The sequence below is a fragment of the Paenibacillus sp. LHD-38 genome, from assembly GCF_031157315.1.
Taxonomy (GTDB): domain Bacteria; phylum Bacillota; class Bacilli; order Paenibacillales; family Paenibacillaceae; genus Pristimantibacillus.
The window spans coordinates 1-57671 of sequence record NZ_JAVIFU010000031.1 but is presented as its reverse complement, the minus strand read 5'-3'; the positions used below and the strand labels follow the sequence as shown (position 1 = coordinate 57671).

At 48.0% G+C, this 57671-nt stretch carries 45 protein-coding genes and 1 pseudogene (1 of these 46 running past the window's edge); 4 read left to right on the top strand and 42 right to left on the bottom strand.

Features of this window, described 5'->3' with window-relative positions; all coding sequences use genetic code 11:
• The 20 genes from aroE to RCO25_RS22935 form a co-directional block, all read right to left on the bottom strand.
• On the bottom strand, positions 1–748 hold the 5' portion of the coding sequence (gene aroE / locus RCO25_RS23030; protein ID WP_308998466.1) for a shikimate dehydrogenase. It extends 122 nt beyond the left edge of the window; 748 of the gene's 870 nt are visible here — the first part of the coding sequence; it begins with the start codon at positions 746–748; its stop codon lies beyond the left edge, outside the window.
• A gap of 29 nt (positions 749–777) precedes the next feature.
• Positions 778–1902: a ribosome biogenesis GTPase YqeH gene (yqeH, locus tag RCO25_RS23025; protein ID WP_308998491.1), complete on the bottom strand. Its 1125-nt coding sequence runs from the start codon at positions 1900–1902 to the stop codon at positions 778–780.
• Positions 1902–2426: a YqeG family HAD IIIA-type phosphatase gene (locus tag RCO25_RS23020; RefSeq protein ID WP_308998465.1), complete on the bottom strand. Its 525-nt coding sequence runs from the start codon at positions 2424–2426 to the stop codon at positions 1902–1904. The genes yqeH and RCO25_RS23020 overlap by 1 nt, the downstream gene beginning before the upstream one ends.
• A gap of 197 nt (positions 2427–2623) precedes the next feature.
• Positions 2624–4879, bottom strand: a complete 2256-nt coding sequence (locus RCO25_RS23015) for a DUF4129 domain-containing transglutaminase family protein (protein ID WP_308998464.1) — start codon at positions 4877–4879, stop codon at positions 2624–2626.
• The gene (locus RCO25_RS23010) at positions 4876–6123 is read right to left on the bottom strand and encodes a DUF58 domain-containing protein (RefSeq protein WP_308998463.1); all 1248 of its coding nucleotides are present in this window, start codon (positions 6121–6123) and stop codon (positions 4876–4878) included. Before RCO25_RS23010 ends, RCO25_RS23015 begins: the two co-directional genes overlap by 4 nt.
• 4 nt (positions 6124–6127) lie before the next feature.
• Positions 6128–7084: an AAA family ATPase gene (locus RCO25_RS23005; protein ID WP_308998462.1), complete on the bottom strand. Its 957-nt coding sequence runs from the start codon at positions 7082–7084 to the stop codon at positions 6128–6130.
• Between the two features lie 140 nt (positions 7085–7224).
• Positions 7225–7575: a stage V sporulation protein AE gene (gene spoVAE / locus RCO25_RS23000; RefSeq protein WP_308998461.1), complete on the bottom strand. Its 351-nt coding sequence runs from the start codon at positions 7573–7575 to the stop codon at positions 7225–7227.
• A 6-nt stretch (positions 7576–7581) separates the two neighbouring features.
• A complete protein-coding gene (gene spoVAD, locus RCO25_RS22995; RefSeq protein WP_308998460.1) occupies positions 7582–8595 on the bottom strand; it encodes a stage V sporulation protein AD in 1014 nt (337 codons plus the stop codon).
• Position 8596: 1 nt separating this feature from the next.
• Positions 8597–9049, bottom strand: a complete 453-nt coding sequence (spoVAC, locus tag RCO25_RS22990) for a stage V sporulation protein AC (protein ID WP_308998490.1) — start codon at positions 9047–9049, stop codon at positions 8597–8599.
• Between the two features lie 389 nt (positions 9050–9438).
• Entirely contained in the window at positions 9439–11463 is a 2025-nt protein-coding gene (locus RCO25_RS22985) for a beta-galactosidase (RefSeq protein WP_308998459.1), read from the bottom strand.
• Between the two features lie 92 nt (positions 11464–11555).
• Entirely contained in the window at positions 11556–13265 is a 1710-nt protein-coding gene (locus RCO25_RS22980) for an ABC transporter substrate-binding protein (RefSeq protein WP_308998458.1), read from the bottom strand.
• A 72-nt stretch (positions 13266–13337) separates the two neighbouring features.
• A complete protein-coding gene (locus tag RCO25_RS22975; protein ID WP_308998457.1) occupies positions 13338–14228 on the bottom strand; it encodes a carbohydrate ABC transporter permease in 891 nt (296 codons plus the stop codon).
• Positions 14229–14240: 12 nt separating this feature from the next.
• The gene (locus RCO25_RS22970; RefSeq protein ID WP_308998456.1) at positions 14241–15200 is read right to left on the bottom strand and encodes an ABC transporter permease; all 960 of its coding nucleotides are present in this window, start codon (positions 15198–15200) and stop codon (positions 14241–14243) included.
• Between the two features lie 291 nt (positions 15201–15491).
• Complete coding sequence (locus RCO25_RS22965; RefSeq protein ID WP_308998455.1) at positions 15492–17048, bottom strand: response regulator transcription factor; 1557 nt, start codon at positions 17046–17048, stop codon at positions 15492–15494.
• Positions 17041–18843 carry a sensor histidine kinase gene (locus tag RCO25_RS22960; RefSeq protein ID WP_374992151.1) on the bottom strand — a complete coding sequence of 601 codons (1803 nt, stop codon included), beginning with the start codon at positions 18841–18843 and terminating at the stop codon, positions 17041–17043. The genes RCO25_RS22965 and RCO25_RS22960 overlap by 8 nt, the downstream gene beginning before the upstream one ends.
• Positions 18844–19019: 176 nt before the next feature.
• Positions 19020–19367, bottom strand: coding sequence for a hypothetical protein (locus RCO25_RS22955; protein WP_308998454.1), 348 nt, complete (start codon positions 19365–19367; stop codon positions 19020–19022).
• Positions 19368–19719: 352 nt separating this feature from the next.
• Positions 19720–22548: a glycoside hydrolase family 3 C-terminal domain-containing protein gene (locus RCO25_RS22950; protein WP_308998453.1), complete on the bottom strand. Its 2829-nt coding sequence runs from the start codon at positions 22546–22548 to the stop codon at positions 19720–19722.
• 5 nt (positions 22549–22553) lie between these two features.
• Positions 22554–24938 carry a glycoside hydrolase family 95 protein gene (locus RCO25_RS22945; protein WP_308998452.1) on the bottom strand — a complete coding sequence of 795 codons (2385 nt, stop codon included), beginning with the start codon at positions 24936–24938 and terminating at the stop codon, positions 22554–22556.
• A gap of 359 nt (positions 24939–25297) precedes the next feature.
• Entirely contained in the window at positions 25298–26134 is an 837-nt protein-coding gene (locus tag RCO25_RS22940; RefSeq protein ID WP_308998451.1) for a sugar phosphate isomerase/epimerase family protein, read from the bottom strand.
• 30 nt (positions 26135–26164) lie between these two features.
• Positions 26165–27247, bottom strand: a complete 1083-nt coding sequence (locus tag RCO25_RS22935) for a Gfo/Idh/MocA family protein (RefSeq protein WP_308998450.1) — start codon at positions 27245–27247, stop codon at positions 26165–26167.
• A 158-nt stretch (positions 27248–27405) separates the two neighbouring features.
• Here RCO25_RS22935 and RCO25_RS22930 point away from each other — a divergent pair, with 158 nt between their 5' ends.
• Entirely contained in the window at positions 27406–28287 is an 882-nt protein-coding gene (locus RCO25_RS22930; RefSeq protein WP_308998449.1) for an AraC family transcriptional regulator, read from the top strand.
• A gap of 357 nt (positions 28288–28644) precedes the next feature.
• Here RCO25_RS22930 and RCO25_RS22925 read toward each other — a convergent pair whose 3' ends face one another.
• Positions 28645–29706 carry an MFS transporter gene (locus tag RCO25_RS22925; protein WP_308998488.1) on the bottom strand — a complete coding sequence of 354 codons (1062 nt, stop codon included), beginning with the start codon at positions 29704–29706 and terminating at the stop codon, positions 28645–28647.
• 60 nt (positions 29707–29766) lie between these two features.
• Between RCO25_RS22925 and RCO25_RS22920 the strand changes: the two genes are divergently transcribed.
• Positions 29767–30396, top strand: a complete 630-nt coding sequence (locus RCO25_RS22920; protein WP_308998448.1) for a GntR family transcriptional regulator — start codon at positions 29767–29769, stop codon at positions 30394–30396.
• A 281-nt stretch (positions 30397–30677) separates the two neighbouring features.
• On the opposite strand, the gene RCO25_RS22915 is transcribed toward RCO25_RS22920, so the two are convergent.
• The 3 genes from RCO25_RS22915 to fabF all read right to left on the bottom strand — a co-directional run bounded on the left by RCO25_RS22915 (position 30678) and on the right by fabF (position 34091).
• Positions 30678–31508 (bottom strand): uroporphyrinogen-III synthase, encoded by an 831-nt coding sequence (locus RCO25_RS22915; protein WP_308998447.1) that lies wholly within the window; start codon positions 31506–31508, stop codon positions 30678–30680.
• Between the two features lie 94 nt (positions 31509–31602).
• The gene (locus RCO25_RS22910; RefSeq protein ID WP_308998446.1) at positions 31603–32682 is read right to left on the bottom strand and encodes an AI-2E family transporter; all 1080 of its coding nucleotides are present in this window, start codon (positions 32680–32682) and stop codon (positions 31603–31605) included.
• A 161-nt stretch (positions 32683–32843) separates the two neighbouring features.
• On the bottom strand, positions 32844–34091 hold the full coding sequence (fabF, locus tag RCO25_RS22905; protein ID WP_308998445.1) for a beta-ketoacyl-ACP synthase II: 1248 nt from the start codon (positions 34089–34091) through the stop codon (positions 32844–32846).
• Positions 34092–34218: 127 nt separating this feature from the next.
• Here fabF and RCO25_RS22900 point away from each other — a divergent pair, with 127 nt between their 5' ends.
• Positions 34219–35061 carry a helix-turn-helix transcriptional regulator gene (locus tag RCO25_RS22900; protein WP_308998487.1) on the top strand — a complete coding sequence of 281 codons (843 nt, stop codon included), beginning with the start codon at positions 34219–34221 and terminating at the stop codon, positions 35059–35061.
• A 39-nt stretch (positions 35062–35100) separates the two neighbouring features.
• Here RCO25_RS22900 and RCO25_RS22895 read toward each other — a convergent pair whose 3' ends face one another.
• The 14 genes from RCO25_RS22895 to RCO25_RS22830 all read right to left on the bottom strand — a co-directional run bounded on the left by RCO25_RS22895 (position 35101) and on the right by RCO25_RS22830 (position 52051).
• Complete coding sequence (locus RCO25_RS22895) at positions 35101–35697, bottom strand: ABC transporter ATP-binding protein (RefSeq protein WP_308998444.1); 597 nt, start codon at positions 35695–35697, stop codon at positions 35101–35103.
• Positions 35687–36610 (bottom strand): oligopeptide/dipeptide ABC transporter ATP-binding protein, encoded by a 924-nt coding sequence (locus RCO25_RS22890; RefSeq protein WP_308998443.1) that lies wholly within the window; start codon positions 36608–36610, stop codon positions 35687–35689. The genes RCO25_RS22895 and RCO25_RS22890 overlap by 11 nt, the downstream gene beginning before the upstream one ends.
• Positions 36611–36656: 46 nt before the next feature.
• A complete protein-coding gene (locus RCO25_RS22885) occupies positions 36657–37517 on the bottom strand; it encodes an ABC transporter permease (RefSeq protein WP_308998442.1) in 861 nt (286 codons plus the stop codon).
• The gene (locus tag RCO25_RS22880) at positions 37514–38509 is read right to left on the bottom strand and encodes an ABC transporter permease (protein WP_308998441.1); all 996 of its coding nucleotides are present in this window, start codon (positions 38507–38509) and stop codon (positions 37514–37516) included. Before RCO25_RS22880 ends, RCO25_RS22885 begins: the two co-directional genes overlap by 4 nt.
• Positions 38510–38530: 21 nt before the next feature.
• On the bottom strand, positions 38531–40120 hold the full coding sequence (locus RCO25_RS22875; protein ID WP_308998440.1) for an ABC transporter substrate-binding protein: 1590 nt from the start codon (positions 40118–40120) through the stop codon (positions 38531–38533).
• A gap of 271 nt (positions 40121–40391) precedes the next feature.
• Positions 40392–40841 (bottom strand): nickel-responsive transcriptional regulator NikR, encoded by a 450-nt coding sequence (gene nikR, locus RCO25_RS22870; RefSeq protein ID WP_308998439.1) that lies wholly within the window; start codon positions 40839–40841, stop codon positions 40392–40394.
• Between the two features lie 53 nt (positions 40842–40894).
• Positions 40895–41197: a Dabb family protein gene (locus tag RCO25_RS22865; RefSeq protein WP_308998438.1), complete on the bottom strand. Its 303-nt coding sequence runs from the start codon at positions 41195–41197 to the stop codon at positions 40895–40897.
• 114 nt (positions 41198–41311) lie between these two features.
• On the bottom strand, positions 41312–44344 hold the full coding sequence (gene lacZ / locus RCO25_RS22860; protein WP_308998437.1) for a beta-galactosidase, LacZ type: 3033 nt from the start codon (positions 44342–44344) through the stop codon (positions 41312–41314).
• A gap of 75 nt (positions 44345–44419) precedes the next feature.
• Entirely contained in the window at positions 44420–45244 is an 825-nt protein-coding gene (locus RCO25_RS22855; RefSeq protein WP_308998436.1) for a carbohydrate ABC transporter permease, read from the bottom strand.
• Entirely contained in the window at positions 45237–46076 is an 840-nt protein-coding gene (locus RCO25_RS22850) for a carbohydrate ABC transporter permease (RefSeq protein ID WP_308998486.1), read from the bottom strand. Before RCO25_RS22850 ends, RCO25_RS22855 begins: the two co-directional genes overlap by 8 nt.
• A gap of 188 nt (positions 46077–46264) precedes the next feature.
• The gene (locus RCO25_RS22845; RefSeq protein ID WP_308998435.1) at positions 46265–47566 is read right to left on the bottom strand and encodes an ABC transporter substrate-binding protein; all 1302 of its coding nucleotides are present in this window, start codon (positions 47564–47566) and stop codon (positions 46265–46267) included.
• A gap of 175 nt (positions 47567–47741) precedes the next feature.
• Positions 47742–49517, bottom strand: a complete 1776-nt coding sequence (locus RCO25_RS22840) for a sensor histidine kinase (protein WP_308998434.1) — start codon at positions 49515–49517, stop codon at positions 47742–47744.
• A gap of 3 nt (positions 49518–49520) precedes the next feature.
• Positions 49521–51098, bottom strand: coding sequence for a response regulator transcription factor (locus tag RCO25_RS22835; RefSeq protein WP_308998433.1), 1578 nt, complete (start codon positions 51096–51098; stop codon positions 49521–49523).
• A gap of 23 nt (positions 51099–51121) precedes the next feature.
• The gene (locus RCO25_RS22830) at positions 51122–52051 is read right to left on the bottom strand and encodes an ArsR/SmtB family transcription factor (RefSeq protein ID WP_308998432.1); all 930 of its coding nucleotides are present in this window, start codon (positions 52049–52051) and stop codon (positions 51122–51124) included.
• A gap of 156 nt (positions 52052–52207) precedes the next feature.
• Between RCO25_RS22830 and arfA the strand changes: the two genes are divergently transcribed.
• The gene (gene arfA, locus RCO25_RS22825) at positions 52208–53713 is read left to right on the top strand and encodes an arabinosylfuranosidase ArfA (RefSeq protein WP_308998431.1); all 1506 of its coding nucleotides are present in this window, start codon (positions 52208–52210) and stop codon (positions 53711–53713) included.
• A gap of 152 nt (positions 53714–53865) precedes the next feature.
• On the opposite strand, the pseudogene RCO25_RS22820 reads toward arfA, so the two are convergent.
• From RCO25_RS22820 to RCO25_RS22805, 4 genes and pseudogenes are all read right to left on the bottom strand, one after another.
• Positions 53866–54012, bottom strand: a pseudogene (locus tag RCO25_RS22820) (sugar ABC transporter substrate-binding protein); the annotation flags it as partial.
• A gap of 30 nt (positions 54013–54042) precedes the next feature.
• The gene (locus RCO25_RS22815; RefSeq protein ID WP_308998429.1) at positions 54043–55125 is read right to left on the bottom strand and encodes a response regulator; all 1083 of its coding nucleotides are present in this window, start codon (positions 55123–55125) and stop codon (positions 54043–54045) included.
• Positions 55118–56896 carry a sensor histidine kinase gene (locus tag RCO25_RS22810; protein WP_308998428.1) on the bottom strand — a complete coding sequence of 593 codons (1779 nt, stop codon included), beginning with the start codon at positions 56894–56896 and terminating at the stop codon, positions 55118–55120. The genes RCO25_RS22815 and RCO25_RS22810 overlap by 8 nt, the downstream gene beginning before the upstream one ends.
• A 355-nt stretch (positions 56897–57251) precedes the next feature.
• Positions 57252–57458: a hypothetical protein gene (locus RCO25_RS22805; RefSeq protein ID WP_308998427.1), complete on the bottom strand. Its 207-nt coding sequence runs from the start codon at positions 57456–57458 to the stop codon at positions 57252–57254.
• Positions 57459–57671 lie beyond the last annotated feature (213 nt).

Here is a 57671-nt window from a genome sequence, read left to right as displayed (position 1 = left end):
GGCAGCCGCGCTGCTCGGCCTCCTTGAGAAATCGCGTTTTTAAGGGATTGTAAATTAAATCGCTTGCAACCGCATCCGGCTTAAGCCAGTTTGCATCAACCGGTGTCTCATCCGTATTCGGGAACATGCCAACCGAGGTCGTATTGATCACGATATCCGCATCCAGGCACGCGCTTTGCAGCTCCTCGTTCGAAATCGCGTAAATTTCGGCTTTCCCTTGCAAAGAGTCCGCAAGCGCTTTGGCGCGCTCAACGGAACGATTGGCAATCGTAATGCGGGCGGGCATCTCATTTGCGAGGGCAAATATGATTCCGCGGGCAGCACCGCCGGCGCCGATTACAACGATTCGTTTGCCGGCAAGCTCGCTTTCCGCTTCTTCCTTTAATGAACGTACATATCCGATCCCGTCGGTATTGTAGCCGATGAGCCGGCCTTCGTCATTTACGATCGTGTTTACCGCGCCGATTGCTTGCGCGCTCGAGTCGATCTCATCGAGCACAGACATGATGTCCAGCTTATGGGGGATCGTGACATTAATGCCGCGGATCCCCATTGCGCGAACGCCTGCCGCAAAATCTCCGATGCGGTCAGCGGTTACGTGAAATGCTGTATATACGCCGTTGATTCCCGTTTCCCGGAAGGCACGGTTCATCATGATCGGTGATTTTGAATGTCTAATCGGATTGCCGATTACACCGAACAAAAGGGTGTTGCTATCAATCCGGTTTCCTGCGCCCGCGTACGCCACAGTGAATTCCCCTTCCAAGTGCCATGTCGTTAAATCATAGAATCGCGAAGCATAACTTTTACGCCTTTTGGCGCGTAGATATCAATTACTGCTCCGCCGGTGCCGTTCACCTGAATCCAGCCAAGACCGGAAATGAATACATCCTTGTTTACGCCGCGCTTTACACGCAGTGAATGTCTGGTCCATGCCGGAATAGTCTCCAGCTCTTCAAGCGACGGTCCCCCAAGCAATTGTCCACGGTGATCGGCATATAGCTCATCCGCCCGCTCCAGCTTCGTCCGGTGCATGTTAAGCGCATTAGACACATAAAACGTAAAGGATTGACGATCGCCCTCGACAAAATCAAATCGGACCAGGCTGCCGATGAACAGCGATTGGCCTGAATTCAATTGATAAACAAGAGGCTTGATCGGCTTGTCCGGCAGCAAAGAACCGAGGAAGCTGCGCGGTACGACCTCCGTCATCCGTGATGAATATACGATTCCAGGCGTATCAATAATCGCTTTGCCATCTTCAAGCGGAATATGAACGGCATCGAGCGTAGTTCCCGGGTACCTTGAAGTCGTCAATTCGCGTTCCATATCGCTGTAATCACGGATCAGTCGATTAATTAAGGTAGACTTGCCGACATTCGTTGCGCCGACCACATAAACATCACGACCGTTGCGATATTGCTCGAGGGCTTCAATTACGCGCTCAAAGCCCATGTTGCGCTTCGCGCTGCACAGTACGACGTCCACTGTACGCAGGCCCTCTTCCTTCGCTTGCTTCTGTACCCAGTTTCTTAGGCGATTGACGTTCATCGCTTTCGGCAGCAGGTCAATCTTGTTTACGACAAGCAGCACCGGGTTATTTCCGACAAACCGCTGCAGGCCTGAGATCAAGCTGCCCTCAAAATCGTACAAATCTACGATGTGCACAACCAGGCTATCCGTGTTTCCGATGCTGCCTAGCAGCTTTAAGAAGTCATCCTGATCAACCGCAACGGATGAAGCCTCATTATAATTGCGAATCCGGAAGCATCTTTGGCAAATAACCGGTTCGCGTCCTATAGCCGCTTCCGGCAAATATCCCGGCAAATCGGAGCTTTTTGTCTGAAGCGCCACCCCGCAGCCCGCACATGAACCAGATGCCTGACTAAGCTGTTGTTCCATCACTTTGTGTCCCCCTCATACCATAACCCTTTTTTCCTCAAGCGTACTAATGCAAAACGTTCGATACGGCGATTCACTCGCGTCATGATTCCTTCATCTAAAGGAGCAATCGGCGTAACCAAAATGGTATAAAGTCCCATTCGGTTGCCGCCAAGCACATCAGTAAGCATTTGATCGCCGATAACGACTGTATGATCTGCGGCTAGGCCTAGTACGCTGAGCGCCTTCCTGAACGCTTTTCCAGCAGGCTTGCGAGCAGCGTGAATATATGGAATATTCAGCGGTGCTGCAAACTTCCCAACACGGGTTTCATTGTTATTCGATACGATAACAACCTGAAACCCCCGTGAGCGCACGTAATCAAGCCACTGCACAAGCTCAGGCGTAGCTAACGCCTCCTTTGCACCGACGAGCGTATTATCCAAATCCGTAATGATGCCGCGAACGCCTCTCGCATGCAGCTCATCTAAATTAATTTCATAAACTGTATTAACGCGCATATGCGGCAACAGCCGTTCAAACATAATGGATATCCCTCTGCTTTCTGCCTGCTATCTTACGAAACTATACCATACAAACCAAATTTGTTGCAAAAAATACCGCTGCCAATTTCTCTGGCAAGCGGTATTTGCTCAAGTAAAATGAAGAAATTCGGTATGTTATTCCAAATCATTCCAACCTATGGATAATGGATCCATTTCCCATAAGAATAATCGTAGTTTCACCTTAATTGATCGATGATTGATCTGACTTTTACAACGAAACGATCCGCTTCTTCCGATGAAGCCATGGAAGGACTGTATTTCGCCTGCTCAAACCGGTCTAGCACCGCTCTAAAATCATCGCGCAGACGTTTCTGGCTTTGCGACCATCGCATGACCGCTTCCCTTAGCGTCTCATGCTCCTCGCGCTCCAGTCCGCGCTTCTTGCAAATACGAAGCAGCTTCTGCGTCTCAATTACGATGCGGTCATTCGAAGTATAGGAGCCGTGACGCAGCTTGCGCCAGGCCAAAACAAGCTTGTCGCGACGAATGAATAGCCACGCGGCTGCCGCAATGAACAAGAGTGAACCTGCGCTCCAAGCCCACACCTTCGAGCTCGATGAGCTCTCATTGCTGCTGACTGCAGCAGCCTCACTGTCTTCCGTATCCACGTCCGGCAGAGCAGGAGCTTCATCCTCCGCTAAAGTGTACGGGAAGGTAAAGCCCGCTGTTGCCTCGAAAGGAATCCAGCCATACCCGTCAAAATAAATTTCTACCCAGGAATGGGCGTCGGAATTCCGAACCGTATACGTACCGGCGCCGCTCGGATTAATATTCTCTTCCAAATACGCGCCGGGCGGACCGTAATCGCTAATCGGCAGCACACCAGGAGCAAAGCCTTTTACCCATCTCGCGGGAAGTCCTAAGCTTCTTGCCATGACAGCCATAGCGGTAGAGAAATAATCGCAATAGCCCTCTTTGAGCTCAAATAGAAACTGATCCACAAAATCTTGCGACGACCCGGTAAGCTTGGATTCATCCGGCAAGTTATTGTAAGTATAATTAAGTCTCAAATAAGCTTCAAGCGATTTTGCCTTATCATAGTCGTTGGTGGCTTCCGCGGTCACTTCCTTTGCCAATTGCTTGACGCGATCCGGCAATGTGTCCGGCAGCTCCAAATAATATGCATTTCTCGACGCAGCCGCCTGATCAGGCCAGCCCGCCGTTGTCTCCCGCAGCAGCTCTTCATCAATAATAGGCACTGAAGAGGTGACCGAATAGGTTTGTGGATATTTACGGTTTTTCATGGACCAATTCAATAATCGCAGCTCGCCGGAGGACGCTTCCCATCTTAAGCCAGACGGCAAAGATGCTGTGTCATCATTCATCCAGTTTACGCTCGTAAGCGGGGCCGCCGCAAACAAGACGGGATAAACATCCTTCCGCACCATCGTAACGATTTGATCAATCTTGGTTGTACCCGCTGCCGGAGGAGGATCGAGTGAGACGAGCGTCTCACCTTTAGGGACCGAAACAAGAACTTCGCCGCCCGTTTTCGAATCAACGTCCATCCAGCCGGCGCCCGTATAGATCGCTTTCGATTCACCCCGCCAGTAGCTGCGATGCGAGGTGGTGACGGTCATCATCGGCGAATAATCAAATTCAAACCCTCCGCCCAGCTGATCATCATTGCGGCTGTAGCCAGAGCTCGCATTGCCGGTTTTGTTCGGCGTTATCGTATCCGTTCCTTTATCGCCCAGGAATACTTGTACTTGCTCCCCGTTTGCTTCCTTCCAGATCGTATAGGGATCCTGCAGAAGCGGCGACAAGGACGGCATATTTAGACCGACAGTCATCAGCACAGTAAGTACGAGCGCAATCGGCAGAATTAATTGCAGCGGATATTCGATCAGCTCCCTCCAGCTCTTCGGGTGCTCACGCTGCAGCCGTGACAAATGACTGGCTACCAGCCAAAGCAGGCCTATAAAAACAACCATCCCTACTTCATCCCACAGCCAGATTGGCGTAAAGGAATCCGCAATGGTTAGCACAAGGATACTTACGCCGACGAAGCCGAACATCCGCACGCGCGTGGCTGTCCATATTCCGAACAGGATATATAAAAGAAGCAAAGCCAGGCTGATCCAAATATATGGATTTAACTGCGCGGTATGGACCTGCAGCCACCAGATCCACTCCTCCCAGCGCTGCGGGGTTGCGATCAGCCAGTCCATTTTTGCTATCCGGGAGGTAATAAATATCGCCGCTGCCGCTTGAAGCAGCAGTTTTAGCAGCTTCATCCGAACAGGCAGCAAAACATCGATTGCCACTGCGGCAAACAGCGTGTAATAGGCAATGGAGAAGGTTTCCTCCCACCAATAGCCTTCAAATATCGTAATCGTATTGGATAAAATGATGGCAATAAAAATAAATCTGAGCTTATCGAACCAATTTTCCGCTAGATAAAGGCCTATGGATACCATGCTGCGCTTCATGCAATACCACTCCCTTCTAAGACAGCGGGGAGCTCTTGGAGCTGGCGAATTTCAAACACTGGCCAGCCGCGCTCGCGCATCACATGCTTCCAAGACGTATTAGGGCTAAGAGCGTCAACAACGGATGAAATATGCAGCAAACACGGCGTCATTCCTTTTCGGGAAAGCCACTCCATGCTTCGTATCACGTCTGCACCGGTCTCAGGAGTAATCACGACAGCAAAGCTGCCAGGCTCTAAAATCGTATCCGCTTGCTGCAGCGAGGCATACAAAGGCCGGACTGCATCCGCATTAACAAAAGTAAGATGCCTCATCATCGCATTCCGTTGATCCACGCCTGATTTAGGGGGAATCATCGTCAGCGTCTCGCCAATCGAAAGCAAGCCCATAGCCGTATCATCCTTCAAACCGTTCTCCAGCAGCGAAGCTGCCGCTGATACGGCTAATTCAAAGCGGGTTGTCAACTCCCCGGAATAGCCGTTTGCATGACGATCGAGGATGACGACCGTACGCGGTAATGACTCCCGTTCGAAAGCCTTTGATTTCCACTCCCCCGTCTTGGCCGTCGCATTCCAATGCACGCGCGATAAGCGGTCGCCGTATAAGTATTCCCGGACGCCGTTTATTTGTGTTGTTTCCTTCGCGGACCGGGTAGCAACAGCATGGGAGTATGGTCCGCGAATTCCGCGTTGGATCCCGTTCCATTGTCTTAGCGGCACCGTTTGGGGAAGCACGTTGAACACGGTCTCCCTACCGAACTGTCCAGAATGTTCGAATAAACCAAATACATCGTAAGACAAACACTGCGTGTGCGTAAAACGATATTCCCCGCGAAGCAGCGGAGGGGTCTGGTACGCCACCTGCCCCGATCGTTTCCAATTCGGTACAAAGGAGGTCTCAAAGGCCATCCTTTGCCCGTTATGACGTTGTAGCTGGTCCCTAACGATAACATAAGGCAGAGGATAATAGCCTGGGATTTTCATGGTAAGATTTACTTCAAGCGAGCTTCCGGCCGATAGGGACTGATCGAGTGCGTTCATGCTTGGCACCGAATAACTTCTGCTCCCCGTTACTTTGTTTATGCCGCTCCAACGCCCGAGCACTAAATAAATAAGTAATAGATTTAAGATCATAAAGAGCATCATCGCGGTTTTGCCGCCTTGAAATAAAAAATAAAAAAGACTAGTCAAATAAATAACGGCGACAAGCTGCCAGCGCAGCTTCGTAGATTTAGCCGCTGCCATCTGATTATCGCTCTAGCCGAACCGGCACTTTCGTGGACTGGATCACCTGCGCGATGATGTCCTCCGCTTTAAGCCCGTTCATTCTGGCCTCTGTACGAAGCAATAGCCTGTGGGAAAGAACATGTGGCGCCAGCTCCTTCACATCATCAGGCGTTACAAATGTACGCTCCTGGATATACGCACTCGCTTTAGCCGCTCTTGCGAGCGCCAGCGCTGCGCGGGGACTGGCCCCTAGCATGACGTTCGTATGCTCTCTCGTTCCTCTTATTAGGCTTACCAGGTATTTTCCTACCGCATCATCGATATGCACCTGTAATACTTGTTCTTGAATATGAATCATGTCCGATATATTAATCATTGGCTCAATGCGGTCGGACGGATGGATTCCTTCATTAGATAACACCATTCGCTGCTCATCCGATTCGCTCGGATAACCAAGCGAAAGCTTTATCATAAAGCGGTCAAGCTGCGCCTCAGGGAGCGTATAGGTGCCTTCAAACTCGATTGGATTTTGGGTAGCAAGCAGTACGAACGGACGCGGAAGCTCGTAAGTGTCTCCATCAACCGTGACATGCCCCTCTTCCATCGCCTCAAGCAGCGCGGATTGAGTCTTCGTTGTAGCTCGGTTTATTTCATCGGCTAGCAGTATATTAGACATAACCGGACCCGGTCGAAAAATAAAGGTTTCCTGTCTGGGATGATAGATGGAAACGCCTGTAATATCGGTAGGAAGTAAATCAGGATTGCATTGGATACGGCGAAATTGTCCGCCGATTGACTTTGCCAGCGCTTTCACCAGCTGCGTCTTACCTGTTCCGGGCACATCTTCCAACAGAACATGTCCGCCTGCAATAACAGCGATGAGCAATCTCTGGATTTCTTCCTGTTTACCAAGGATACAAGTTTCTAAGTTTCGTAGAATAATAGCACATAATTGCATGTCTGCAGGACGAATATCCATTTCATTACCTCCCGAAATAACGCTAAAGTACATACTCAATACTACTATTTTACAGTACTTCCTTTCCCGTACACAAACTTTTTCGCTACAAAAAAAATTGGAAGATCCCACAGGATCCTCCAACTTATGTCCTATATTTATTATCCTTTTGGTCTGACCACAAGCGCTGCCAGAAAGGAGAAAATTATTGCTGCCGAGATGCCGGCGCTGGTGACTTTAAAGATACCAGAAATGACGCCAATCCACCCCTGACTATGCAGCTCGGTCAATGCCCCGTGAACGAGCGCATTGCCGAAGCTTGTGATCGGAACGGTAGCTCCCGCTCCTGCGAACTTGACCAAAGGCTCATATAAATCAAAGCCGTCAACGATGGCCCCGATAACCACCAGCGTCGCCATCGTATGAGCCGGAGTCAGCTTAAGCACATCAAACATGAGCTGACCGATCACGCAAATTCCTCCGCCAACTAGAAAGGCCCATAAAAAAATCATACTGATTTATCCTCCTTTTGCGCTAATGGCGACAGCATGCGCGATACAAGGAATACTCTCCCCTTGCTGGAACGAGAGCGGTGACAGCAATGCGCCAGTAGCAACAACTAAAATTCGCTTTAATTCACCCTTTTTGATTCGTTTAAGTAAATGCCCATAGGTCACTACAGCAGAACAGCCGCAGCCGCTTCCTCCAGCCTGCACCTTCTGCTTCTGCACGTCATATACCATCAGGCCGCAATCGCTGAAGACCGTATCATTCATGGGTACCCCGTTTTTCAAGAGCAGCTCCTTCGCAATCGGATGCCCTACTCCAGCTAAATCTCCCGTTACGATTAAGTCATAATCGCTTGGTGTACGGCCGGTATCGTTAAAATGAGCTTGTATCGTATCGACCGCGGCCGGCGCCATAGCTGCTCCCATATTAAAAGGATCCGTTATCCCTAGATCGATTACTTTGCCTATTGTCGCGCATTCAACGACTGGCCCGTTTCCTTCAGCTGCGACGATGGCAGCGCCAGCGCCCGTTACGGTATTCTGCGCTGTAGGCGGCTTCTGAGAGCCGTATTCGGTTGGATAACGAAATTGCTTCTCCGCCGTACAATTGTGGCTGCATGTTCCGGCAAGCACATGCGTACCTGCTCCGGAATTCACGAGTAATGAAGCGAGCGCAAGAGTTTCCATCGATGTTGAGCAGGCGCCAAAAACGCCGATGTAGGGAACACCGAGCGAGCGAGCCGCGAAGCTGTTGCTTATGATTTGGTTCATCAAATCTCCGCCAATAAAAAATTGAAGCTGATCGCGCTGTATACCTGCATTTTGAATGGCAAACTCGGATGCTTGCTCAAGCAGGAGCCTCTCCGCCTTTTCCCAGCTTTTCTGCTGCATATCAAGTTCGGGATGAACGAGATCAAAATCAGCCGCGAGCGGACCATCTCCCTCGTCAGGACCGACCACCGTTGCTTCGCCAATAATAACCGGGCGCTTCTCAAACCACCATGATTGCTTCCCACGCAGCATATTACTGACCCCCAGTACCTAGTATGAGATGGGCGATTCCGACGAAAAAAGCAGCTACTGTACCAAAAACGATGACGGATCCCGCCAGCTTAAACATATTTGCGCCCACGCCGAGCACAAGGCCTTCACTCCGGTGCTCCAATGCTGCCGAGCACATCGAGTTCGCAAACCCGGTTACGGGAACAGCGGATCCGGCCCCGGCCCATTGCGCGATTTTGTCGTATACGCCGAGACTCGTCAGAATAACGGATATTAAGATAAGCGTCGCAACCGTGGGGTTGCTTGCTGCTTCCTGACTCATTCCCATCAAATTAACGTAAAGCTCTTGAATGACTTGTCCAAGCACGCATACCGCACCGCCAAAAACAAATGCCTTCAAACAGTTTCCCAAAATCGATCTTGGCGGCTCCATGGATTTCGCGAAAGACTGATATTCCTTCGGCGACATCGCCATTTTTTTGTAGTTATTTCGGCTTTTGCTTTTTGTAGCCACTGCGCCATCCTCCTTTTCCGGCACGGTATCTCGTTAGGCATAAGCTCGAGGTTCCGTATCCGCATTGCTTTCTTCTCGTTCATTATTTGTAATAGCAGGAAGCAATATTCCAGCAAAAAAAAGGATTGTCTCAGACGAATGCATTCGCCTTGGACAATCCTTTTCTCAAATTAATATCGCTAACAATAAAAGAACGAGCAATACATACAATACAAGCACAAGTATGCTCAATAAATAACGCTGCCGTTTTTTCGACACAAACGCTGCTCCCCTCACATCGGGCTTATAACTACAGCATATGCCTAATACCCAGTCAGAGAGCTTGTGTACATCGAATTTTCTAGGCAAAGTTAATCTTCAATAATCATAACGCCTTTGGCTGCAAGGCTGTGTGTGCCGCTGACAGGCTCACCAGTCAATAGCTCAGGACGCGGCTGAGCGCCCAGCTCGAGCTCTGCCGCCTCCGAATTATGATTCAAAATAAAGGTATATGCTTTGCCGTCCTTGTTTCTGCGCGTGACTTCAACGCCAGAAGGCGCTGCAAGTAAAGGATCGATTCCTTTATCCTTGCAAAGATTGCTAAGCAGGCCTTGAAGGAAATGCCCATCAGGGCTGGAAGCGATATACCAAGCTTCCCCTTTGCCAAATTTATTTACGGTAACTGCCGGCATGCCTTTGTAAAAATCAGAGCCGTACTCCGCAACAACCTCCGCGCCTTCGGAATGAATCAAATCGCATAACAAGCTGCATGTATAAGTGCCGCTCAGAGCTCCGTCTACCTTTTTCATAACCAAATGGTTTTGCTGACCTGGCAGCAGCGCGTCGATCTCTTCCGCCCATATGCCAAGAACATTGCGAAGCTTGCCCGGATATCCGCCTGTGGTTACCAGATCATTCTCATTCACGATGCCGCTGAAGAAGGTTGTAATGAAAGTGCCTCCCCGCTTAACGAAAGCTTCGACCTTCTCTGCAAAGCCGGGCTTAATCATATACATGACCGGAGCAATGACCAGATCATACTGGTCGAGCTGCTCTTCGACGCTGATCATATCGGTTTGAATATTGAGCTCAAACAGGGCGTCATAATATTTATGAACCTCATCCACGTATTTAAGCGCTATGCTAGGTCCGCTTGAGAGTTCGACAGCCCAGCGGTTCTCCCAGTCAAATACGATCGCTGCCTTAGCGCCAATCCGTGAATCGAGCAGCTTGTCGGAAAGCTTGGTGAGCTCATGGCCGAGCTCCGCGCATTCGCGGAAAACACGCGTGTGCTCATGCCCCACATGCTCAATGACAGCGCCATGATATTTCTCGCATGCACCGATGGAGCGGCGAAGCTGGAAGAACATAACGGTATCCGCGCCATGAGCGACCGCTTGATAGCTCCAAAGACGCATAACGCCAGGACGCTTCAAGGCATTGTAGGCCTGCCAGTTCTGTTGGCTTGGCGTTTGCTCCATCAGCATAAACGGCTGGCCGCTCTTAAGGCCGCGCATTAGCGCATGCGTCATAGCCGTAAAGCTAACGGGAGTGTCAATGGAAGGATAGTTGTCCCAAGATACAACATCCAAATGCTTAGCCCATTTAAAATAATCAAGCTCTGGATAAGTGCCCATTAAGTTGGTCGTAATTTGAATATTAGCCGAATGCTTGCGAATTTCATCATATTCAATTAAGTAACAGTCAAGCAAGGCGTCCGATTGGAATCTGCGATAGTCAAGCGAAATGCTTTGGAAGTTGGTACGGTTGCCTCCCCACTCCTCGCTTAGCGCATTAGGAGGTACAATCTCATCCCAATCATAGAACGTATGCCCCCAAAAACTCGTATACCATGCTTTATTCAATTGCTCAATCGTGTTATAGCGCTTTTGAAGCCAAACGCGGAAAGCGTCGGCGCAGTTGTCGCAGTAGCAATAGCCGCCGTATTCATTCGAAATATGCCATGCAACAAGCGATGGGTGGTCTTTGTACCGCTCAGCTAACTTACCGGCGATCAGCTTCGTGTATTTACGGTATGTAGGGCTGCTTGGACATGAATTGTGGCGCCCGCCGAATTTACGCTTGCGTCCATCATAGTCAACGCGGGTCACATCAGGGTAGCGCTTAGCCATCCAGGCAGGATGAGCCCCCGTGCTCGTAGCAAGGCAGACAGCAATATTGTCGCCGTGAAGCCTGTCGATAATTTTATCCAGTTCGGTAAAATCATAGGATTCCTCGCTCGGCTGAATGCGGGCCCATGAGAACACGTTAACAGTCGCAACGTCAATGTCCGCAAGCTTAAACATGCGAAGATCCTCCGACATTGTTTCATCGTCCCATTGCTCCGGATTATAATCGCCGCCATACCATATTTTCGGAAGTTTATCATTTATCATGTTATTCTGTTTCTCCTTTCATTCTATGCATATTGTGAACGCGTGAAGAGAGCTCATCAAATGAGCTCTCTCCTTCCTCGCCTTTTTTAAACCTATTTGGACCAAAGTGCTACGCGGTCTTGCACCATTTTCGTGAACTCGGCATTCAATTTCGCAACGCCTGCATCTTCAAGATCTTTCAAGAATGCATCGTAGATTTTGTCGAAGTCCGCTGGTTTAGCAAGAATAGCTTCAGGAATGCGTTTTTTCATAATATCTTGCGTTTTTTGGAAAATTACGTTTGCTTGGGAGCCCGTTTCGAAAGGAAGCGTCCAAGCTGCGCCGTATTTACGCTCTGGGAATGCGTCGTCAGCAGGCCACAGATCTTTGTAAGTCGTCGCATTGTATTTCGCAAGCGTCTTTTTGTCTTCTTCGGAATAAGCCGTTTGGATTTGCTCCGGGAATGTTGTTGTATAGTAATTTCCGGAAGGATCCTTCACGCCATCGCCGTAACGAGCGGATATCAAGTAGTTGCCGATGCCCGTTGTTTTCTTGAAAGTGTTGTTGTCGTTCGATTTTTGAGCTTGAACATCCGCAGGAATGATGCGTTTGCCGTCTTCTACGTTATAATGTTTGCCTTCGATACCCCAGTTAACGAGTACTTGGCCTTCATCGGAAGCAAGGTAATCAAGGAATTTAATCAAACGTACAGGATCTTTAGCGTTCTTCGTAATACCGATTCCGTAGCCGGAGAGGTAGCCTGTGCCTTGGAACGAGTGATCTTGGAACGTTTCATTTAATGTTACAGGGAAACGAGCGTAAGTCGCTTTGAAATTACCTGCTGCTTTCAACGCGTTTTCCGCATCGCCGTAATCCCAGTTTTGGTCGATAAGGCCAAGAACACGCCCGGATGCCACTTTAGCTTTGTATTGATCGTATTTTTGAACGAAGCTTTCTTTGTCAAGCAAGCCGATATCGTTCATGTGGTTCAACCAGCGGAAATATTCTCTTTCTTCAGGACGTTGGTAGTGCATAATGGCTTCATGAGTTTCTTGATTTACATAGAATTCGCCGTCATCAGGAGCGCCTGTAGCATAGAATGCAGGGTTTGTTACGGAAATCAGAATTTGCCACTCGCCGCCGTTAAGCGACATACCGATTGTCGGTTGGCCGTCTGCCGTTTTTGGGTTTTTCTCAATGTAAGCTTTGATTGCTGCTTCATAATCTTGAACGGTTTTGATTTCAGGGTAACCGGCTGCTTCAAGCACTTGGTGCTGCAATTGGAAGCCGCCGCCTGCTTCGAAATAAGTTTGGCCTACACCGTCTTGCGGAAGCATGTAAATCGCATCGTCATCCTCGCTCCAGCGAAGGCGGTTGAAGTATTCGCCGTAAACCTTTTTCAGGTTCGGCGCGTGCTCCTCGATCAATGGACGAAGGTCAATCATTGCGCCGGCATCAACCAATTTACCTGCGCTGCCTTTGGGCATAACAAGGTCCGGATAATCGTCGCTTGCCACCATAAGCGCGAACATATCGGAATCGGTACCGCCAACAGGAAATTCCTGTTTAATCGTGATACCTGTTTTCTCTTGAATAAATTTACCGACATCGGATTGCATGTCATCCCAGTTCGCGTTGTTGTCTCCTGATGCTACACGAATGGTAATCGGTTCAGCCGCTGCGCCTTCGTTTGCCGAATTGGTCGCTTCATTCGTCGTACCGTTGTTCGTGCCGCCTTCGTTATTCGAGTTGCCGCATGCGGTGACGAATACGAATACAAGTGCCAACATCAAGCTTAGTGCCATCTGCATCTTTCTTTTCATTGCTGGAAAGCCTCCCTTTTTTTCTTGTACGTGATAACCATGTATATAACAGGATACCTGCTACTACCAAATTTAACTTTTTACAGCTCCAAGCGTCATACCCTTCACGAAATACTTCTGAAGGAAAGGATATACCATCAAGATTGGAACAGTAACGACAATCGTAATCGCCATCTTAATGGATTCAGGTGAAACCGATGCGATCGCCTGCTGCGCATTCGGGTCGCGGTAATTGCTGCCCGTTTGCGTTGATAGCAGCACCTTCATCAGCTCGTACTGCAGCGTCGTATTCTCGGGACTCCTGTTGTTGAACAGGTACGTGTCAAACCAGGCATTCCAGTGGCCGACCGCAATGAACAAAGCGATTGTCGCAAGCACGGGCTGGCAAAGCGGAAGGATAATCTTCCAGAATATCGTCCAATCATTCGCCCCGTCGATTTTAGCTGATTCTTGAAGCGCGTAAGGAAGTCCGTCAATATAGGAGCGAACAACGAACACGTTCCATACGCTGAGGAGTGCAGGAATAATATAAACTGAGAAAGTGCCGATCAAGCCAAGATTTTTCATAAGCAGGAAGCCCGGAATCAGGCCGCCCGAGAAATACATTGTCAAGGCGAATGCGACTGACATCCATCTTCTTGCTTGGAAATCGGGACGGCTAAGCGTGTAAGCCATCATCGATGCGGATAGTACGCCGATTGCTGTACCGATCACGGTACGCAATACGGAGTTTTTGAAACCGACAAGCAGTCCATCGAAACCGAATATCGTCTCGTAGTTTTTGAGCGTAAACTCACGAGGGTATATGGTTAGTCCGCCTCTCACCGTATCCACAGAATCATTGAATGATATAGCGAGTACGTTGAGGAACGGATATAACGTTACAATTGCGACAATGACCATGAATACATATACGAAAATATCGAATATTTTGTCGCCCGTATTTCTGATAGTACCTTGCATATGCGTTTCCTCCTATATGATTGATTCTTTGGTGACTCGTTTGTATATTCCGTTCGCGACAAACACTAATAGGATGCTGACTACGGAGTTAAATATACCGATTGCCGTACCATACGAATATCGGCTCATTTGAATACCGTACTTAAGCGCATACAGGTCGAGCACCTCTGAATAATCGGATACGAGAGGATTTCCTAGCAAAAACTGTTTTTCGAAGCCAATGCTGACCAAATGTCCGATCGACAGGATGAATAGCACCATGAAGGTTGTCCGGATACCTGGCAGCGTGATATGCCACATTTTGCGGAACCGGCCTGCGCCGTCAACCGTCGAAGCTTCATAAAGCTCAGGATCGATTCCTGCCATAGCAGCTAGGAATATGATCGAGTTCCAGCCCATTTCTTTCCACAAATCGGACAGCGTAACGATGCCCCAGAACCATTCGCCCTTTGCCATAAACTGTATCGGCGAATCAATAATGTTCAAGAACATCAGCAATTGGTTAATGGCGCCGCCGTCTGTCGACAGCATTTTGGACACGAGTCCCGCCACAACAACCCAGGATACAAAATGCGGTAAATACGAAATGGTTTGAACCGAACGTTTAAAGAACTGTCCTCTCATTTCATTTAACAATAACGCGAAAATAACTGGGATTGTAAATCCGACGATCAATCCCATCGTGCTCATGGCTAGCGTATTTCGCAATACGATATAAAATCTTTCGTCTTGGAACAGCTCAATGAAATTATCAAGCCCGACCCACTTTTGGTCCAATATGGAGTTTTTTGGTTTGTAATTTTGAAAAGCGGTTAACCAGCCCCATACCGGTACATAGCTGAATATGAATATCCAGATGACGAATGGCAATGACATTAAGTACAAATAACGCTGCTGGAATGCTTTGAACCAAAATTGGTTCTTTTTGTTTGTCGACCCTATTTTCGGGCTACCTTCTGTTAGCGGTTTCATCGCTGCTCCTCCTATTGTTTTTGCACCCGGCAAAAACGTCGTTCGTAAGCTTCCTCTTTGTCTGTGTAGCTTACCCTCTCTTATCTGTACTTATCATAAACGATGAGGGCCGCTCTCTTACACCCGGTAAATTAGTTCTAAAATCATATCAAAATACGCACTTTCAAGCGCTTTCATAACCACTGGTTACATTTAAGCGCATAAAAAAACGCCTATATCACTGGCTGCTTCAAGAGCACGGCGATATAGGCGTTATTTGATTATATCAATCATTCGGTTACGGTTCCACTGCTATTCAGAGACCGATTTGCCCGAGATACTCTTGAAAGAAGAAGGAGAAACGCCTTTATACTTTTTGAATTTGCTATGGAAATAATCGACATTCGCATAGCCGACACGTTCTGAAACTTGATGCACTTTAAGCCCTTCCTGCAAAAGCTCGATCGCGTGCTGAATGCGCACTTGATCCAAATACGTATTGAAATGCTCACCGGTATAGTTTTTGAACATTTTACCCAGATACCCGCTGTTGTAATTGAATAGGTCAGCAAGCGTCTCCAGTTTAATATTCTCGCTATAGTGGCGTTCAATAAAATCCGTCATTTGCTTCATGACAGACAAGCTGTCGGATTTCCCGATTTTCACCGTCAGATCCGACAAACGCTGCTGCAGCTGTACGATCATTTCTTGATAATGATGGGCGAGATACAGCGCGGTAATCATCGATAGATCCTCCTGTACCGAAACCAGGGGATTCGATGTCGTTGCTTTATTCAGCACAATCGTGAGCAGCTGCGCCCAGCTAGACTTGACGAATTGCTCCGCGGTATCGTGCGCGCAAATATGATCTGACGCCTCTTGAATCGCCTTGTCTACGCCATCCTTGCTTCCGATATCAATCATGTAGTAGAGCTTCTGAGCAAGAGTCTCTATTGACAGCTCCTCTTCCTGCTTGGGCGCCAATGGTCTAGCTTCTCCGGATACAGCGGCCAAATGAATATGCTGTCCCTGCAGCATGAAACGCTGTTTAAGCAAGCCTCTAACCGACTGAACAGAGAGCAGGAGCTCTTTCGGTTCGCGGACCGGTTCACTGGCAACCGCTACAAATCTTACCTTCGTTCCGCAGCACTCTTCAATCCAAAGCTTCATTTGCTCCTGCGAGCCATTTTGCAGCAAATAGTCCTTCAACAATATGCCGACATACGGCTCTGCCGAGAAAGCCCATCCGATCTGCTTTTGCGTTACGATATCCGTCAGCTTTTTCTTAAGCGTAGCATTCATCGTGAGAGAATGCTCCCTGCTGTAAAGCTCTATTAGCAGCAGCTGATAATATTTCGCCGGCTCCCCTAATAAGGATTTCAGGTCTTGACTCCCGGCCAAATCCGGATCGAGCTTCCCGGCTGCCAGCTGCTGCAGCATTTCTTCCCGTAAGAGCACGTTCGTCTGCTCCGTATTCTGCTGCTGCTCGGATTTACTTTTGAGCTGGCCCGCTATCCGATCAACATAGCTCTCCAGTTCGTCCTCATCAATCGGCTTCAAAATATATCCGTCCACATTATGCGCAATCGCCTGCTTTGCATAATCGAATTCCGCATAACCGCTCAATATTAAGAAATGACAGACGCTGTCTGTTTTTCTTATTTCCTCTATCGCTTGAAGCCCGTCCATACCGGGCATCCGAATATCTATTAGTATCAAATCAGGAGCGAGCGCTGCATGCTTTTCAACCGCCTCACGGCCGTTAGATGCAATTCCCACAACCGTGAACCCGTATTTGTTCCAGTCAACCAAGGTTTGCAGCCCTTCTCGAATCATTGGCTCATCGTCGACAATCATTACTTTATGCAAAAGGATGACCCCCTATCGGAATTTCAAAAGTAATTCGCGTTCCGGCGCCCGGCTCGCTCCTCAGCGTCAAGCCATTGCCGTCTCCATAAGTCATAACGAGCCGTTGATGTACATTTCGCAGCCCAATACGGTATTCTTCCTCTTCTTCCATATCGTATAGCGCGGTATTGATTTGATTGATTTTGTCTTCGCTGATACCAACTCCGTTATCGGAAACCTCTACGCGAAGCATTCGATCGCTCACTTTCGCCGTTACCGAAACGAAACCGCCCTCCGCAATATTTTCCAGGCCATGCACCACAGCATTCTCAATAAGCGGCTGTATGATAAGCGGAGGAATTTCGATCTCTTGGCCAGACGGATCTACATCGATATGAAAGGTTAAACGGTCATTCCCATATCTGAATTTTTGGATTTCCAAATAACAGCGTACGATTTCAAGCTCTTCCTTCAAAGCAATTTTCCTCGTGCCGATCTCTAAATTTCGTCGGATCATCTTGCCCAGCATGCGAACGATTGAGGATATCTCAGTCTCGCCCTTTATATGCGCCTTCATACGAATCGATTCAAGCGCATTGAACAAGAAATGCGGATTGATTTGGCTGGCCATCATCTTGAGCTTAATCTCTTTTTGCCTAAGTTGGAGCTGGGCTTGCTGCTTATGTGACTCCGTAACCTCATCCATCAAGCCCCGGATACTGACCACCATGTTATTGAACTGCTTGGAAAGGATACCGATCTCGTCATTTCCTGTCACGTGAGAAATAACATTCAGATCACCCATCGCTACTTTGTTTAAATCCTTGTTCAACACAAGCATCCGTTTTGCCAATATGGTTGAAAAAATATAAATCAGAACAAACGCAATGACCAAACTTAGCATAATGATACCGAAGCCAAGCAAGCTGATGCGATTAGCCCCGCTTACGATACTGTCAATTGTAAATACAGAAACGATTTTCAGGCCGTTATGGCTGGATTCGGGAAGCAGATCCTCGATAACGATTTTGGACGGCTTGCCATCGTATTTAAATTCGTAGGTCCCCTCCGCTTTATCCGTTAATTGACTGGCAAAGTCCAGTTCATCGATATTCTTGCCGACCCACTTGGGGTTTTTTGCCGCAATCATATAGCCGTTGTCATCAATGATCATCGTATCAAAGGGCTCTTGGCTGATCATCGCGTTCAGTTCGTCTTGATTAACGCCAATAACGAGGACGCCGCTTGTCCGATAGGTAGGAAACGTGATTTTTCTAATGAGACTTAAATAATGGCGGTTATCTTTCGTTTCATCGGCGATATATGCCCAATGAATGCCATCCTGTTCCATGGCTGATTTATACCAAGACTGTTCCTTTGTCGACTCCGTAAGCTTCAGAAACTCCCAATTGTCTAAAATCGTCATGTTCGTCGTATAGAAGCGAATGTTATAAATCTCACTGTACAAATGGATATAGTCGCGAAAATCACGATAATCCCAAAAGGCCTTTACGACATCAAAGGTGGAGCTGTATTGTGTATTGACGACATTCGTTAACCGGCTGTCGACAAGCAGCTTATCCGAAATTTCGATCGGCATTCGAATGATATCAAGCGTTTGCTTCTTAATTCGTTCCACGTTATTCGTAATCTGCTGGGTCGCTTGATCAAGCACATTTTGGCGAAAAGCTACCGTTAGAAAAATCCCGACAATCAGCACAGGCACGAATACGACGAGGATAAAAGAGAAAATCAGCTTGTTTTTGATTCGAATATTGTTCATTTTAAGTGCCAGCGCTCTGATGCTCATCATCATATAGGCTGCTCCTCCTTCTCAAAGGAAAGCGTTTACTTTTATACGCGTAATTTGAAGCATCCTATATTATAAAGCGGATATAGACGCATTCATACATGACTTATTCGTTATTTTATCATATAAAAATTAGACATTGTTTTTTGAATTATTATTTTATAAAGAAAAAACCGCTCTGATTAGAGCGGAATACGATAGGACGAATGCTGTTCAACGATATGCTCGCCTTTATTGTAAACCCATTTAAAAACAAAATCATCGCCTAAATAGTTTGTTCTGGCGCGAATATCCGGTAGAATCACCGTTTGGAAATTTTCCAATATGATCTGCTGAAGCGAATCCAGACGTTCCCTATTCTGCTCTTGCAGCGTTTCCGCCTCCTCGGTTGATTGCGCGGTTTGCATGAAGTAAGCCAAAGCAACCTCACTGTCGCTGATTCCTTCATGAAACGGAACCCCCGAGCCTCGGAATATTTCCTTTACCGTATCGATCCAATCCTGATATAAGTTGATTTCCATCCCATTCATAAATAAGTTAAGCTCCTCTGCCGATGTTAAATACTCTTTTCAAGGATAAAGAAGGCTTCGCGAAAAAGCAACCGCAGTCACAAGTGAAAATGGCTGACGCCGTCCTTGGCGGCAAAATCCCGTTTCGCAGGGAAATATTAGCATCGTATACGGATACAATTTATACTTTCTTATTTTCCAAGCGTAAACGGCTGTCGCCTTCCTCTGTGGCAAAAGCATTCGTTTCGCGGAGATATATAAGCACATTTATATGTGAAAACATATAAATTCTTATATATCAAAAAAAACGGAGCTGTACCAGGCCTCTTTCGGCCTTTGGTACAGCTCCGCGCGTTGCTCGGTTCTTATTTGATTAATGGATGCGGAAGCTGCTAAGCTTCACACTTCCCTTTAACCCGACAACCAAATCTCCATCAGGTTTCGCGTCCGGCAGCTCAATTCGTACGTTTTGCCACTCTTGCTCTCCGCTGGCATCAACCGTGCTTGAGCCGATAACCGCCGAATCCGATCCGCCAATTCGAATCGAAAGCTCTCCGCCTTGTTCGCTGCCGCTAACGCGGGCCTCGAATACGGCGGAGCCGTTCGACCAATCCACGTCGGCGAATTTGATCCAGCCTTCAGCTTGCGACAACCGCACCGCCGTTCCGCCTTCCTTGCTCTCGACCAAATAAACATTTGCGTAATCATCATAATTTTCCGCGCGGGTTTGCATCGATAGATTGCGCGCAGGGATAATTTCGCCATCGATTCGGATAGAAGCGGAAGCTTTCACGTCAGCGGAGGAGCCTCCTGCGCTAAACGTATACTCTGCAGCTTCAAGGCAAAAGCGATCACGCGTTACATCCCAGAGAGCAAGCTCTTCAGCCGGTACGACAAGCTCAACATCCTTCGTCTCGCCCGGCTGCAGTGTAATGCGCGTAAAGCCGACCAGCTTCTTCAGTGGACGCTGGGCTCTGGAGCCTTCCGTACGAACATACAGTTGAACAACCTCGTCGGCTTTCATGTCGGACGTATTCGTCACTTGAAGGCGAACCGTCACGCTACCGTCAATAGCTGCCGCGTCATTTGTAATTTCCAGCGGACTATACCGGAAGGAACCGTAGCTGAGTCCATAACCGAACGGATATAGAGGCTCTCCGTCGAAATACAAATACGTCCTTTTGCCCTTCAAAATGTCATAGTCCATCAGATCCGTAAGCTGCTCCTCTGATTTGTACCAGGTCATATTTAAGCGTCCTGCTGGGGAGTAATCGCCAAATAGTACGTCTGCGATCGCGTTACCCAGTTCTTGTCCCGCATGAGACAGATAAATAATCGCTGGAATTTGTGCATTAACCGCATTCAGCGTAAACGGATAGCTGCCGATGACGACAACGACTGTATTCGGATTCGTTGCGTATACAGCGCTGATCAATTCGTTTTGAGATGCGGCAAGATCAAGGCTTGGACGGTCAATTTCTTCCTTGCCGTTAATCAGCGGATTATTGCCCACGACAACGATTGCCGTTTCCGCAGCTTTAGCTGCCGCTACCGCTTCAGCGATTCCTTCCGCAATCACATCCTTTGTGAATAGCTCGTTTACGCCGATCTCTGCTGACTCCGTGACTTGAAGCGAATCTGCGCCAGCGTTAGGAGCCGTAACCAGCTTACCGTTCCAAGTGCGGATCGCAAATTGATGATTGGATTGCTCATCCAGCTTGAATACTTCCTTCACATACCATCCGAACGCTTCGCTTGCTGCCGCAGCGATATTCACATCATCAGCGCTCGTAAGCAGCTTGCCAGTCGTTTTGCTCTCTAGCGTGTAGCTGCCCCAGCCCCAATCGGATACCTCGAACGTTTCGCCAGCCGCAGCCGAATCGCTTGCTTGCAGACGGCTTTCGTTGTCAGCTGAAGCGCTAAGCACTTTGCCGTTTGCCGCTGATTTCAACACAACGCGGTCATTTCCGCTGCTATAAGTGACCGTTTTGCCGGCCAGCTTGCTTTGGATACCTTCAAGCGGCGTAACTTTATACGGCAGGGAACCGGAATACCAGTCGCGGTATACAACATCGGCAAGCGGTCCGATAACGGCTACATGATTGAGCTTTTCTTTGTCCAAAGGCAATGTCTTGTTATCATTTTTCAGCAATACGATGGACTCTCGGGCAGCCTGCAGCGACAGCTGGCCATGCTCAGGCGCGCAAAGCTTCGATTCCGGCATATCCGCATAAGGATTCTGCTCGGCTGGATCGAATTCGCCGAGGCGGAAACGAACGCGGAATGTATTGATGAGCGCTTTGTCCAAATCCTGCTCCGTCAGCAGTCCGTCAGCTAAAGCCTCACGAATAGCGGCGCATGATTTTTCCTTGTCATCAGTAATGCTGTCGATTCCCGCTTTGATGGAATGCGCAACTGCATCTTTATAGGAATCATAATAGTTATGATCATTGACGATCCCGAGAAGATCGCCGGCATCGCTAACGATAAAGCCGTTCATGCCCCACTCTTCTTTAACCACTTTGTTTACGTCCTCATGCAAAATCGTCGGCGTACCGTTAACCGAATTGTACGAGGTCATCATGGAATGCGCGCCGCCCTTAACGAAGGCCGGCTTAAACGCCGCTTGATAATATTCCTTCATATTGCGCGGATCGATGCTCGCCGAGCAGCTGCCGCGATTAATTTCGTTATTATTGCCGATAAAATGCTTCAGGGTGGCTACCGCTTTGAAATAAAGCGGATGATCTCCTTGAATGCCTTGCACGAGCGATGCCGTCAGCTCTCCCGTCAGCTTTGGATCCTCTCCATAAGCTTCCTCCGTCCGTCCCCAGCGCGGATCACGCTCCATATCTACAGTCGGAGCCCAAAGGGTCAAACCGTTAATGGCAGGGTTGCGCTGAAAGTAGACGCGAGCCTCATCCCCAATGACAGAACCCACTTCTTTGAGAAGCACGGGATTCCAAGTACAACCCAGGCCGATCGGCTGCGGAAAAGTAGTCGCTTCACCAAGCCAAGCCATTCCGTGTGCCGCTTCAGTTCCGTGCTTGTACGGCTTTACCCCTAAGCGTTCGATTTCAGGCTGATACTGCACCATGGAATCAATTTTCTCTTCGAGCGTGAACCGGGAAACGAGGTCCGTTACCCGTTCTTCCAGCGGAAGCTCGGTATTTTGAAATGGAAAATGCGTATTCGTTGTCATTATGGTTACTCCCCTTCTTTAGGTGCAATTATGATGCTATACCATTCGTTTTTAATGGTCTTGAATGCCTTCGATGCGTCTATGAAGATGCCATCAGAAGCCTGAATTCGGATAGAATCCTTGGATTGAAGTCTGCATACCGCTCCATGGGTGGAGTAAATTCGGCCTCCCGCCAGCTTTCCGCCAATCCATTCGATATCGACGACAAAGCCGCCTCTTGCCTTGAGGCCTTTAACATAACCGTCCGGCCAAGCTGCAGGCAGCGCCGGCAGAAGCGCGATGCCATCCAAATGACTTTGCAGCAGCAGCTCGGCTATGCCAGCCGTACCGCCAAAGTTGCCGTCAATTTGAAACGGCGGATGATCATCGAATAAATTCGGGTGCGTTGATCGCGCAAGCAGTGTATGGATAAAGCGATACGAGGACTCTGAGTCCTTGAGTCGCGCGTATAGGTTAATGAGCCACGCACAGCTCCAGCCTGTATGGCCGCCCCCGCTCCTGATGCGGCTCTCCAAGGATAGCCTGCTTGCTTCGACCAGCTCTGGCGCAGCCTCCGAATTGATCGTTGTTCCCGGATATAAACCGTACAGATGAGAAACATGGCGATGTCCTGGCTCATGCTCTTCGAAATGCTCATGCCATTCCTGCAATAAACCGCATGGCGCAATTTGCAGCGGAGGAAGCTTGCGCCTTGCCTCTTCTAACCGCTGAGCAAACGAATCATCCTGCTGCAGCAGCCCCGCCGCGATTAGGCAATGATCGAACAGCTCACCGATTAAGGTAATATCCATGGCAGACGATTCCGCTACGCTGCTCACCTCGCCCTGCGCGGTCAAAAACTTGTTCTCCGGCGAAGTGGAAGGTGCCGTCATCAGCAGCCCGTCTTCGTTCTCCTGCAGCCAATCCAAACAAAATAGCGCCGCTCCCTTCATTAGGGGATAAGCTTTCTCCCGCAAAAAGGCTTCATCCGGGTTGTATAAATAATGCTCCCACAAATGCTGAGTCAGCCAAACTCCGCCCAGCGGCCAGAAGGCCCAGCTCGGATGTCCCGCGGTCGGTGTCGATGTCCGCCAAAGATCTACATTGTGATGCGCTACCCATCCCGCGCTGTTGTAATGAATGGCTGCCGTGCGTGCGCCCGACTCGCTAAGCTCCTCTATAAGCTGAAACAATGGCTCATGGCATTCGCTCAAGTTAGCCAGCTCGGCTGGCCAGTAATTCATTTGCGTATTTATATTTGTTGTATAGTCGCTGTTCCAAGGCGGTTGAACACGGTCATTCCATATCCCCTGCAAATTAGCAGGCTGTGTCCCGGGACGGGAGCTTGCCATAAGCAAATATCGGCCATATTGGAAATACAAAGCTTCCAACTGGGGATCCTGCTCGCCTCTCTTATACGCCTCCAGACGCTCGTCGGTCGGTAATAGCGCGTTCGGCGTTTGTCCTAAATCGATGCTCACCCGCTGAAATAATTGGCGGTGATCCCGAGTATGCCGTTCTCTCAGCTGCTCATAGCCAAGTGATAAAGCTGCCGCGAGCAAATGGTTATTTCTTTCGCTTAGCTCAGCCTCGCTCTTGAAAGGTTGTTGATCAAATTTCTCGAAGCTGGTCGCGGCACTGAGCAGAAAGGTAGCCGTACGGGCGCCATGAATCGTTAGCTCGTTATCATTGCTTATCGATACATGACCGCCGTCAACAACCACTTGAAGCTTAGCCTGAAAAGTAATGGCGCGATTATCCTCATACTGCACGGCTCTTGGATGATCTCCCATATAATTGTCTGCTACATGGCTCGGACAGCGTCCATGCAGCACGATTGCCACGCCATCGGCAGATGAAAGAGCAAACTGCACCGGTGCTTGCAGCGAAGCCGTGAGCTCCAGACATTGATCGCCACTCGCTTCATATCTTGCGCATATCACTTGATCGACCGCGCTTACGAATATCTCTCGCATAAATTCCGTTTGCCCGACTTGAAACCGCGTAGAAGCGATCCCTGAATCAATATCAAGCCTGCGGACATAGTCTTCCGGCCGACTATTATTCGCAGAAAAATGCTGCACTACGTACCAGTCGCCCATAGGCTGGTAGGATTCCGTGTTCGTCCCTAACATTTTTGCTTCTACAAGCTGTTCTGCTTCAACAAATCGTTTTTCCTTGATTAGTTCGCGCGAACGCTTTAAATAGCGCAATACCTCGTAATTGTTCGTATCGCGCGGAAAGCCTGACCACAACGTATCTTCATTTAATTGAACGCGTTCCTTATCTACGCCGCCAAATACCATGCCGCCCATTCGGCCATTGCCGATCGGCAGCGCTTCTTCCCAGCGGGAAGCCGGCTGCTTATACCAAAGGTTCAACGGATGTACCTGCTCTGACCCATAGCCCATATTGTTGGTCTCCTGTTATCTCTCGTTTTATGATCATAAAAAAACGGTTATTATCCATCATAACGGAATATACCTCTCGTACAGTACCCATCAGATTTCGTAAAAATTCATATGAAAATTAGCGCTTGCATGCGGCAAGCACTTCAATTAAATGACGGCTGCCGTTACGAATGAGGCAGAACAAGCGTAAACGGCTGTCGCCGTCCTCAATGGCAAAAGCTATCGTTTCGCGGAGATATATAAGCACATTTATAAGTGAAAACTTATAAATTCTTATATATAAACAAAAAATCGTTGTAAGCACCTGCCGATGCCTACAACGATTTCGCACAATAAGAGTGAACCTAGCTTTTTAAAATTTACAAGCCTGCTGCTCCAAATACCTTATCAAATCCTGCTTTAGAGCGCTGAACAAGCTCCTCTGGTGACTGTGTTGGCGCTTCTGCCGTCAAAATCTCCTGCGATACGGTTCCTTTGTAGCCGATTTTCGCAAGTGACTTCAGAAAACCAGCCAAATCAATAACACCTTCACCTGGATAAATCCGGCCATTATCAAGTGCTTCCTCAACAGGAACGTTTGGCGCATCATTAATATGCACATGGACGATTTGATCGGCGCGAAGCGCTTCGATATCCGCAGTGGTCAACTCATTCGTATACCAATGATAAGCATCAAACAACAATCCGACATTACTCTCGCCAATCGCGTCGATCCACTCCAGCGTCTCCTCAAGCGTCCATATAAACGGGTTCGCCCAGCGAGTACGCAAATGATGCGGGCCAACGAATTCAAGACCAAGTCGAATTCCGTAAGCGCCTAATATTTGCGCACAGGTACGCAATCTGCGCGTGGCAAGCGCCATGAAACGCGCGGCTTTCAAATCCGTTGACGGCAGGATATAGGTACAGCAGCTTGTGCAGCCAAGAGCCGCTGCTGCCGAAGCAGCACTTGCCAACTTTTCTAAACCCTCAAGAAAAGCCTCTTCTGTCGTTCTCCATTCCACAGGCAATCCGATCGATCCAATCACCAAGCCATTGCTCGCCAGAAGGTCTCGTGCTTTCTCCACTCCATGACGTTCGATAAGCGATCCGGCATCTAAATCTACGGCTTGGAAGCCGTATGCTCCAGCAAGCTCGATGAGGCGCTCATCGCTTTCAATACGTCCAAGCCCTGCGCCTGTTAACCCTCTCAACATGTAAAAACCTCCTCATTTTCATCTATGATATTATTTATTTAAATTCCAATCCAGTTTCACTTCATTGCCCGTGCGGGATGATTCGTAAATGGCATCCAGCACCAGGTTGTTCGTAAAGCCTGAAAGCACAGAAGTAATCGGCTGTTTGCCTTCACGGATGCATGCCAAGAAGTGACGGCTTAGACGTGCGCGTTCTCCTTCGTCATTGTCCGATTTGCTCAGCACGCTTTCAATGGGACGATCGAACTTTTCAGTAAGCAGCTTGCCTTCGGAACCGCGGTAGCTGGCTCCGCCCTCTGAACCCATCACGTGTATGAACGGGGAATTGTCCGTATCCATGTGGACCGCCCAGCTCACTTCCAGCGAAAGCGTACTGCCGTCTTCCATTTTAATCAATGCCATTGCCAAATCCTCTACGTCATAAGTTCCGTCCCAATCCGGCGTTCCCCATGTTCCGATCCCTTTGCGGCTTGGGCCGAACTCTGCATAGGTAGAGCCATAAACCGAAACTGGCTTCGGATTGCCCATTAAGTATAACGCAAGGTCAAGCATATGAACGCCGATATCGATTAGCGGACCGCCGCCGGATTGATCCATTTGGGTAAACCATGTGCCCCAGCCCGGAATGCCTTTGCGGCGGAACCAACCTGTTTTCGCCGAATAGATTTTACCTAGCTCGCCCCGATCAATTTGCTCTTTAATTTGCATCGCGACAGATTCCCAGCGCATTTGATGAGCAACCATAACGATGCGGTCCGATGCTTCGCTTGCGTTTAAAATTTGACGCGCTGCATCGCTGTTGATGCCCATCGGCTTCTCCAACAGCACATGTTTGCCAGCCGCTAGCGCTTGTACAGCCAGCGGTGCATGAAATTGGTTAGGTACGCCAATAATGATGGCATCGATATCCGACCGCCCGATCAGTTCATCATTTGAAGCGATTACATTTTCAATGCCGAACTGCTTCGCCATCTTCTCTGCGCGCGACAAATCCAGGTCGGTTACCGCCGTAATAACACAATCGTCACCAAGCTTCGAAAATTCGCCTGCATGGACATTGCCGATATTACCCGCGCCGATAATGCCTATTCTCGTTTTATTTTCAGTAGTCATTAGAATTCCTCCTGCGATTTTTTATAAGGCAAAGCTCGTTTTATAAGCATTCATTTTGCTAACGCTTGATCTCGTTATTTATGTTAGAATAAACGGGATTAGAAATCGTGCTTGTTTTTCGTTAAATGTCTCAGTTTTTCGGAGGATTTGAATCATTCATGACTTACATACCTGATTATCTGAAAACGTATCCAAATATGAATACCTCATCGCCTCTCCATATCAGCATGAACCGCCTCTATCACGGCTTTCGTCCGCATCGTCATGATTTTTTGGAATTTTCGTATGTAGCCGACGGCAGAGGCTCCGAATCCATCAACGATGCCCGGCATCAAATGCTGCCAGGCACGTTTACATTCGTATTGCCCTACCAGGTGCATGAGCTGTTTACGGAGCCCGGAAGCACCTTGGTTTTGTATAACTGTATGTTCAGCATGGATCTATTAATGGAGCCAGGGCAGGAAGAGGGCCTTATGGATCTGATTGATCAGAACACGCTGCCTCCATTCGTACAGCTAAGCGGCGCTGACAATGAACGGATGAAACAGCTGATTGAGGAGATGTTCCAAGAGTATAAGGGGAAAGAGCCTTGGCGGCGCACGATGCTGCAAGTGAAGTTAAAAGAGATATTGGTTTGCTTTGACCGTTATCGCCGCAAGGCAGCGCCTTCAACGGCCGTCTCCAAGCTCGCTTCGCGGTCTAGCGCCTCCATATGGCCAATCATCCATTACATTCATCGCCATTACCAGGACGAGCTTGCTCTGTCTGATCTTGCAAGCCGCTTTTCCCTCAGCGTTTCCCGGATCAGCGAGGTGATTAAGCAGACAACCGGACAAACCTTCGTACATTTCCTGCATGATTTGCGCTTGCGCCATGCGTGCAGCCTGCTTGTATCTACGGATATGAGTGTCGCCGAAATTGCGCTCGAAGTCGGCTACGGATCCTATAAAACGTTTTCGCGTATTTTTCGCGAGACGAAGGGTGTTGTTCCAAAGGATTACCGTAAAATGAAGCTTAGTCAAGAAACGCGTGGCCAATAATAATGGCTTTCTTCCATAAGCAAGGGCTGCCTCCAGCAGATTATTCTACTCACGAGGCAGCCCTTGCGCTGTTATGTGTTTATTCGAAAATAGACAAAACCACGAATAAAATGGCTAGCAATGCATAAATGACAAGCGATACCACCATTAAAGTCCGCTTACTCACAGCGCTACTCCCCTTCCAGCACCGATTAGGCTATACACCATTATAGTATGTGTGCGGGGACAACGCGGAAATTGTCCTAGTGAGAAAATCGTCCTCGAATACGTTTCGATTAAAATGCTGCCTCGCCTTTCCTTCTTATCCTTATGCTTCCAGCCAATTCCAAATGCCTTACTTCCCTTTTACCACTTGGCCTAATTGCTTGCAGCAGCCTTCCGATCGGAAGGCAGCAGGATCGTCAGCATACCAAGCAGCGGCAAATACGAAGTGCATCTTAAAACAAACTCGATGCCCATGGCATCCGCTAAGTTGCCGAGGATAGCCGAGCCTATGCCGGCAAGACCAAACGCCATTCCGAAGAACACACCCGAGACAAGTCCAATCCTACCCGGCAGCAGCTCGTTCGCATAAACCAATATGACGGAAAATGCAGATGCCAATATAAGTCCCGTGAAGAAAATTAAGATGACCGAAAAGGTTAGATTCGCATAGGGCAGCAGCAGGGCAAACGGTGCCGTTCCTAAAATAGAAAACCAAATTAAGCTGCGTCTGCTGAATTTATCAGCGAGCACTCCCCCTAGCAATAAACCAATGACATTCGCAGCAAGAAAAACAAACAGCACCATTTGCGCATGACTGACGGAGAGACCAAAATGATCGATCGCGTAAAAGGAATAATAGCTGCTGATTGCGGCGATGTACACATTTTTAGAAAAAACAAGAATCATTAGAATCGTAATAGCAAAAATGACCTTACCTGTCGATACGTTCAATTTCGAGGCTGGCTTAGCTGCGTTTTTTTGATGAATGGCAGGCACAAGCGCAAGCTGCTTCCCATACCATTTTGCAACATTGAATTGAATTACAATGCCGATCGTAACGACGAGAGCGAACCAGATAACCCCCTGTTGACCCGTATGCACGAACAGCACTGCAGTCATAATGGGAGCCAGCGACTGTCCAATGTTTCCGCCAAATTGAAAAATCGACTGCCCCGTACCTTTTTTCGCCCCTGAAGCCAAATAGGAGACGCGCGCGGAGGCCGGGTGGAAAACCGCTGAACCGACGCCGATCAGCATGACGGCTGCCATCACCATCCAGAAATGCGTCGCATAGGACAACGCCGCCACGCCCCCCATCGTAAACAACATTCCGATTGGGAGCAGCATCGGCTTCGGATGTGAATCGGATAATATGCCGATGACGGGCTGAAGCATGGCCGCCGTAATATTGATCATTAACGAGATCAGTCCGATTTGGGCGTAGGTGAGCGATAACGAATCTTTTAGGATTGGAAATAATGCCGGGACAACCGATTGAATCGTACCTTAAGCCAGCTGCAAAAATGGATTATAGATGGCACGCTCCAGCCTGGGGAGAAGCTAAACGATACCGAGCTGTCCGAGGCGCTTGGCGTAAGCCGCACCCCAGTAAGAGAAGCCTTTCAATTACTCGAGGTTCAAGGGCTGATCCAAACTTTTCCCGGCAAGGAAACGCGCGTCACGACGCTGGAGAAGGAAGATATCATAAAGCTGTACGCGCCCCTTACCGCACTTCAGGCACTAGCAGCCGAGCTCGCGGTCCAAAACATCCAACAGGAGCATATCGATCAGCTTCGCGCAATCAATGCAAGCTTCAACGAGTATGTTAACGATGAGCAGCTCTATGAAGCGATGGAATATGATGAAGAATTTCATCAAACGATTTTACATATCGCAAATAACCAACATATCTTATCCTTTTGCTCCGCCCTGCAAATGCATATTAGAAGGTATAAATATATCTTTATCAAACGGCCGAATTGGGAGTCGCAAGCCGCCGTGGATGATCATGAAGCCATTATAAAAGCGCTGGAAGCACGCGATGCGGAAGCAGCCGCGCGTTTAATGAAGCATAATCTCGAAAGACCGCTCGAACATTTGGATAAATTGCTTCACTCGCTTTAAAGCTTACGCTCAAACTTCATAAATAAAAGGGATCAAGCAAATGCAGCCGGCGCTTGATCCCTTTTTTCATCGCTGTCGCGGCGATTCTTAACCTTCCGTAACGCACAAGCGTAAACGGCTGTCGCCGTCCTCTGTGGCAAAAGCAGTCGTTTCGCGGAGATATATAAGCACATTTATATGTGAAAACATATAAATTCTTATATATAAATAAAAGGGCGATACCGCTCCCGGCGTAAACACCGGAAACAATATCGCCTTCTGAAACTAATATTTGGTTAGGACTAAGCTTCGTTGCTATCTTCACGCTCATAATAACGGACAATCTCGATGATCAAAGCGCCCATTCTTTCGATTTCCGGTACAACCATTCGTGTCACGCCATATTCTTTCAGTGCTTCAGCCGTTACTTTACCTACCGCCGCAGCAACAACCTGCTGCTCAAAGCATTCTAAGAGCTGCTCCTTGCGGCCTTGCGCGATCGCATGTCTGAACAAATAATGCACCTGAACCGCAGTTGTAAAGCAAACCGTATCAACGGCCGCTTCCATTAGCTCCTCCATAAGCATTGCCAAAGTAGCATCTGCAGGCGGAACATGTCTATACGGCAGCACCGACTCAACATGAGCCGCGCCCTTATTTTCGAGAAAGCGGACCAGCTCCGGCGCTGGTTCTCCATGAAGCTGAATCCATACGCTCTGTCCTTCAAAATCAAAAGACGCAAGGTTTTCTATGAGCCCCTGCATTGTTCCGTCATCATCACTGACGACCGCCTTTAGCTCATTCCGCTTCAAAAACGCAGAGGTTTTGTAGCCTCTTGCCGCGATCTTTGCATTAGAAAGCCGATCAATCACATCTTGCCCAATCCCAAGCTTACCAGCTGCGGTGACTAAGCTTTCCGATCCCATTCCCGTCGTTAAAATAACCCAGTCCGATCCCTGCTCTGCGAACCTGCGCAGCGGTTCTTCCAGCTGTTCCTCTTCAAACATCGTTAATCCCTGCAATGAGCGAATGATTGGAACTCCGCCCTGCTTCTCTATGATCAAGCCCATTTCATCCGTTTTCCGTGATCCGGCAATGACGACTCGTTTTCCCTGTAATCCGTTAATCCCCATATTATTCAAGCCACCGTACTTTCGGTAAATTAGCCTTAGCCGAGGTCATTATACCAAATGGAGCTGTAATGCGCATCTTTTTGTCAGATCTATGTCAGGCATTTTCCCATTGCTGTTTAAAAAAAAGCTCATACACTCTGCAATATACAATTTTTAGGATCATGTAGACCGGAATAATCAGCAAAATACCAAGAATGCCAGCAATGTCTCCACCCACCAGCACTAAAATGATCGTCGTCATGGGATGGATATCAAGCTGCTTGCCGAAGACATAAGGCGCAACGAGGTTGTCTTGAATCTGCTGGGCTACCGTAATGATAACAATCGACCAGATGGCGATAGTCGGGGATTCGATGAAACCAATAATTACGATCGGCACGGAAGATAGGAATGAACCGATAAAAGGAATAAAGTTCAGAATGACAGCCACAACCGTCAGCAAAAGCGCATAGGGCAGATCGATGATAAGGAAGCCTACATACATGAAAACGCCAAGCGCCAGATTCACGATTACGCGGCCGACAATAAAGCTGCTCAGCATATGATCGATATCCTCCATCACTTCCGTTCCGTCCTTGCGGAACCTCTTGGGAATGAAGCTGACGATTTGTTCTCCGAACTTCCCTCCTTCCTTCAGCATGTAAAACAAAAGGATCGGGAAGGTAATAAGCACTATCGCAAAATTAGAGAAGAACGATAGCATGCCGGAGAAATAATCCGTTAACAGCGTAAAGCCTTTATTCAAATACTCTGTCAGCTTGGACAGCGGATTTGAATTCTCTGGCAGGAAAGAAGAAATAAAGCCGTTATGTTCAAGCTCTGCCACCTGCTCGCTTAAGGAAGTGAACAGCGTTGGCGCATTTTCGACCAAATTAAGCAACTGCGTGCGAAGCGATGGCCAAACGCCAAGGCTGAAGACGACCATGATGGCGGTGAAAGCCAAATAAATGAATAGAATGGCGAATGTCCGATTGACCTTGCGGCGTTCCATGAGATTTACGATTGGACGCAGCAGGTAATAGAAAAACCCTGCTAACATAAGCGGTACGATAATCATGCTGAAAAGCGAAAGCACTGGTTTGAAAATAAAATCGACACGCGAACCCAAATAAATAATGATCAGTATTAAAATGATGGAAACACACCATCTAATAAATCGATTATGCCTGGCCATACGTACACCTTCTTCTCTAAGTTACTTCCCTTTTACCCATTGCAACTGCCACTGAAACGATTCTGTAATCCGTCTTCCAAGTGCACACAAAAAAACAGATCTTCGAGGGACTTCTTCTCCCTGCGAAGATCTGCTATTTTAGCTTAAAATATTTGGACCCGTTACTCTTTATCCGCAGCATATTTCTTCAAAATAATAACCGCGTTATGACCGCCGAAGCCAAAGGAATTGGACATCCCGATTTCAATATCCACCTTACGCGCCTCGTTTGGCACGTAATCGAGATCGCAAACGGAATCAGGCTCCTCCAGGTTGATGGTCGGCGGGATCACGCCCTCCTGTATGCTCTTCACTAAAGCGATGGCTTCCACTCCGCCCGCAGCCCCGAGCATATGTCCTGTCATCGACTTGTTCGCAGTCACAGGAATGCGATAGGCTTGCTCGCCGAACAGTTTTTTGATCGCCGCAGTCTCCGAGCGGTCTCCGATTTCCGTGCTGGTGGCATGCGCGCTGATCACATCAATCTGGTCAGGCGCTAGGCCCGCTTCTCGCAAAGCATGCTTCATTGCTTGGTAAGCACCAATGCCCTCCGGATGTGTGGCTACCATATGATAAGCATCTGAGCTGGCGCCGTAGCCGATGACCTCTGCATGAATACGAGCGCCTCTGCACTGCGCATGCGATAAAGACTCCAGCACAAGTATGCCGGCACCTTCAGCCATCACAAAGCCGTCGCGACCGGCATCGAAGGGCCGGCTTGCCTGCTCTGGCTCCTCGTTTCGGGTCGAAATGGATGTAGCGTTGCCGAAGCTTGCCAGTGATATATCTGTAATTGCCGCTTCCGCGCCACCTGCGATAACCACATCCGCGCTGCCTGAACGTATGAGGCGCCAGGCTTCCCCGATTGCAGTATTCCCGATGGAGCAAGCCGTAACAGGCGACATAGAAGGACCCTGCGTGCCGAAGCGAATGCTGATCATTGCTGCGGCCATGTTTGCGATCATCATCGGGACAAGGGTTGGACTCACCCGGTCAGGTCCTCTCTCGTGCAGGACCTCGGCTTGACCGAGCAAGGTTTGAATGCCGCCGATGCCAGAGCCTACATAAACGCCTACGCGTTCACGATCCGTATCGTCCATTGACAGTGATGCATCCTCTAGTGCCTGTTCCGCCGCCGCAATCGCAAACTGGCTGAACCGATCCATGCGGCGGGCTTCCTTCCGTCCAAATCGCACCTCTGCATCAAAATCCCGCACAAGGCCTCCGATTTTCGATTTATGCTTACTGGTATCGAAAGAATCGATTGATGATATACCAGATCTCCCGTTTACTAATCCGTTCCAAAATTGTTCCACGCTGTTCCCAAGCGGCGATATGACGCCCATCCCTGTAATTACGACTCGTTCCATCGTGAACCCTCCTTCGCAAACTCCTTTATGAATTGTAGTTTGTCATAGAAGTTATCCTATTACAAGTTGTAGTTTATTATAGTATAATGAGTACCACGATAATGGAAGAAAAGGGATGATAGAAATGATTAACCAAGAAACAAGATTACAGGCTCTCTCTTCATTCTTAAAATCAAAACGGGCCAAAATCTCTCCCGAAGCCGCGGGATTCCCTCCCGGTGCCCGGCGAAGGACACCTGGCTTACGCAGAGAAGAGGTTGCGCAGCTTGCCGGTGTAAGTCCGACCTGGTATACATGGCTTGAGCAGGGCAGAGATATTAAAGTATCCGGCTCCGTTCTCGATTGCGTGGCTGCGGCGCTGCAAATGAATGACGACGAGCGAAAATATTTATATGCACTTGCCTTGGGGTCCGGTCACATCAATCATATGATTGACGAGGAGCATTCGGAAATTACGCCATCACTCAAGCGAATCCTGCAGGAGCTGCGTTTTTGTCCCACGATCATATCCGATCGCCGCTGCCAAATTGTCGGATGGAATGCAGCAGCCTCGCATGTGTTTATGGATTTCGAACAAATACCTGCCGAACAGCGAAATATGATCCAGCTGTTGTTCACGCGCAAAGAGTTTCGCAGGCTTGCTGGAAATTGGGAGCATTTTGTAGGCGGCTATCTGGCTATCTTTCGCGCCTATTACGGCCAATATGTGCAAGATGATTGGTATGAGCGGTTTATTGAGGAAATGAAGGGCAGCCATCCGGAGTTTCAGTACCTTTGGGAGCAAAGCCAGGTCAGCTCAGCTCCAGATGTACTGCTTGAATTTCGGCATGCGAAGGTAGGGAAAATGTTATTTCATCTGACTTCTTTTCAAGTGCAGGGACCCTCCGATTTGAGATGCAGCGTATATACGCCGGCGCCTGAGTCCTCAACCGAGTCTAAGCTGCGCCGGCTGATGGAAAAACAAGACTAACGAAACGGTTTGATTTTGATGCAAAATGGTACGGGACATTTATCCGAATGGAACTGTGCGGTCGCATATTTTGTTCACGAGCGCATGATCATGACTGATGACCAGCAAACCGATTTGCCTGGCCGCTGCGATATCCAGCACGGTATGCCAGATTTGAGCCTGCGTAATCGCATCCAGCATCGTCGTCATTTCATCCGCGATCAGAAATTTGGTGCCCGGCCCCAGCGCCCTGGCTATACAGCATCGCTGCAGCTCACCCCCAGACAATTCGTTCGGATAACGCTGCAGAAAGTCTTCTCTGATCCCTAGCGCCTCAAGCAGCGGAGCATCCGGAGACCAGCCTTCTGACAACGTTTTAGCCATTCGCCACCTTGGGTTGACCGCGCGCTCCGGATGCTGGAATATCATTTGAACCGGATCATAACCGCTATTGTGTTTGTTTCGGCCCGCTACGATTACCTCGCCCGCGATTGGCTTTGCATAACCTGCGAGCAGTCGTCCCAATGATGTTTTCCCGCTTCCGCTCGGCCCGATAAGTCCGACGGTTTCGCCCGGCTGCACCGAAATGTTAAAGTCGGTAAACAGCCATGGACCGCTCTCGTATCGCCAGCCTAGATTCCTGCCCTCAAGTTGCATGTATGCACCTCACGATTCCGCCCCGGATGGAACGAGGCTCCGGCCGCATCGTCCCGCATTGTTCCCCAGCCGAAGGACAGCGATCAACAAAGTGGCAGCCTTGCTGACCAAGGCTTCTTGCCGGCTGCGATCCGGGCAGCGGAACAAATCCGTTTTGCGGCAGCGCGCGCCATAACGCTTGGCTGTATGGATGCCGCAGCCTCTCGCCGTTACCCGCAAAATCGCTGGCAGGAGCGAGCTCGACCGACATGCCCGCATAAAAAACGGCGACCTTATCCGCTATACGTACAGCCGCCTCAATATCATGCGTAATCAACAATACGGCGCAGCCTCCCTCTGCCAGCTGCTTGAATTGCTTCAACGCTTCCTCAACATCGCCCGGATGCATGCCCGGTGTCGGTTCATCGGCAATAATCAGCCTAGAACGGCCAAGTGCGGCCGTCGATACAAGCACCTTGCGGGCCATGCCGCCCGAGAGCTGGAACGGAAAAAGCCGTTCTACATGCTTCCCCAAATGAAATCGCTCGAATAAGCTTTTACGCTCAATATGCTGCTCCAATCCGTCCTCCCTCGTCCGAAGCTGCTTGCCAACTCGCATGAGCGGATTCAAATAGCTGACGGATTGCGGAACAAAGGCGATTTCTTTACCTCGGTAGCGTCTTAGCCTTGCTTCGTCAAGCGGCGCTCCGCCGTATGAGATGCTTCCGGACATAACGACATTTGGAGGAAGAATACCCATGATCGCATGCGCGAGCAGGCTTTTACCCGATCCGCTTGCTCCGACGAGAGCAACGATTTCTCCTTCGTGTATCGCAAAATCCAGCTCTTCGATGACATTGACCGGCTCCTGCCTGCTTCCCTTCGTATATTGCATGAACGAGATCGATAGTTTATTTACCTCTAACAGCGGCACGGGTTTTCCTCCTTTCTATTTGAATTGACGACGATCGGCTTAGCTGTCAAAGATGGGTATGGCGTGGATCAACCAGCTGCCGAAGATGATTGCCAAGCTTGTCGAATGCTCTTACGGTGAGCAGCAGTCCTAAGCCGGGAAATACGGCAAGCCACCACATGCCGCTCGATAAATAACGCATCGATTCAGAAAGAATGATGCCAATGGCCGGCTGATGCGGGGACATTCCAAGACCCAGAAACGTTACGGCCGCTTCATGCAGCACGGCATGCGGAAAAAGAATCAGGAACCCCACAAGCAATTGCGGCAGCAAATGCGGCGCCAAATGGCGGGTCGCAACGGCATAGCGAGAGCTTCCAAGCTTTCTCGCTGCGAGCACATATTCCGCGGACATCAGCTGCAGCGCCTCAGCGCGAATGATGCGGGCAAGGCTCGGCCAGTGTGTGAGCATAATTCCGACAGCAACTCCCTTCAGCCCGCCTCCACAAACAAAAGCGATCAAAATGAGCATGACGAGATGAGGAACGCTTAAGAAAACATCGATCAGCCAAGTAATGATGCGATCAGCGGTTTTGCCAAGCGTTGCTGCCATAAGCCCCATGATGGCAGCGATTACGACACTACATGCCGCACCAAGCAGACCAACCTGAATGCTTAAGGCAAGTCCTTTTACGGTTCGCGAGAGCATATCCCTGCCCAGCCAATCCGTGCCGAATAGATGGGATAGAGATGGCGCCAGGTTTCGGCTTTCCAGCTGAACGGAGAGCCCTGAAGCGCCGAGCAGCCAGCTGCCAATTCCAATGCTTGCAAGCAAGACTGCCGCAGCTGCCGCGGATACAAGCGTCCGCCGCCGTTCGTTCCAGCGCCGCCGCTCTTTCTCTTTCTGAACTGAGGCCGGTTGATTCATCCCCGCATCCCCTTCCCTAGCCGCAGCCTCGGATCAACCATCCGATAAAAGTAATCTGCTAAGGCATTTCCCGTAAATACGAACAACGTACTGCATAGAACGAGCCCCAAAAGAAGCGGCACATCGCCTCGCAACCCGGATTCTACTGTGGCTTGCCCAAGTCCGGGATACGAGAAAACTTGCTCGGCGAGCACCGCTCCCCCGAACAATTCACCGAATGAAGCGAATTGCAGCGTAATCGCAGGCAGCGCAATATTGCGCAGGCTATGTCTAAAAAATAAGACCGCGCCTCTTTCGCCCCTTGCTTTGGCAAATAAGATATAGTCGCTATCCATCACGTCGATCAGCTTCTGCCGCGTATGCAAAGCAATCGGCGCAATCCCGACTACGCTCAAAGTAATGCCAGGCAAAATCATATGGCGGATATAGTCGCCGGCTGTGACGCTTCCTGCCAGCACCCCTGCCGGCACGCCGAGCCCTACAGGCAGCCAGCCGAGCCAAACCGCAAACACCATCATGAGCAGCAGTCCGATCCAAAAGGCCGGTGTCGAGGCAAGCGTATAGCAGTAGCTTGTGATCATGCGATCGATCCAAGAATCTCTTTTTAACGCCGAAACCACGCCCGCAGCAAAACCCATGACACCCGAAAGCATCCATGCGAACGCCATGAGCAAGGCCGAATGCATAAATCGCTCCCCGATAACTTTGGTCACGGCCTCTCGGTAAATCATCGAGGTTCCCAAATCACCTTGAAGCAAAGCAGAAGCCCACTTTAAGAATCGTTCCGCAAACGGACGATCTAGTCCCCAATACGCGGCAATCTCTTCCCGCTGCTCCGCTCCGACACGCATCACATCCGCACCGATGTATGATTGTACGGGATCAATGGGCGACATCGCGACAAGCGCAAAGGTAATGATGCTGACCGAGGCCAGTAGAAGAAGCAGACGAATGATTTTTTTACCTATAAAAACAGCAATTCCTTGAAACATGCAAGAACCTCTTCCCGCTTTCTACTTTGTCCAGCTCCAGCTTTCGATGTTGTCCGTAACCGGCCATCCGTGACCATGCGGCTGAATGCGCTGCTTGCCGATGTCTAGCCCATCCTTCACCAAATAAAGATGATCGATATTGACGAGCCAAGCCCAGGGCGCATCGCCCTGTACGCTCAGCCCTGTTTGACCGTCCCATTGCGCTTGCTTCCAAAAGGACAGCGCTTCTTCTTCGGTACGGGCATCAAGCGCTTGCTCAAACAGCTTATCCACGGCCGGATTGCTGTAATAGCCGGTATTATAATAATCCACACCGCCATACTCACTGCTGTAAAGATTGAACATTTCCAGCGGATCATGGCTGCCCCAGCCAAGCAGCACTGCATTTGAATGCATGAGCTTCTCTATCTCATCCCAGCTCTTGCCTTCTACGTTGATTTGAATGCCAGCTTTTTTTACCATATCAGCGGCTGCCAAAGCGAGCGATTGCCGGGTAACATCTCCGGATGGATAAAGCAGCGTAAACTCCGCCTTAAGCGATCCTTTCTCAACAATGCCGTCCTTATCGCTGTCAACCCAGCCGCCATCGGCTAAAATCTGCGATGCAGCGTCCGCATCGTTGTCCTTGATTACAGTGTCCTCGTTCCACCAAGGCAGACCGTCATTCGCGGTGAAAGCCGGTGAACCGTAGCCTTCCAAAATGCCCTCGACCAGCTGCTGACGGTCAATGACGGTGTTGATTGCCACACGAATCGCTTTATCTGCCGTAACATCATTGCCGATCGCATATCCCTTATCCGTTTTGCCGCCCGCCTTCACGTAAGGAAATGCGATTCCCCGATTATCTACCGTCTTGACTGCTTCGAGGCGCATCCCGGCAACTTCTTGATGGCTAAACGCAGAAGGGATGTAGGCCACATCGACGCTGCCCGCCTTCGCTGCCGCAAAAGCCGCATCCTCATTCAAGAATAGAAAGGTCAGCTTATGGATTGAAGGCTTGGCTCCGTAATAATTTTCATTCACCTCTACGATCAGCTGCTGTCCCCGATCCCATTGTACGAATGTGAACGGTCCGGACCCGATCGGTTTTTCCGCATAAGTGCTGCTATAAGCATGCTTAGGAACAATCCCTGTAGTGATCAGATTATAAACAAAGGTAGATTGGGGCTTATGAAGCTGGAAAACCACTTCATCCTGACCCGCCTTTACGCTTGTCAAATTGTTCAAATCAATGGCCGCTCCATTGCTGGCTATCTTATCAAAGGTAAACTTAACATCCTCGGCTGTTAACGGTTCCCCGTCTGAGAAGGTAACGTCGTTCCGAAGCTTGACCGTCCACGTTTTGCCGTCCACGCTGACCGCGTAGCTTGTTGCAAGATCGTTTACGATATTTAACTGATCATCTCTCTTCAGCAGCGTGCTCTGGAAAAGCGGCGACCCGTAACGGCCCCAGCCTTTTGTCGGATCAAAGCCCGTATCCGGCTCTGCGCCTATGGCTACAACAAGCTCATCCTTTGGCGCAGAGTTTTCTGCCGGCTTTGCCGTGCTGCAGCCGGCAACAAGCAGAAGAACAGCGAACGCAAACACCGTTCTTGAATAAAATCTTTTCATTTTAATCCCCCTGTTTGCGCTGATTTTCGTAACACGATTATACGATATTGTAACACGACCCAATTGCGAATTCACCATTTTTTCTTGGCTTCGCTTGGAATACGTAACAGACAAGCGTAAACGGCTGTCGCCGTCCTCAGTGGCATAAGCTATCGTTTCGCGGAGATATATAAGCACATTTATATGTGAAAACTTATAAATTCTTATATATTAAAAAGACTGTAAGCACGTATTCGCGCTCACAGCCTCGGAGATTGCTCAAATAAAAATATCATTCATGCGTGTGCTCTTTACCTTGATCATGCTTATCGGCGTAAGTGACCGAGAGCTCGGCATAGATGACGCCCTTCTGCGCTTGAATCTGCTGATGCAGCGAACGCAGCCGCGCAAGCTGTCCTCTCACGACGATAACCTCCAAGCATTGATCGTGATTCAAATGGACATGCATATTGGAGATGATGTCATGATGAAAGCGATGCTGTACCTCCATCAGCACGATCGGAAGATCGCTTGCGTGATGGTCGTAGACGAGTACGATCGTTCCCGCTACATGTTCCTGTCCGTTCATTCGGGCCGGCTCCAGCAAAGCCCGCCTAGCCATGTCACGAATGGCCTCGGATCGGTTTGTGTAGCCTTGCTCATCGATATAACGGTCAAACTGATCGATTAAAGGCGCCGGGAAAGAGACCCCGAACCGGACCAACTCTTCCTTGTCTGCCATACATTCACCCTGCCTGCTTCATTTTCGTCTTGTGATATCGTCAATGATAACCGTTAAACGATTGGATAATCAATGACGATCACATTATCAATAAGTCCGTCCAGTAAGCTTACAAAGCTTTGATGCGCGGGATGCGGGCCATAATCGAGCAAAGCCTGTTGATCGGTGAACGTTACCCTAAGCCCGAGTGTGTAGCCTTGAATATTGCCGGTTTCCGTCGTTTCGTTACTGCCGGTAGTCAATTGTATGATCCCCGGAATTTGCGACGGAAGCGAATATAACGCATCCAGCAGCTCCTTTTCTTTGCTGGCGGACAATTTTTCTTTGAATTTAAAGGAAACCAAATGCTCAAACATATGACGACAATCTCCCTTCCATGCTCTTAGCGCTATTTCACTTTATCATATCATGCGTGAGTGATGTGAAAAACAAAAAAAGCAGAGCATATGCCCTGCTTTTACTCTCTGTGCTTACAACCGCTCGATATTAAATTCAAAAGACAGCTCTTGATTCGCCGGAATCAAATACTCGTCATGGACTGGAGCACCCCAGCTGTCGTCGCCGCCGACACCCATTTGTCTGCCAGCTACTGTAACTACGGTGTAGTGTACGTTAGGCAGCTCATAATGGTGATAAGCACTCTCCAGCTCGAAGGCTGTGAACGGCGAAATATTGCATTCGACCGGCTGCTTCGCAGGAGCCGTAATCCGAATGCCTTGACCATAATCATTACTGATGCTTACACGGCGTACTCCCGTGCGGTTGCCTGATTCCTGTGGAACCACATACCCGGAAACATTATCGGCAGCGTCATTTCGGAATACGCCGAGTCTCGCTCCGAATGCCCGATCGATATAGTTTTCCTCCGGCCCCATCGCATACCAGTCCAAATGGCAATAATCTGCCGGTATTTTGAAAGAAAGTGCAAATATCGGAAGCTTAGGCAGTCCTTTTGCTCCTTCATAACGCGATTTCACGTTCAGGCTGCCATCTGCAAGAACCTTATAGGAAACCGTAACCGACACGTCTGCGCTAATGCTTAGCTTGTAACGGAAGGTGACGGTTGCGCTTCCCGCTTCCTCCGACAATTCAACGCCGGTACACTTACGTGTCAAGCTCGCCGCAAACCAAGCGCCGGAATCAAAGCCTAGCGAGAAACCTTTATCATTGTCGGTAGTCGCGCGCCAGAATAGTGGAGCCGGCGGAATCGCGATCAGCTCTCTGCCCGAATAATTCAAGGAAATAAGCGTTCCGGCCTGCTTCGAGAACATAATGCTGAAATCTCGGCCATGAACGCCAATGTTGACATCTCCCTCGACGACTCGGAGCGACCCCGACGGCTGTTTTGATGCTGTTTCTTGTTCCGTTACAAATACATATTGCCCGAATGAGGTCTCGTGTCCGGCCTCTGCCCAAAGTGTACGCTCTTTCAAATGAAGCGAGGCATGGAGCGCATATTCGCCTGGCTCATCCGCGCTCGGCAGCTCCAGCTTCACATAAGCTTCCGATTGCGCTGCAACGTCAACAGCCAGTTTGCTTCGGAAAATTTCTTCGCCTTCAAGATGCAGCGCAATAACCAAATCATAAGCATCCGTGCCCTCGAACAGATTTTCATTGATCACTTTCACGCCATGCCGGTCAGGAATAAGCTTGATATTCTGGTAGAGGAACTTAACCTCCTGCATTTTAGGCGATTCCTTGCGGTCTGCATACACAATGCCGTTCGTACAGAAATTGTAATCGGTCGCTCGGTCGTCGAAATCACCGCCGAAGGCCAGGAACTCTTTGCCGTAACGATCCTTTTTCACAATGACTTGATCAATATAATCCCAAATGAAGCCGCCTTGGTACATGGCGTATTTCTGCTCCAATTCCGTATATTTATGCATGCCGCCGACCGAATTACCCATGGCGTGCATGTATTCACAGCTGATATAAGGCTTCTCCGGATTATCGTTCAAGTATTGCTCAATATCCGCAGGTTTCGCATACATTCTGCTTTCCATATCGCTTGTCGCATTATATTTCCGGTTATGGAACACGCCCTCGTAATGAACGAGCCTGCTCGGATCCGTCTCGCGGAAGTAGTTCGATACATTCAGCAGCACTTCCCCCGCATAGGCCTCATTCCCGACGGACCAAATCAGAATCGATGGGTGATTCTTATCCCGTTCTACCATCGAAATCGCACGGTCCATAACGATCGGCTGCCATTCTGGTTTATTTTCCGGGATGTTCCAGGACGGCTCAACCGCCCCCATTTTTTGCCATGAGCCATGCGTTTCAAGGTTCATTTCGTCTATGACATAGACGCCGTAAATATCGCAAAGCTCATACCATAACGACTGATTCGGATAATGTGAGGTGCGGACAGCATTTAGGTTGTTACGCTTGATGGCGGCAATATCCCACAGCATATCTTCCTTCGTAATCGAACGTCCCCTGCGGCTGTTGAATTCGTGACGGTTGACGCCCTTGAAGACGATACGCTTGCCGTTGAGATGCATAACCTTATCCATCATTTCAAAGGTACGGAAGCCGACTCTTTGCGGAATCGCCTCGACAAGGTTGCCTAACGAATCATATACCGAAATATACAGCATGTATAAATAAGGATTTTCTGCGCTCCACGGTGTTACTTTGCCAGCATCAAGAGACAAAGAGAAAGTGTCGCTTGTTACAGAACCAGACTTCTCCGAAGCGGTTGTACGTCCATCCGCATCCTTTAACTCGATCACTATGCTGGACGGCTGGGCGCCGGACAGCTTCAAATCTACGCGCAGATTGCCCTGCGTATAAGTGTTATCCAGCTCCGCATGCACAAATAGATCGCGAACATGAATGCTAGGAACGGTATATAAATAAACATCGCGGAAAATACCCGAGAACCGCCAGAAATCCTGATCTTCCAGCCAGCTGCCGGTACTCCGCTGATACACTTCTACTGCTAGTTTATTTTCTCCTTCTGCTAGAAACGGAGTGAGGTCAAATTCCGATGGCGTAAAGCTATCTTCACTGTATCCGACGAATTCGCCATTCAGCCAAAGATAGAATGCCGATTCCACCCCTTGAAAGGAAAGGTACACAGGTTTGCCCACCATTTGGGCAGGTACAGAAAAATATTTTACATAGCTGCCCACTGGATTATGATCCTCCGGAATAGCCGGCGGACGTATGTCGTTATGACCATCCCATGGATACATCGTATTTACGTATTGAGGCTTGCCATAGCCTTGTAATTGAATATGTCCAGGCACTTCAATGTCTTTCCATCCATCCACATCATAATCAATTTGATGAAAATGCTCGGGACGGTCCGCAGGCTTTACCGCATAGCTGAACTTCCAGCTGCCGTTCAAAGAATGACGCAAAGCCATCGGAACTTCCGCTGCAGCTTCCTCTATCGACTCGTAATAACGGTGATCGGAATGCGCAGGCAATCGGTTCACCGCAAATATGCTCACATCAGTGAGCCAGCTAATATTCGGTTTCATCTTATTCATTGCTTTTTCCCCTTAAATTTATTTAAAAGTCAGGGGCCGCGTAAGAAGCACGCAGCCACCTGACTTTTCGTTTGACTATTTCACTGAACCTGTCATCCCCGCTACAAAATGCTTCTGCATTAAGAAGAATACGAGCGCGGTCGGAATCGTCGAAATAACGATAGCCGTCATAATAATACCATAATCCGGGGAATAGCTTGAACCCAAGTTGGAAATTAGCATCGGGACTGTCTTTTTCTCCGGTGATTGCAAAACGATGAGCGGCCAGAGATAGTTGTTCCAGCTCGACATAAACGTGATAATGCCTGCTGCCGCATAGGTCGTTTTCATCGTTGGCATGAAGATCCGGAAAAAAAGACTGATTTCATTCAGACCATCAATCCGGCCGGCTTCAAGCAGCTCCCGCGGAAACATTTTTGTATTTTGACGGAAGAAGAAAATCAGGAACGCTGTCGTAAAGGTCGGTAATACAACCCCTGACAATGTGTCCAGACCGATGAAAGGAATGACCTGCGAAATTCCCCCGAACATTTGATACAACGGGACCATAATGGCTGCGAAAGGGATCATCATGGAAAGCAGCAGGATGTTAAAAACAACATCCTTTGCCCTGCTGCGATAAATTTCAAAGCCGTAGCCAGCCAAAGAGGCAATAACCATGGCGAGAACCGTCGTCGTTACTGAAATTTTTGCTGAATTCAGCAATGCGGGCAAGATGTCCACCGTACTGAACAGCTGATTAATATTTTCGAAAAGCTGACCGCCGGGAAGCAATCTTCCTTTGGTTACGTCGGCCGATTTATTCGTAGCGCTGATGATCATCCAAAGAAACGGGAAGATCGAAACGAAAGCAAGCACGCTTAGAAAAATATAGACAAAAACACGCTTGAGCTTATCCATTTTTATCACCTGCCGCTTTGAACTGAATGAACGCCAAGATGACGATCATGATAACAATTGAATACGAGACGGTAGCCGCATAACCGAAATCGGCCGAATATTTGAAGGACAGGTTATAGATATACTGAGAGATGGACATGGATGCATTACCCGGCCCGCCCTTCGTAATATTGACAACCTCATCAAACAATTGCAAGGTACCGATTGTTGAAGTAATGGAAGTGAACAAAATGATCGGCTTTAGCAGCGGCACGGTAATTCCAAAAAACTGTCTCGTGGAAGAGGCACCGTCGATTTTTGCTGCTTCGTAGATCGAATGATCAATATTTTGAAGCGCGGACAAGTAGAAAATCATATTATAGCCTGTCCAGCGCCATGTGATTGCGATAATTACGGTAACTTTCGCCCAGAACGGATCCGTAATCCATTGAATGGGGTTTGCGATCAAATGAAGGTTCGTTAACAGTTTATTAACTAAGCCTTCCGTAGCAAACAAATATTTAAAGATAACGGAGTAAGCTACGAGCGAGGTAACGGCAGGCAAAAATATTGCCGTACGGAAAAATCCTTTAAATTTCAATTTGCTGTCGTTTAGTAATACAGATATAAACATAGCAAGTACGATCATGACTGGAACTTGAATGACCAAATAAATAAACGTGTTCTTCACTGCGGTTAAAAACGTCTTATCGCTAAATAGCCGAACATAATTGTCAAAGCCGGTAAATTTCAAATTCATTCCTTTACCTGATTTGAACGATAGTAGTAGCGCCTGAATCATCGGATAAAAGTAAAACGCCGCAATCATGACAACCGCAAGAATGATAAACATCCAGCCAGTCAAATTAGCTCTAGTGCGAATTCTCACGCCAGGCTTCGCTGCTTTCACGTTAGCCTAACCCCTCTCTTTACGGGAATAAAACCATAGGGGTCCCTCCAGCTCCTGTAGCCGGATCAATCCATTGCGATGCAGGAGAAGGAGAAGAGCCCCGGTCTTATTTCATAGCCGTATGGTCTGTTTTATTTAACTTGCGTTTCAGCTTGCGCTTGCGCGTCTTTGAGCACATCGTCAATTGCCTTGCCGCCTAAATAGTTTTGCATTTCCACGACGAGAATATCTTCAACTGCGTACGTGTGCATGCCGTAGTTCACGCTAGGAATTTGCTCTGTCCATTTTGCGAAATCCTCAATTACCTTTTGCCCGCCAAAAAACTCATCAGCTTGCTTGTACGCGTCGCCGGCAGCCGCAGCTTTCAGGGTACCGATCGCACCGATCTCCGTCACAAGCTTCTGATAAAGATCAACATCGGAACCGAAGGTTTGTTTCAGAAACTCTGCCGCTGCTTCTTTCCCGTCAACGTTCATGACATACCACGAGCTGCCGCCTAGATTGGAAGCATTCACCGAGTTCGGGTTGTTAGACAGCTTAGGGAAAGGAACGACTGACCATTTGCCGGATTGTGAAGCCTCTGCCTTAACGGAAGCCGTAATCCAGTTTCCAGTAGGAACAGTAGCAACTTCACCGCTGTTAAAGCCGCCTACAAACTGGCTCCAATCGGAAGTAACCTTCACAATGTCAGCGCCCATAAGCTCTTTGTAAGTTTCAAACGCTTCTTTAAGCGCTTCATTGCCCGTAAGGTTAGGAGTCGTTCCATCTTCCTTCAGGTACCATGAACCGGCCGATTGAATCATCATACGGATCAAGCCAAGGTCATTCGGATCTTGCGTAAGCAATGACTTGCCTGTTTTTGCTTTCACTGCTTTACCGATCTCAATGAATTTTTTCCAGTCGATATTTTGCAGGTCTCCGATTTTATAGCCTGCTTCTGTCAAATAGTCGCTTCTTACGTACAAACCCGCTACGCCTGAGTCGAACGGTACACCGTATTGCTTGCCGTCTACGCTTGTAGGTCCGATTTTGTAATCTGCGAAATCAGCCGGTTTAATGAAATCCGTTAATTCGAAGAAAGCATCCGGATACGCTTGCAGGAAGCTTTGCGCACGGTAATCCTCAATTAACACGATGGTCGGCAAGCTTTTTGTCGTTCCCGCATTCAAGCCTGCGTTCAATTTTTGAATGATATCTGCCTGTGCGTTTTCCACGATGTTGACCTTCAGGTCGGAATCGGGATTTTTAGTCTTGTAAGCTTCGCTTGCACGTTCCATTGCACCGATGTTAAAAGCTTTATCCCATGCCCATACTGTAATTTCCTTCGTACCTTCAGCGGGTGTGCCGCCATTTTCAGGTGCTGTGTTCTCATTGTTTCCGCATGCTGTCAGCAAAACGAAGCTGGCAAGCATAACTGCGAGTAGTTTTTTCAATTCCATTCAACCCCTTTAAGCTTTGTCTAAGCACATTTACTAGCTAACGATAATCAGTATAACAATTCATCAAAACGACTCGTTAGCAATATATTTGTGCGGATTTGTCATTCTATTGTTACCTTTCCAATCGTTAATATGTAATTAGAAAATTATTTGCTTATTGGTACTTTCTTTAGGTCTTATGAAGAGGCAGCCTAATCTTCACTCTTGTTCCGTCACCGATATTACTCACGATGGCAACGCCGAATTCTTCTCCGTACAGCAGTCTAAGCCGATCATGCACATTGCGAATGCCAATACCGGAGAAGAAATGGCTTGTGCTGATCGAGCTGTGGGCAGGATTTTCATGATCATAGCCCTCCATGCCAACGCCGTTATCGACAACCTCGCACACAAGCGCATTTTCCTCGCGTGAAACAAGTACATAGATATGCCCTTCGCTGCGCTCTTGGAAGGCATGGAAAAAGGCATTTTCAATAAAGGGCTGGATAATGAGCTTGGGAATGTGATAACCGTAACAGTCCTCGGCAATGAAATAATTGACCGTAATCTGCTCGCCATATCGCACGTGGTTAATAAAAACGTAGTTTTTCAAATTCACGAGTTCTTGGGCCACACTAATCGTTTCGCTGATATTGCTTACCGTATTTTGCAACAGCGATATAAGCGCATTGATGGTAGCTGCCGCTTTCTCCTTGTTTCCCTGCTGGACAAGGATCTTGACGGACGCGAGCGTATTGTATAAAAAATGGGGATTGATCTGCATTTGCAAAGCGGAGAGCTCAGCATTTCGTTGATCCTTTTGCGTCTGAATCAGCTTTTGGATATAATCGTTTAACTCATCCAGCATGTAGTTGTAAGCTTTTCCAAGCTCCTTGATCTCGTAGCTGCCCGTCACGGTTATGTAATTGTCAAAGTTATTTTCAGTGATCCGCGGCATTTGTCTGGCAAGGAGAGTCAAGGACTTCGTTAATCGTCTGGATATTAGAAAAACAATGATCAGAGCGACAATCACGATAGCAACACAAATAAGCGCGACTGTCTTGAAATCGACCATCTCGCTCAGCACCTGTTGCTTATCAATGAGATTAACCAGGTAAAAGTCGTATACAGGCAAGTATTCGGACAGCACCAGGCTGTTTTTCCCCATCACGCTAACTTCTTTGTATTTCAGCTGCTGCTTTTCGATTTCTTGCGCATAACCGAGCAGGTCCTGCTCTTGTCTGCCAATCAGGTCGGAGCGGTTGCTTGATACAACCATGCCGGATCGATCCAATATGGCAACGTCATTGCCGCTGCTTGTAAAGCTTGTGTAAAATCGCTTAAAATCGCTTTCCCGTATGGCAAAATAAAGAATGCCGTATTGATTGCCGCTCGTCCTCTCCATTAGAGCTCTGGAAGCGACGATGACTGGATCTTCATTGGACGCGCCGGTAAGGTTTTCTTTATCCAACTGGTAGATAAGTCGCTTAGGCTGTATGAGCGTGTTAACGGTTAACAGGCTTTTTCTCAGCTTCTCCACCGAATTAGGCCAATAATAGCTGTCCGTCGAATGGCTTTTTCGATTGATTCCCGTAATGGTCATCGTAACCGGATATGCCGCGACGTTGGATTGAATCCGTTCCATCTGCTGACTGGCTTGGTAATAACTTTTTAATGAGGCAAGCGTGTCCATGTCGGGGTTCGTCAAAAAACCTTTAATTGCCCCGTTCTGCAAAACATTGTTGGAGGCCGTGACGACCGAATAATTAAAAGACTCAAAATTCGCCTGGATTTGGTTGATGATTTTTGAATTCGTAATGCTGAATGTATTCATAAACAGCTTTTCTGACATTTGAATCGTGACCAGGGTCGTAAGTAACGATACCGTTATAATACTGACCAGCGTAACCATAAACATTTTAATAAACAGACTTTGATACTTAAATTTATCCAAAAAACCTTTCATCGCTTAATCCCTCTTCTTACCTGTGTATTGTTTTCTGTAATGGCTTGGGGACAAACCCGTTAACTTCTTAAATACCTTCGTAAAATAACTATGGTCCGAATAACCGACCATACCGCTAATTTCAGCAATGGATGACGAATCGTCCTGCAATAGCTCTGCGGCTTTCTCCACCCTGATCCTATTCAAATATTCGCTGAAGCCCTCCTTATTATGCGAGGTGAAATAGCTTGATAAATAGGATGGGTTAAAATGAAAATGCTTTGCTAATTCCGTAAGGCTTAGCGGTTCCGCATAATGCTCGCGTATAAAATGAAGCAGCTGTGTCATATTTGAATTGCTGCCCGCGGCCCCTCTCTTCTTGATCACGTCATTTGCCTCGTTGATAAAAGCATTAAGCAGCGTGATCGTCTCGCTCGCATGCGTCGATTCTCCGATCAGCTTGAAGTATTTATATTTTGATTCCTCAAGTTTCTTTATGTCGGACTCCAGACGACCAAGCAAAATCGTAATATTGAAAATGACATTGCTTACAAAAGATTTAAATTCGAATACATCCGTCTTGTAATTTCTTGCGAGACCATTCACATGTTCAAGCAGCTTGCCGAACGCGTCGACAAATTGCCGCCTGTTCATCAGCTCCGTAAAATGATTCATGTTAAAGCTCTGGATTTCATCCGTGCTCTTCGAAAGCTCGTTATAAACGATGAGATGCTGGGATTCCGGAAGAAAGAAACGATAAGCATTCATTTTGAGAAAACGATCCTTGTAATACAGGGCCAGCTGCCTCAAATCAGAAAAAGACTCGCCTACCGTCCAGCCAATCCCCGGAAACTGAGCGATTGTCCAAGCCGCCAGCTTACGTGCCGTATTCGTTAAAGCAGCCATCTCGCTGCTATCCAAGTTAATAAGCATTACGACCATATTCGATTCGGTAGGCAGGTGAAAATAAACGGCTTGCGGCAGCTCTGCTTCAAGCTCTGCTTTCATTCGATCCAGCCACTGTGGATTGCCATTCCCGTCTATGCCTTTGGTTTGGATTTGCTTTAAATCGGCGCCCAGCAGCTGATATTTGTTATTGGGGAATGCTTCCGCTATGATCGCGTCATTTGCATCAACTTCATAACCGGAAAGGAGCTTGTCCAGCATCGCATGGATGGACAACCCTCCTTCATCCTCTGATTCTACAAGCTTCAATGAAGGAATTTTCTGAGCAGTACGCTTTACTATGTCCAATAACTGAAAGGCTTCCAGCTTAGGCTTTAAAATATAATCGGCAACGCCGCTTTGGAAGGTCGATCTTACGTAATCAAACTCGCCAAAGCTGCTTAAAATAATGACTTCGATTTGAGGAAATCTCGTCTTTATCGCACGGGTCAATTCCTCTCCGCCCATGACGGGCATAACGATATCCGTAATGACGATATGGGGCTCCAAACGCTCGATCAATTCAAGCGCTTCTTTGCCGTTAGAGGCTTCACCGACAATTTGAAAGCCTTCATGCTCCCAATTCAGCAGATGCTTAATCCCCTGCCTGACTAATAATTCATCATCTACGATGAGAACACGACATGAAATGGCCATAACTTATACCTCCGCTATCTGATCTATGTTTTGTTGCTTTCAGAGTCCGACTGCTCATAATAGCTCCGAATGACGATATCTTGATCATAATTCCCAAATCCTTTTCCGTACAGCGTCAGTCCGCCGCGGCCTTGCGAGGTATCCTCCGCGCGTATTCGAAATGTCCACTGGGAGTTATCCCAAGGCACGTCCATTATCGTAGTATCGGATATTTGCATACCATCAATGAATGATCCGAATTTATTAATTCTCAGTACCTTCATTAAACCATATTGATTAACGTCGTTCTTCCACCAATCCGGAGACAAGCGTCCCCGCATGCGGCCGAAATCCCCTGGGCTTGTCCATGTGCCAAGCTCTGTCCCGTTTATTGCGAATTGAATATCCGAAGGCCAATTTTCATTGATATAAGGAGCCTCCGAACCAATCTCCATCGATATCTCGATTTCTTGCACCTTTTGATCCTTGAATAAATAATTAGGGATTTTGTATTCGACAAATCCTCTGGTGAACCATAGGATCCCGGCATGCACGCGTTCAGGATCCAAAAAATAAGCAGGATTGTCATAATGCCCAATCATCTTCTCCGTTGTGGCAAGCCCGCAGGTAGGGGAAGCTTCAATATCCGTGTATTGGCCAATCGGGATGGATACCTCTGCGAACTTTCTTGCAGCGGGCGTAAATCGAGACAGCTTGATTTGGAGATACTCCGTAGACAAGGAACAGAACTTATAGGTCCCTCCATTGATTCTGCGCATCTTACAGCTGACGAGACCGGCCTTCTGCAGCTTGTTCACATGCGTGCTTACAATTGCGCTGCTTAGAAACAGTTCCGATGCCAGTTCTTTGATATGCATCTCTTTCATATTTAATAAGTCGATAATCTGCAAGCGAGCCTCGCTTGCCAGCGCTTCATATACGCGCAGCGATTCCGCATCGGTCGATAAATACATGCAATACACCCGCTTTTACAATTAGCAATTTAGTTAATCCTAAGATAATCATAGGCAACCGTATTGAATCTGAGTTGTTAATATGATAAATATTAATTAGATTATCAACAATTATGAATTAGTTTATTAATTAATTCAACTAGGAGGTTGTTATTTATGTCTATTCAATCAACCATGCTTATCGATAAAAACTTTCCCGTTTCCGAGGTAGATCCCAGGCTCTACGGTTCCTTTATTGAGCATTTGGGAAGAGCAGTTTACGGCGGGATCTATGAGCCCGGCCATCCTACTGCCGATGATAACGGTTTTCGCCAAGATGCGCTGAATGCCATTCGTTCCTTGAACGTTCCAATCATCCGTTATCCAGGCGGAAATTTCGTTTCCGGTTATAACTGGGAGGACGGCGTTGGTCCTAAATCGGAGAGGAAACGTCTTCTGGATCTCGCTTGGTGGACGACCGAAACAAATGAAGTCGGCACGAATGAATTTGCGGATTGGGCCAAGCTTGTCGGCTCAGAGGTTATGATGGCAGTTAATCTCGGTACACGCGGCATTGATGCGGCTAGAAATCTCGTTGAATATTGCAATCATCCTTCCGGCTCCTACTATAGTGATCTAAGAATATCACACGGTTATAAAGATCCTCATAAATTTAAGACCTGGTGCCTCGGAAATGAAATGGACGGCCCTTGGCAAATCGGCGCAAAAACAGCAGTGGAATATGGCAGACTTGCGAATGAAACGGCAAAAGCAATGCGCTGGGTCGATCCTTACATCGAGCTTGTTGCATGCGGCAGTTCATCCAGCGGGATGAGTACCTTTGCCGATTGGGAGGCAACAGTACTTGATCTCACTTACGATCAAGTTGATTTCTTATCGCTGCATACCTACTACAATAATAATGAAAATGATTCCTCCAACTTCCTTGCGAAGTCGCTCGATATGGATCAGTTCATCTACGATGTCACGGCCATTTGCGATTATATAAAGGCCAAAAAGAAGAGCAAAAAGAAGCTCATGCTGTCCCTTGATGAATGGAATGTATGGAATTCCATCGGTTCAAGCCGCGCCGAGGAGCTGTGGCAGGTTGCGCCGCCGGAATTCGAGGATGTGTATACGCATGAGGATGCGCTCGCTGTCGGCTGCTTCATCATCACGTTACTAAAGCATGCTGACCGTGTGAAAATGGCTTGTATTGCTCAATTAATCAATGTCATCGCACCTATTATGACAGAAAACGGCGGGCCGCTCTGGCTGCAAACGACCTATTATCCTTATATGCACGCTTCGATCTACGGTAGAGGAACGGTGCTTCAGCCGATTACGACTTCGCCTAAATACGATTCGAAAGATTTCACGGATGTTCCGTACTTAGAAGCGATCAGCGTTTACAATGAGGAAAAAAACGAAGTGACGATCTTTGCTGTCAATCGTCATTTAACAAACGGTATGGAGCTTAGTGTTGACGTTCGCAGCTTCGGGAATGTTAGCGTGATCGAGCATATCGTTCTGGAAAATGACGATTTAAAGGCAAGCAACACGAAAGCAAATCCAGGACAAGTTGTGCCTCACAATCGCGGAGATGCCATTGCCGATAATGGTGCGGTAACATCCGTACTGGGTAAAGCGTCCTGGAATGTAATCAGGCTGCAAGTGAAATAACGCAATACCTTCACCGTATTGCTTCTTAACCCCAAATCAAAAACCGCCGGAGTATGTGCTCCGGCGGTTTTTGGTTTTTGCGGATGAAATAGGCGAATTAGAGAACGACGATTCGCAGCCGCTGAACCGCGACCGAGTGTTCATCCTCGTCACGACACCGGATTGAATTTTAGCTCCTGGAATAACGCGGAGGAATCCTTCTCATCATAGAAATAGTTCAGCAGATCCAGCGCCACTTCTTTGTTTTTGCTTTTTTTCGATACGGCTAACGTTGTAGAAGTAGACAGATTGATCATCGTGCCTGCTGTATTATTGTCGTGTTTTGTCGTTTATTTTCCGCTCTTCATATCGCCAGGCGTCACGCCAAAATGTTTTTTGAAGACGCGATGGAAATAAGGAAGCTCGGAATAGCCGGTTAGCCTCGCTGCTTCTTTAATGGAGACATGCGGCAACAGCAGAAGTTCCCTGGCTTTCTCCATCCGTTTGCGAATAATATATTCCGTCAAATTCTCCCCTGCGGCCGCTTTAAAGGTTCGGCTAAGATGCTCCTTGCTGACATAAAATTGAAGGGCTACGCTTTCAAGCGCGATCGGCTCTAAGTAATGCTTATCCAGATAATCTTTCACCTCTGCAATAACCAAATTGCCTTTCGTTTTTTGGACAGCTTCAAGCATATCGATAACTTCACTAAACAGGTTTCCGATTTTTCCGATTACTTCGGTTAAGCTGCCGCAAGGAGAGATACGCTTTTCGGGCAGGTTTACTTTACTGCCTTCAAACGAATATTCGCCTAAGAACTGCTCGAGTATATCTGTAAAATCGACATCCAGCCGCTCAAGCTGTTCCGCCTTTATACCTCCGGGAAAGGCTTCCGCCAATAAAAGTTCCACCTTGCTCAGTGAATGAAGGGCCGATGGCTTGCTAAGCTCAAATAATGCAGCAAGCGCACGCTGTTTAAGAGCGATATAACGATCAGTTTGGGGCACGCTTGAAAATAGCAAAGGCGATCTCCGGAGCGAACCTTCCGAATGCTCCAAGGCCTCCAGCTCTTCGACGCATTTCTGTAAAGCAGCATTAAGCTCCATGGGGTCAACAGGCTTCAGCAAATATTCCACCGCACGCGAACGAATGGCCTGTTTTAAGTAAATAAAATCGTCATATCCGCTCATGACTATAATTTTTAGCAGCGGAAACCGTTCGTTTATTTGTTTTAGAAGCTCAACGCCATCCGTGCCCGGCATGCGCATATCCGTTACAACGATGTGGGGAGCAAGCTCATCGATCAATCGAAGACCCGACTTCCCATCCTCTGCTTCGCCGGCAATAACAAGCTTCAGCCGTTCCCATTCTCCAAGAGCTTTGATAACCTCTCTTGCCCATGGCTCATCATCAATAATAAGTACTTTATTCATGCACATCCTCCTTCTTTGGCAATGGCAGCTTCAGCGCGATCAATGTCCCATTCCCAGACTGGCTGAATATTCGCAGTGCGGCGCTCTCTCCAAAATGCAATTTCAGTCTTGCATTTACATTTTGCAGGCCAATTCCTTTACGCATTCGCGGCTGATCCTTCTCCGGATCCAGCCGGTCAACCTTTATGGGCATGCCATCCTTTAGCTCTGACCTCAGCATCAACAAGCGTGTTCTATCCAAACCTATTCCGTTGTCCTGAATGAGGATAACCATACGCTTTCTGATTGCTTTTACCCGGATTTGAACCTTCCAGCTGCCTTCCTTCGGTTGAAGCCCATGCTCGAAAGCATTCTCTATCAGCGGCTGGAGCGTAAACCTTGGAAGCTGTATGCCGAGATCTGCGCCGTCGTAATCGATGGTAATCGTGCAGCGTCCCGAGAACCTTTGCTCCTGAATAAACAAATAATTGCGAATATGCTTTAATTCTTCATCCAGCGCAGCTGCTTCATGCCCGGAGCTTATCGAATAACGCAGCAGATCGCCGATAACCTTCGTAATCTTATAAATTTCTGGCGCGCCCTTCACTAATGCCATGCCGCCGATTAAATTCAAGGTGTTATTTAAAAAATGAGGATTAATTTGTGCCTGCAGCGCCATGAGCTGTGCATTCTTAACCTCGATCTCTTTCTGGTATTCGTTCTCTACCAGCTCCTTCATCCGCTGCATCATCGAATTATAGCCTCGTTCCAGGAGTCCGATCTCATCTTGACTGCGGACCGAAGTAAGCTCAAATTGTTGAATGGGCGTCATGCGCATCGTTCTTGCTAAGCTGACAATGGGTCTAGTAATTCGAAGCGACACCATGATAGACAATAAAATGGAGGCTAACGCAAACAGCAAGCCTGTTATAATTCCCGCTCTAACCGTATTGTTAGCGCTCTCAGCAATCGTCGTAATCGGTAAAGCCTTAATGAGAGTAAGCTCGCCGTCATCGACGCGTTTGATAAATATAAAATGGCTGTCGGTCTTCATGATTTCCAACTCTTTATTTAGGATACCATCATGGTTTAGGATATCTGCTATGTCGTATAAGCCTGGCTCCAATGTGGAGCCGGACAACTGCTCCCCCTCGTCATTAACTAAGAAAACGGAACTGTCATCTTCCGATTTCAAAATATTGCTGACTTCCTTCCATACTTCCTTATTCATACGGACGGATAATCCCCCCAGCAATTCCTGATCCGCAAACCGGTTCATGCTGTGAAAGGCATAAATACCGCTGTCGGCTTGCTTGAAGTACATATTAATAGGGGCTTGCAGCATTCGATTCCAGTTCCCCTTCTCAATATCAAGCGAATAAATTAAGCCGCTGTTCGCATAATTGACCGAATAAATCTTTTGACTTTGATGCGTATACAGCGCCAGCTCATCTATTTTTTTGGAATTTGCATAAAAAGCTTTCGTCAACGTTTCTTGAATATATTTCTGCGTGCGAAACTGTCCGCTTCCGCTTTGGTTATCGATTGCGTTCAGACCTTCGATCAACGGCTGGTTGACCTGAAGCGAATAAAATAGAACGTCCATCTGCCGGATCAGCTCATCCAAATATTGATCAGCAGACAACATCCGAGAGCGGTTCGCATCGATGATTTCTTTTTCGACCGAGCCGCGGGTATTGTTCATTGCAATCCACGTAACCGTCAGTACGGGCAGCGTCGTCAAACAAATCATCAAAACCATGAGCCTATAGCGTATACTGGTCCGTTTCATTTCTCTCTCCCTCTTCCTGTGAAGTCATACGCGTGGCTGTTAATTCAAGTGTACCAAAACAATGCCACTTTTCATTGCATTAAATTAACATTTAGTTTTGCATTTTATTGATGATCGTCATTCCAGGCCTTTTTCCAGCTGATTCTACCGTCATATGTCTCGTAAGGCTCTGGCACAAGCATTGGATAAGGGAGTTTCTTTATCAATATTGCTATCAAAATGAAGCTGCTCCCGAGCAGCGCGGCAACTCTAGCCGTTCCCATAACAAACGAAAAAAAGCCCTCTGTCTCACATTGCATAACATAATGTTATGCCCGCATGACAGAAGGCCCTTCCTTATTTATTTTGTATTATATTAAGGAGTGCTGACCTCATCGGTGGCCTCTGGTTCGGTTGTATTGCCTGACGCGTTGTTATCATCTTCTATGATCACGTTTCCATTTGCATTGCCATCCACGTTATTAGCATTATTGCATGCAGATGCGGTGAAGACGACCGTAACGCTCATCAAGGCAATTAATATCAGCTTAGTGTGGCTGCTATTCTTTTTTGTTTTATTCATTTGTGGTGCTCCTCTCGACTGGTTGTTGGAGTGCTTAACTATACTTAACCAATGAGGAGATTCTGAACCACTTTAACCATGAGAAAATTTTCAGAAAAAAAACTACGACAGCAAGATTAACTAGCAGGTATTTCCAAACATTTGTCGAAGGTATATAGGTCAGAATTTATCCTAGGAGATGACCTTCATGCTTGAGAAAAATAGATTGGGTAA

Bases quoted from the DNA above. Each gene is read 5' to 3' on its own strand.
- yqeH (WP_308998491.1), bottom strand. From the start codon at position 1,902: ATGGAACAACAGCTTAGTCAGGCATCTGGTTCATGTGCGGGCTGCGGG.
- RCO25_RS23020 (WP_308998465.1), bottom strand. From the start codon at position 2,426: ATGTTTGAACGGCTGTTGCCGCATATGCGCGTTAATACAGTTTATGAA.
- RCO25_RS23015 (WP_308998464.1), bottom strand. From the start codon at position 4,879: ATGAAGCGCAGCATGGTATCCATAGGCCTTTATCTAGCGGAAAATTGG.
- RCO25_RS23010 (WP_308998463.1), bottom strand. From the start codon at position 6,123: ATGGCAGCGGCTAAATCTACGAAGCTGCGCTGGCAGCTTGTCGCCGTT.
- RCO25_RS23005 (WP_308998462.1), bottom strand. From the start codon at position 7,084: ATGGATATTCGTCCTGCAGACATGCAATTATGTGCTATTATTCTACGA.
- spoVAE (WP_308998461.1), bottom strand. From the start codon at position 7,575: ATGATTTTTTTATGGGCCTTTCTAGTTGGCGGAGGAATTTGCGTGATC.
- spoVAD (WP_308998460.1), bottom strand. From the start codon at position 8,595: ATGCTGCGTGGGAAGCAATCATGGTGGTTTGAGAAGCGCCCGGTTATT.
- spoVAC (WP_308998490.1), bottom strand. From the start codon at position 9,049: ATGGCGATGTCGCCGAAGGAATATCAGTCTTTCGCGAAATCCATGGAG.
- RCO25_RS22985 (WP_308998459.1), bottom strand. From the start codon at position 11,463: ATGATAAATGATAAACTTCCGAAAATATGGTATGGCGGCGATTATAAT.
- RCO25_RS22980 (WP_308998458.1), bottom strand. From the start codon at position 13,265: ATGAAAAGAAAGATGCAGATGGCACTAAGCTTGATGTTGGCACTTGTA.
- RCO25_RS22975 (WP_308998457.1), bottom strand. From the start codon at position 14,228: ATGCAAGGTACTATCAGAAATACGGGCGACAAAATATTCGATATTTTC.
- RCO25_RS22970 (WP_308998456.1), bottom strand. From the start codon at position 15,200: ATGAAACCGCTAACAGAAGGTAGCCCGAAAATAGGGTCGACAAACAAA.
- RCO25_RS22960 (WP_374992151.1), bottom strand. From the start codon at position 18,843: ATGATGATGAGCATCAGAGCGCTGGCACTTAAAATGAACAATATTCGA.
- RCO25_RS22955 (WP_308998454.1), bottom strand. From the start codon at position 19,367: ATGAATGGGATGGAAATCAACTTATATCAGGATTGGATCGATACGGTA.
- RCO25_RS22950 (WP_308998453.1), bottom strand. From the start codon at position 22,548: ATGACAACGAATACGCATTTTCCATTTCAAAATACCGAGCTTCCGCTG.
- RCO25_RS22945 (WP_308998452.1), bottom strand. From the start codon at position 24,938: ATGGGCTATGGGTCAGAGCAGGTACATCCGTTGAACCTTTGGTATAAG.
- RCO25_RS22940 (WP_308998451.1), bottom strand. From the start codon at position 26,134: ATGTTGAGAGGGTTAACAGGCGCAGGGCTTGGACGTATTGAAAGCGAT.
- RCO25_RS22935 (WP_308998450.1), bottom strand. From the start codon at position 27,247: ATGACTACTGAAAATAAAACGAGAATAGGCATTATCGGCGCGGGTAAT.
- RCO25_RS22930 (WP_308998449.1), top strand. From the start codon at position 27,406: ATGACTTACATACCTGATTATCTGAAAACGTATCCAAATATGAATACC.
- RCO25_RS22915 (WP_308998447.1), bottom strand. From the start codon at position 31,508: ATGGGGATTAACGGATTACAGGGAAAACGAGTCGTCATTGCCGGATCA.
- RCO25_RS22910 (WP_308998446.1), bottom strand. From the start codon at position 32,682: ATGGCCAGGCATAATCGATTTATTAGATGGTGTGTTTCCATCATTTTA.
- fabF (WP_308998445.1), bottom strand. From the start codon at position 34,091: ATGGAACGAGTCGTAATTACAGGGATGGGCGTCATATCGCCGCTTGGG.
- RCO25_RS22895 (WP_308998444.1), bottom strand. From the start codon at position 35,697: ATGCAACTTGAGGGCAGGAATCTAGGCTGGCGATACGAGAGCGGTCCA.
- RCO25_RS22885 (WP_308998442.1), bottom strand. From the start codon at position 37,517: ATGAATCAACCGGCCTCAGTTCAGAAAGAGAAAGAGCGGCGGCGCTGG.
- RCO25_RS22880 (WP_308998441.1), bottom strand. From the start codon at position 38,509: ATGTTTCAAGGAATTGCTGTTTTTATAGGTAAAAAAATCATTCGTCTG.
- RCO25_RS22875 (WP_308998440.1), bottom strand. From the start codon at position 40,120: ATGAAAAGATTTTATTCAAGAACGGTGTTTGCGTTCGCTGTTCTTCTG.
- nikR (WP_308998439.1), bottom strand. From the start codon at position 40,841: ATGGCAGACAAGGAAGAGTTGGTCCGGTTCGGGGTCTCTTTCCCGGCG.
- RCO25_RS22865 (WP_308998438.1), bottom strand. From the start codon at position 41,197: ATGTTTGAGCATTTGGTTTCCTTTAAATTCAAAGAAAAATTGTCCGCC.
- lacZ (WP_308998437.1), bottom strand. From the start codon at position 44,344: ATGAATAAGATGAAACCGAATATTAGCTGGCTCACTGATGTGAGCATA.
- RCO25_RS22855 (WP_308998436.1), bottom strand. From the start codon at position 45,244: ATGGATAAGCTCAAGCGTGTTTTTGTCTATATTTTTCTAAGCGTGCTT.
- RCO25_RS22850 (WP_308998486.1), bottom strand. From the start codon at position 46,076: ATGTTTATCATTCTTGCGGTTGTCATGATTGCGGCGTTTTACTTTTAT.
- RCO25_RS22840 (WP_308998434.1), bottom strand. From the start codon at position 49,517: ATGAAAGGTTTTTTGGATAAATTTAAGTATCAAAGTCTGTTTATTAAA.
- RCO25_RS22835 (WP_308998433.1), bottom strand. From the start codon at position 51,098: ATGGCCATTTCATGTCGTGTTCTCATCGTAGATGATGAATTATTAGTC.
- RCO25_RS22830 (WP_308998432.1), bottom strand. From the start codon at position 52,051: ATGTATTTATCGACCGATGCGGAATCGCTGCGCGTATATGAAGCGCTG.
- arfA (WP_308998431.1), top strand. From the start codon at position 52,208: ATGTCTATTCAATCAACCATGCTTATCGATAAAAACTTTCCCGTTTCC.
- RCO25_RS22815 (WP_308998429.1), bottom strand. From the start codon at position 55,125: ATGAATAAAGTACTTATTATTGATGATGAGCCATGGGCAAGAGAGGTT.
- RCO25_RS22810 (WP_308998428.1), bottom strand. From the start codon at position 56,896: ATGAAACGGACCAGTATACGCTATAGGCTCATGGTTTTGATGATTTGT.
- RCO25_RS22805 (WP_308998427.1), bottom strand. From the start codon at position 57,458: ATGAATAAAACAAAAAAGAATAGCAGCCACACTAAGCTGATATTAATT.